Here is a 57,057-nt window from a genome sequence, read left to right as displayed (position 1 = left end):
CTTCGGTCAATGCTGGCATCGGTACACGAATCACATCAGCAGTCATTGGGTTCAGACCCAGATCTGCTTCACGAATGGCTTTATCAATCGCTTGTACCATGGTACGGTCAAACGGTTGAACAAGTAATGTACGTGAGTCTTCAACGTTCACACTGGCTACCTGATTAAGTGCTGTATCAGAACCGTAGTAGCTGACCATCACACCTGACAACATACCTGGATGCGCACGACCCGTACGAACTTTACTAAAAGTGCTCTCAAGCGCTTCCAATGTCTTTTGCATGCGTGCTTCGCCGTCTTGCTTAATCTCTTTGATCATCATGTATCCTTATTTATCGCTATCGACAAATCATTCATTGTTGTTAATTATTAAGGTATTAACTGTTAAACCAGTGAGCTATTTATTGCCATTGCCATAATAGTACTAATGACCGCTGTATCAATATGAATTAATGAAAAACTCGTGTGCCTTCATTTTCGCCCATAATGACATTCAACAAAGCATTAGGTTTGGTCATATCGAACACTTGTAGAGGCACGTTGTGCTCACGGCATAAAGCAATCGCGGTCAAATCCATAACGCCAAGCTTTTGTTCTAATACTTCATCAAAAGTCAAACCGTCGTATTTCACTGCGTCGTCATGTAAGCTTGGGTCTTTGTCATAAACCCCATCTACTTTGGTGGCTTTTAAAATCAAGCCCGCTTCGATTTCAATACCGCGCAGGCAAGCAGCCGTATCAGTGGTAAAGAAAGGATTGCCCGTACCTGCGACAAAGATACACACTTCGCCATTTTTTAGGTAGCGAATGGCGTTGCGACTGCTATAGCTTTCGGTCACTTCGCCAATAGGCAAAGCTGACATCAAACGCGTTTTGATATTGCGACGCTCAAGGGCATCACGCATCGCCAGACCATTCATGACCGTCGCTAGCATACCCATTTGATCACCGGTGACGCGACCAACCAAGCCTTCTTTTTGTAACTGGGCACCGCGATATAAGTTACCACCGCCGACCACGATACCGACTTGTACCCCAAGCCCTCGCAAATGCGCGATAGACAAGCTCATCTTATCGAGCACTTCGGTATCAATACCCATGTCTTTGCTACCGGCTAAGGCTTCACCAGAGAGTTTCAGCAAGATACGAGAGTAACGCGGGTTTTTGTCAGACATTAGGTCACCTTATTTCGTTAAACTATAGTTTCGTTAATTATAATTAAAATCATCGGTAAAACACAAATACAGTTAACCTTTAAACTCGCTTATACCGCCATACTTGATGGGAGGCGTGTAAAAAGGCTAAATTGCGCTAATTGTAGCAAAAACTGCCTATCATTGGGCAATTTTCACTCACATATTATCGTAGTCATTTAACCTTTATAGCGGTCATTTAAATAGCAGTCATCTAACCTTGGTAACTGGCAAACAAATCGTATTCGCTAGCATCATCAATCGTGACCGTGAGGAATTGCCCGACTTTGACTTGCGCATTGATATCGTCAACATAGACATGACCGTCAATCTCAGGGGCGTCAGCATAGCTGCGGCAAATCGCAATGCCCTCGATACTATCAATCTCATCGACCAATACCGTCAAGGTTTTGCCGATTTTTTCTTGCAGCTTCTGTGCTGAGATGTCTTGCTGTAGCGCCATGAAACGCTCATATCGCTCTTGCTTAATCTCTTCAGGAACGTGGTCTGGCAAATCATTAGCCACTGCGCCTTCGACTTCTGAATAGGTAAACGCGCCAACGCGATCAAGGCGAGCCTCGACTAACCAATCAAGCAAGCATTGGAAATCTTCTTCCGTCTCACCAGGGAAACCAACAACGAACGTTGAACGAATGACGATATCTGGACAAATCTCACGCCACGCTTTGATACGCGCCAACGTGTTTTCACTGTGCGCTGGACGCTTCATTGCCTTTAGGATGCGATGGCTGGCATGCTGGAACGGAATATCAAGATAAGGCAGTAGTTTCTTCTCGCCCATCAACTCAACGACTTTATCGACGTGCGGATACGGATAGACATAATGCAGACGCACCCAAATACCCAAATCGTTCAATGCTTGGCATAAGTCATAAAACTTCGACTTGAGCGGCATGCCATTCCAAAAACTGGTTCTATACTTCAAATCCAGCCCATAAGCAGAGGTATCTTGCGAAATAATTAGCAGCTCTTTCACGCCAGCGTTTTTTAGCGCCATGGCTTCGTTCATGACATTATCAATCGGGCGCGAGACCAAATCTCCGCGCAAGCTTGGAATAATGCAGAAAGTACAACGATGGTTACAGCCTTCCGATATTTTCAGATAAGCATAATGGCTTGGGGTTAATTTGATACCCGCCTCATTGATTAAATTTATCTTTGGGTCATAGTTTGCGTCCAAACTGCGGTTCGGCTTGGGTACATGCTGAGCCACTGCCGTAATCACTTCGTCATACGCATGCGCACCGGTCACGGCTAGCACGGCTGGGTGCATGGCACGGATTTTGTCCGCTTCTTTACCCAAGCAACCAGTGACGATCACTTTACCGTTTTTGCTAATGGCTTCACCGATGGCGTCCAATGACTCTTGCACTGCAGATTCAATAAAGCCGCAGGTATTGACCACGACGAGATCGGCACCTTCGTAATCACTGGCAACTTGATACCCATCGCGGCTCAATTCTGTAATAATACGCTCACTATCCACTAGTGCCTTTGGGCAACCTAGTGATACAAAACCAATCTTTGGCGCGGCACTAACAGGCGTCGTGGCAGTCGCATTGGCTGTCGTAACCTCACTGCTTTGCTCAACGCTACGGTTTTGATTGTGATTGGCTTTATGATGGTAAGGTTCACTACTATCCGTCGAGCTTTGCGCAGGCGTTGCTGTCGGCTTGGCAGGATTAAAGAGGGTGGCAGTGTCTTTTGGGGCAATAGACGCTGACGAGGATGTTACGATTGTCGTATTAATAGACTCGATAGAATTTTTGGGCATGGCTGACCTTGCTAGAGATAAATTGGCTGAGCGCATTGTACGTTTTTTTTGTGATAATCACCAGTTTTGCCGCGCTAGTGTATTGATTTATGGTTAAATATTACGTTCAGTATTATTCTTTATTAGGCACTGACAATGACAGCTGATTTTACAACCGCCAAACCGACTCCTGACTTAGCCTTTATATCACAGCATTTATTCACCGCTATCTTGTGGGTCAATGACGAGCTAATCATTACGTGGCTAAATGCCCAAGCTGAACAACTACTAGCCATCAGCAGTGAACGATTACTCAATCAGTCAATATTGACCCTGCTCGCAACCGATGAATTAAAGCTCGATGAGCGCGCTGCTCTGGCTTTGAACCCTGACCAATTGGATAATCAAATCTGCGCCTTGACCGAGCGGTTTCATCAAGCAAAGCAATATCAACAACCCTTTATCGACCATGATCACATCATCAAAACCCCACTCAATGGCAACTTACCGCTCTCAATCGACTATAGCGTGACGCCTGTCATCTATGAGCAGCAACCTTACTTTATCATTGAGATGTGGGGTAAAGACCGTCAAAGCCGTATCTCAGAAGAGCAGCGTCAGCAGCAGCAATATAATGTTGCCCGTCATATGCTGCGTTCGGTTGCCCATGAGATCAAAAATCCATTGGCTGGTATTCGCGGCGCGGCGCAGTTATTGCAGCGACAATTTATCAAATTCAGCGAGGCGACTGCTTTACATAACCCTCCGTCTCCTGCTATTAGCGATATAAATTCTGCTCCGAATAGCGATAAACAGTTGCGAAAAACAGCGCAGAAGCTCCGCAGCTATACCGACATCATTATCTCGGAAACAGACCGCTTAACCCATCTTATCGGACAGTTTCTTGGCTCCAATCAGCTACCAAACTGGCAAATGCTTAACATTCATGAGCCACTTGAGCATGTTTTAACCTTAGTGCTCAATCAGTACCCCCAAGTTACACTGCAACGTGATTATGATTTGTCGTTACCCGAGTTATGCGCTGATAAAGATCAGCTGATTCAAGTGTTTTTAAACCTAATTAACAATGCCTGTGAATCAATGACTGAGTTTGAGCAGACGCTTCAACAAAACGCGCCAGCCAATGCTGATCAATTACCTTCAGATATTTTGCATAGTAATCTTGAGGTTGAGAAAACCTATCAACCAAAATTGCATATTCAAACGCGCGTTGCCTTCCAACATACGATTGGCAGCCAACAGCACAAACAAGCTTTGCAAGTTAGCATTACGGATAACGGCTCAGGGATAGATGCAGCGCTGATTGGGCAGATATTTTTCCCAATGGTGACCAGTCGTGCCGCTGGTACTGGTCTAGGCTTATCGATTGTGCAAGATATTATCAGCTGTCATCATGGTATGATTGACGTCAGCTCAAATCAAGCACAAAGCGCTAACCCAAATTCTAATCCCAGTTATAATTACAATAACAGTCAGACTCGTTTTACGCTGTACTTACCCTTTAAACAGCCCGCAACCGATGCGTAAAAATCATGGCTGAACCTATCAAACAACAACCCTGAATCACTTGCTCATTAGGCCTGATACATGACTGCATATAACGACAACCTTAAATCTAACAGCGACAATCAAGGCTCGAATGATAAAACATCTGGCAATCAAATATCTGACAGCCAAACACTTAATAACCAAGCACTTAACAATCAAACACTTAATAACCAAGCTATGAAAGTAACGGTCAATAATGCGCCTGCTGACAACCCTGCGACCTTATGGCTCATCGATGACGATGCAGCGCTGCGCTTGGTGTTGGCGGATACTTTTGAAGATGCTGGGTTGACGGTCATCAGCTTTACCCAAGCACAAGCAGCATGGACACGCCTCAATGATATCTTGCAGCAGCGCGAGTCAGCCACGCAGCTACCGGATGTGATATTGACCGATATTCGGATGCCTATGATGGACGGCTTGTCTTTTAGCGACTGGGTGCATAAGCACTTCCCTGCGTTGCCGATTGTCATCATGACAGCGCATTCAGACTTGACCTCTGCCATCAATAGCTATCAGACAGGAGCATTTGAATATCTGCCGAAGCCGTTTGACTTAGATGATGCAGTCGCTACGATTTATAAAGCGATTAATTTTCAACCAGACATGGCGAAAGCAGATCAACCAAATGAGTCTGATGCCAAAACAACTGCAAATAAATCGCCTGAGACAGATACGAAGTCCACTAGTAAAAATAAAGCCACTCATAACACTAAGACAGCCACCAAAGCCCATAAGACGACTAAAAACAAAGCTGAGATCAAAACTGATACACAAGCTAATGACAACCCCAGCGGCATCATTGGTCAGTCACAAGCGATGCAAACAGTGTTTCGTGCGATTGGGCGATTGGCGCACTCACCCATTACCGTTTTGATTACCGGTGAATCAGGCACAGGGAAAGAGCTGGTCGCCAGTGCCCTGCATCAGCATTCACCGCGTCATCAGCAATCATTCATTGCCCTCAATATGGCCGCGATTCCGCACGATTTGATTGAGTCGGAGTTATTCGGTCACGAAAAAGGTGCGTTCACTGGTGCAACGACGACGCGGCAAGGTCGTTTTGAGCAAGCTGATGGCGGTACGTTATTTTTGGATGAAATCGGTGACATGCCATTTAGCACCCAAACGCGGCTGCTACGGGTATTGGCAAACGGTGAGTTCTTTCGTGTGGGCGGACAGCAACCGGTCAAAGTGGACGTGCGCATCATTGCTGCCACCCATCAAAACTTGGAAGAACTGGTCAAACTGGGTCGGTTCCGTGAGGATTTATTTTATCGTCTCAATGTCATTCGTCTACCGCTGCCACCACTACGGACGCGCCGCGAAGATATTCCTGCTTTAACCAGTTATTTTATGCAACGAGCTGCTAAACAAATGAACACCGCCTTAAAACAGCTACAGCCTGCGGCGCTACAGATTATGCAAGCCTTTGACTGGCGCGGTAATGTGCGTCAACTTGAGAACGTCTGCCTATGGCTAACGGTCATGGCAACCGGAGATACAGTCATGGTTGATGACTTGCCGCCAGAGCTGCTTGAAGCGATGCCAGCAAACACAGAATTGCAGCCACAACAAACGTCATCCTCGTCTGAATTTGATCAGTACAACCAGCAGCACACCGGTGATAGCTCACATAGCCCCAATATAGATAGCAATAATTTAAACATCCAAACTCAAAACATCGCTAAAAATCCAAGTTGGCAGCAGGCATTGGCAGAGTGGGCCAAACAAGCGCTACAAACAGGCGAAACTGACATCTTGCAAACGGCAACGCCTGAGTTCGAACGAGTGTTACTTACAGCGGCACTCAATCATAGCGGTGGCAAAAAGATAGCGGCTGCCAACTTGCTCGGCTGGGGACGTAATACGCTCACCCGTAAATTACAGCAGTTAGATATGTCAGCAGCAGAAACGCAGACCAAAGAGTGATAAAAGCACAAAATAATTGAATTAATAATTCCAGTAAAATCAGTTATTTATCACGATGAGCAAAAATAATCGTTAAATAATTAAAAATAATTGCAAAAAGGGCTTGTCAAACCATTCAAACTCTATATAATAGCCAACCACTGAGACGCACTACCGAATCAGTTAGCTATCTATGTTGTGTTTGAGTTTAAACGCTAATAATGATAGAGTAACGAAAATGGGGCTGTGGCGGAATTGGTAGACGCACCAGATTTAGGTTCTGGCGCCGCAAGGTGTGAGAGTTCGAGTCTCTCCAGCCCCACCATTTTCGGATAGTGATTAAAGTTCTCAACCCTATACTAGACCTGCTTTCGAGCAGGTTTTTTTATGTCTGCAATTTGACCCTAATCCCACGATGGGACGCGCTGTGGGATTGCACAGAGCTGACCTATCACCCGCAAACCTTGTGTTTATTCGCGTACAGCGTCCATCTCCCATAATCCCACATATTTTTGCGTGGGATTGACCGAAAAAATCCGTCATTTCTCGTCACTTTTCATATCCAATTATCCGCCCTGCCCCTAGCACCACCAATGCCCCGGTCAGGGTCGTCAGGGTCGTCGAAAACCACGTTTTTTTATCGTGGGCGAGGCGGGGCTTCGATTGCGTTTTTTGAAGGCCAAAAAAAATCCGCTCAACTTGGAGCGGATACATATGTACTTTGACTAAATATTAATCTTATTCATTGAGTAGCGAGTAGTCTTTGAACTTGATGACCTCCTCGCCTAGCCATTCATTGATCTGCAGCATGGTCTGCTGTAGTGGCATCAGCTCATTGACTGCGAATACACGCGCAGCTTTGATTAGATCTCCAAAGCCTGCGGCATTAGTTGGTGACGCTCCCATCAGTTGAGGCGGTACTCGATGAGCAGCTGCTATATCAATACGACTCGCTTCTTTGATTTTGAAGAAGTCATCGTTGGCGCTGACCTCGCTAATCGGTAAGATCTGGATGCCGTCCTTTTTACCATTAGGCGAATACATAAAGAGGTTACGAAAGTTGCCCGGTCCTTTGCTGTCTTTCAATGCTTTGCGTAGTGCATCAATATCCTCTTTGTTCGTAGCAGGATCATTAACGTATAGAATATAACCAGCATGACTACCATTTAAGTAATATTTGCGACGGAATAATGTCGCTGACTCATCAAGCCAAGCCGCATTCAATGCCGACAAGTATTCTGGTGCTCCATAAACTTCTTGGTTCACATCCGGCTCGATAAGGTGACAAATATTCTCGGCTTTATATTCATGCGGATCTGCCCAGCTGTGCGTGGCAAAGTAGTATTTTTTTGCATCAATACCGACGCGCATGTATTTGGCCAACGGCACATTTAGTTTCATAGTTTTCTTTGAGCGGGACGGTACTCGATCAACATATGCGTTACCAAACGTCAGATAGTCTAGTGCCATTTTGCTGAAGTCGCGATGTGACAATAATTTATGTGGAATAAAAGTACTGGCCAAAATATTACGCTTAACAAAGATAGCACTACTATGATGCGGAGAGGCTCGCATTGTTTTGGATAGTGCATCAGGATCGTAAGGCGGTGCGTACCAAAGATTATGGTTATGACACTCACCCCAGTACAGACTTTGCCACTGCTCCATGACTGGTATCGGATCGCCAAACGTGAAAGCCTCCATGCCAGGCACGTCTACTGCGTCAAGGTTTTCAATTTCATTCATTAATATATCTCCAGTGCGGATTCGTCTTCACCTTGAGCAACTGCCAAAGGTTCTCTATGTAGTGCATGCATTAATGCCCACGCTAAGTCAGCATGACCAGTATCTTCATTTCGGTCAGCCTTGTAAGTGACTGCCCTTTCACTATTGGTAATGGTCTTATGTATAGAAGTGAAAGCCCCGACTACGTCGGTCCATTCATGATCAAATGATAACCGGCCTTTTTTGATAACGTCTTTCGTCTTTAAAACAAATTGTTGCTTGAGCTCTGGGCTGTAGTGAAGCTTGACGGCTTGCGGATAAAACTTAATCACTGACTGGTAGACACCAATGCCAAGGCCGGTGACATCGATCGCTATATATTCAACGTTATACTTCTCTGTCATTTCTCTAATAACATTCGCCTGCGCTTCGAAGTCAGGGTTTTTAAACTGCAAACGTTCAATGCCGCGTATCATTCCGTTTGGTGTGCTTGGCGCTGCTAATATCACAAGTCCAGCGCTGTCACGACTCAAAGAGGGGTCGTATCCCAACCATACCGGTTGATTACCAAGTGGTCTTGGCGTGTATGGCTTCCAATCTTCCCAAACTTCTAACGTGTCAACCATGCATGATTGCAACTCAGAAACACTAAATGCTGATAACGTGTCATCGATAAATTCACACATAAGCAAGTTATTAAATTCATCCTCGCTGTATTCCATCCGTAAATCATCAATATCAAATAAATCACAACCACCCTTCATAGCGTCATAAACATTGACGACTTGGCGCCATTGCTTGTCACCACATACTTTGCCATCGCGTAAATTATGTGGCGTGACGTCTATTTCAATTCTGTCATCACCTTTACGGCCCCGGTTATACAGTTGACCAGTCCAAAACTTATAGGCTTGATGCTGCTTGGATGATGGTGTCGATATATATGTCTGTCGCCATTTCTTATGCATGGCCATCCCTGATGCAACTTTTCTAAATTCAATAAACTTATGAATCCAAAAATATTCGTCCATATAGACGTTGCCATGGTATGACTGTGCTGTGCGGCTATTCGTACCTAAAAAATATAGGTTCGCGCTGTAGTCTTTTTCGGTCCCTTCAATGTTTAAAGTGATTGGGTCACCAGTCAGCTCAATACCTGCCGTTTCCATCGCCCATGCAATGATGTATTCACGAAATACCCTTGCTTGCGCTTTTGAGGCTGACAAGAATATTTGGTTACGGCCAGTCTCTATGGCATCAAGAAAAGCCTCACGTGCAAAGTACCAGGTCGCACCAATTTGGCGTGATTTTAATAAGTTACGGATGCGATTGGTCAGACCTGCGCTGTACCAAACCTTTTGATAATCAAACAAACAATCTCTAAATGAATCTTTGAATTTTTCTATGTCATCAATCTGAATGACGTTTGAAGGGTTCTTTTGGCCTTGCTTGCGGCCACGGTTGGATAGATTGGGGTTAAGGTCTGACTGTTTACCAGATTCTTTGTATTTATGAATCTTGGCCATCCGTTCTACTTGTCGTCCAAGCAGGTCAATCTCTTTAAAGTCTTTGCCTGATTTGTCATCTTTGTTAATCAGTTGAACCATTCGAGCTTCGAGCGTCGACTCTACTCTATCCAGAGGCTTTGCATCGTCCCAGCCGTCCGACTTTTTCCAACTGTCTACTGTTGTACGCGGCGTATTCACCATCTCGCTGATTGCGCTAATACTCCAACCTTGCCAATACAGACCACGGGCAACGGTTTTTGGATTCTCTCCTGTGGGTAGCGTGATAAGGGACATCGAAATAGCTCATAAACGGTATGAAGCTACTTTCCTTTAGTGGGCGCTTTTAATCATTGCTGTTTGTGGTGGATTAGCGCCTATACACCGTATTTGCTTTTGTCTTTTGATACTGCAATAGGTCAAAGTAAAGCTTTGAAATTGTGACCCTTTCACTCCAATCATTTAAATCATGGACCGTCTATGACTACCAAAACATTTCGAGTTGCACGCGCTGGCCAAACTACGGACGGTCGTGAAATCACTCGCGATCACATTACCCAAATGGCTGCTAGCTATAATCCAGAAGTTTATGGCGCGCGCGTCAACCTAGAGCATTATCGCGCAATGTTCCCTAATTCGGAGTTCCGCTGCTATGGCGATGTGATATCGCTATCCACTGAAGAAGAAGGTGATCATTTATATCTATTGGCTGAAATTGAGCCAACAAATGACCTTATTGCTCTGGCTAAGTCCAAGCAAAAAGTTTATTTCTCTATTGAGTTTTATCCTGAATTTGCTGATACAAAAGAAGCTTATATGGTTGGGTTGGCTTGTACTGATAGCCCTGCATCCCTTGGCACTAGCTATATGCAGTTTTGCCAACAGCATCCAGACGACAATCCTTTGGCCTCTCGTAAACAAAATCCTGATACGTTTATTTCTACTGCCGAAAGCGCATGGGAATATAAAGAAGAACCGAAATCAGTTTTTGCCACTGTCAAAGATATGTTTTCAGCTCCGGTTACTCCTAAAACCGATAAAGACAAAGAGCTTGCTACTGCTCAAGCATTCGCCCAACTGCCTGCAACCATCAAAGGCTTTCAAGATGTAATGCAAACCATGGCAGCGGCTCTTGATACGGTTAATGCCTCTGTCGGACACTTAAACACGACTGTCTCTGGTTTTGCTGAAAAGCAAAATGAAGTTGAAACGTCTCTGAAGAGTGTACAAGACAACCTTGATACTACGCCTGACGACAACTATACCCAGCGCCCAGCGGCGACCGGCTCATCTGATTACGTCAAATCTGACTGCTAATAATACCTAATAGCAATATATAACTGACTACTACCTACATTAGGACATCACCATATGAAAAATACTACCCGTCAACAGTTTAATGGCTATTTGGCAAATCAGGCCCAGCTGAACGGCGTACCCAATGCGACTGATCAATATACCGTTGTGCCTTCAGTACAACAAAAGGTTGAAGTACGCATCCAAGAATCAAGCGAGTTCTTGAAAAAGATTAATATCATCCCTGTCACTGATCAAAAAGGTGAAGCCTTAGGCCTTGGTATCAGTGGTGGTATTGCAAGCCGTACCAATACTAAAAGTGGTAAACGCCGCGATCCTAAAAACGTTGGTGAAGTTGGTCTTATTTACACTTACGTCTGTGAACAGACTAACTTTGATACAGCCATCAACTATAGCAAGCTTGATGCGTGGGCTCGTGTTCCTGAGTTCCAAGAAAAAATCCGCGATGCAGTCGTTAAACAACAAGGTCTTGATCGTATTACGATTGGCTTTAATGGCACCGAAGTGGCAGCTGACACTGATATCGAAGCCAATCCGCTATTGCAAGATGTAAACATCGGCTGGTTAGAGAAATGGCGCACCAAAGCACCTGAGTCAGTGATGACAGAATCAGAAGTTGGTACTGGTGTCGTCGCCGTTGGCGCTACTGCTGAACACTACAAAAACCTCGATGCGCTGGTTAAAGACTGTCGCAATCAGTTGATTGATCCTATCGTTCGTGATGACAGCCAATTACGTGTCATTTTGGGTCGTGATTTGCATGACTCGCGTGACTTCAATATGGTCAATGACAACAACACGCCAAGTGAAGTTATCGCCGTCAACAGCTTATTGATGCTAGATAAAGTCGGTGGTGTGCAGATTGAGTCTACTCCTCCGAACTTCCCAGCCGATGCCATCCTGATTACGCCATTAGATAACTTGTCTATCTACTATCAAGACGAAAGCCGTCGTCGCCATCATAAAGATGAACCTGAATATGATCGCGTAGCATTCTACGAGTCAGACAACGAAGCTTATGTCGTAGAAGACTATAAAGCAGGTTGCTTAATCGAAAACGTTGTACTGGTTTAACCAGTACAGCAGTTTTGTGATCTGATTTATTAAAAAGATGTAAATAATGGATTGAACATGAAGGAAGGAATTGGTATATGACTGACAAAACAACACCGGCGGCTCGACACCGCCAAAAGGCTTTATCACAAAAAGAAGTGACCAATATCGCTGCTGGGCCGAACCAGGCTTATCGCATGTTGCAACTGAAATTACGTGAAGATAAGCAAGCACTTAAGTCTAAGCAATCTATCCAAGCCAAGATTGAGCTGAAGCGCGAATTGGTTGGCCACTATGACGAATGGATTAACGCTACTTTATCCGCTGGTAAGGGCGATCAAGACAACCTGTTGACGACGCTAATGCTATGGCATATCGACATCGGTAACTTTGGCCGTGCGCTTGATATCGCTGAATACGCGATGAAGCATGATTTGAAAATGCCAGATGCACATCAGCGCACGCTTGCGACTGTCGTCGCTGAAGAGATTGCTGATACTGCCAAGAAACTAGCAACCAGTAATGAAATTGATGATGAGCAAATCGCGCAAGTACTACGCGCTTCTACTATTACCGCTGGTGCTGATATGCCTGACCAGGTACGCGCAAAGCTATCACGCCAAGTCGGTGAATTGACTGAAGCCGTCAATCCATTGTTTGCATTAGATAGCTTTCAAAACGCTCTGCGATTTGACGCCAATAGCGGTGTAAAGGGCTCTATTAAGCGCTTAGAAAAAAAGCTTAAAGAGGTTGAACCTGAAACATCTGAAGTTCAAGAGTTGGAATCAGAGCAACCTGCCTTAGAAGAAAAACAACCAGATTTGTCTGAAGTTTTGGACGAAAACAACTCGTAGCCGCGAGCCGAGGCGGCTCATAAATGCGTTCAGTTGATACTGCAACGACACTTATGACCACCGCCTCAACCTATTTATCAATATATTTTTGGAGTCGTTATGGGTTTTAGTGCTGTCAATCCAGTTGTAGATAACACAGTAATCACTCCTGCATTTATGCCTGATATCTCTGTCAAAGATTTTGCTGACGCAATGAAGCTTGATGGCACTGTGACACCAGCGCGTATGAAATACGCTTTGACTGACTCCGCAACCACTGTCTGTCGTGAGTTAAAGGCTTGGGTTGCATCGGTGATTAACGATCATGGCGTACTTACTTTAGATGAGTATGACTTAGCTAATGATACTGACAAGTGCTTTAGCTTTAAAAAAGCTGTCTATAACTTGGCAAAAGCACAGCTCACTGAGCACTACCGTGACTATGACACTGGTAATGATGCCGCTGCTCGTAGTAAAGAGCTAACTCCCCAAATCGATACCTGCTATCGCAATGCCCGTACCGCCATCTCTGATATCAAGAATGAGCCACATTCAACCATCGAGCTAATCTGATGCGTGTCGTATCAACATTACAAGGTGACACAGTGGATTTAATCTGCTTGCGCTATTTCGGTTTTACTGGCGGTGTTACTGAGCAAGTAATGACTATTAATCCGCAATTGGTTGGCTACAGCCTTACATTACCAAGTGGTCTTGATATCCAACTGCCCACTGCACCCGAACGTACACAAAAGCAGGTCATTCAATTATGGACGTAACTCAAATCCAGATATTAACCATCGATGATGTTATGCGCGAACATTTGCAATGGTTGCTGATCTCGTTGCCTGTTATATGGGCCGCTGCTGGCGGCGCTTGTATCCGTCTGCTGTTAATACGTGCAGAGCCATTTTGGATGCGATCTCAAAATGCTACTGCCGGTTTATTGCTTGCTGTCATGTTATCCGATATCACTGCAAAGCTGTTGACCGGCGGCAACTATGCCACTGGTTATGCTGTCATTTACGGCATGGTCGGGCGCGAGCTATTTGTCACGTTCTATGAATTTATTAATGACAATGTGCGTCCCCTTTTGATGGCTGCTCTACGTCATTTTTTCCCATTCTTATTTAAATACAAATCAACCAACGAGGCGGACAATCATGATGATCCTTGATACGTTATCTACTTTATCCATCGTTGTCATTGCTATCGTTTGTGCTTTGACAATTATCAAATACCATCGAGAGCTTGGCTTACTTGTCACGCTCACCATTTTATTTTTTGCATTGAGTTGTGTCGGCTTGGCATTTGATGAAACCACTGGTCGGGACGGTGTGTGGGCACTACCAATATTTCGTATGCTTGCTGCTGCTGCAACTGCTACTACTTATATTAAATTACGAGCCTTTTGGGCGCGTTATGGCGTATTCATTAGCGCTATCAATCAATCAAAAAAGGACAATTTTGTATGAGCACTACTCAACCAATGACTTTGATTGACTGCGACTATAAAGTTGCTGCCCGCCGTTTACGTTGTGATGAAGCCTCTATCCGTGCTGTCAGGGACGTTGAGTCACGTGGCGCTGGGTTTTTATATGATACTGATGACAAAATATGGCGCATCAAAATATTGTTTGAGCGCCACATCATGTACCGCTTACTGAAAAACAAGCATAGCCGTGAATATGCACTTAATCATGTTCGCACTACCCCCGATGTGGTCAACACTCGTAGTGGTGGCTATAGTGGTGGCAACGCTGAGCACGACAGACTAAAGAAAGCTCGAAAAATCGATAGCGACTTAGGTCTGGAATCCGCAAGCTGGGGCACGTTCCAAATTATGGGTTTCCATTGGAAACGACTGGGCTATAAGTCAGCTGTTGATTACGTTCTCACACTGTCAAAAGGTGAGCCTGAACAGTTAGAAGCATTCTGCCGGTTCATTGAAACTGATCATCGCTTACTGAATGCTATTCGTACCAATGATTGGGCACTGTTTGCTGAAGTTTACAATGGTCGCGATTATAAAAAGAACCAGTATGATACTAAGATGCGTGATCGTAAAAAGTACTGGGATAAAGAGCTTACCAAATGATATTCGATGATAGCCTACGCCAATTTTTGACTGATAAAGTCGAGTTCTTTGCTCAGAACCCTGATCGGTTAATCATTAGTGTAGAAAAAGGCTCGCTTAAATGGGCAGGTCAGACTTTGAGCCATCGTCAACACTATCAGCTGTTGGTTGAAGTTGATGAGTTCCCTGAAAGTTTGGATGCGAACCTTGTTATCGTTGCCATACTAGACTGGCATCAACAGAATCAAGATCCAGTCCCACCCAACAGCCCCTCTCCCATTGAGTTTGAATCTTATATATTGAGCAACTCTACGACCACAGTTGTTTTCACTGTCAAAGTTGAAGAGGTGGTGGTGGTAACTAAAGATGATAACGGTGATTACGTTTTCAATACTTGCCCACAACCGGCAAACAGAACCCCTCCTTTACCTTTGCATAATCCAAATCTATAACTATGAGTGACTTAACCGAACTAGCCGCCGCTCTACCTGAATGGGCAACGGCCATTGCCTCGCAGCTTGATAATAAGCAGTTGAAGAAAGTCAATCGCGCCTTAGCAATGGAGATGCGAGCCGTCAATCGTGAGCGGATTCGTGCTCAAACAGAGCCAGACGGTGGCGCTTTTGTAGATCCTCTTAAATCTTCAAACAATCCTATGTTTCGCGAGCTGACTAAGGCTCGTCATCTAAAGTTCAATGCAACCAGTCGCTATGCACAGATAGGCTTCAAAGGCAGCGCCGCCAAGATTGCCCGGATTCACCACGAGGGCCAACGTAGTACCGTGCGTCCTGATAGCTCTAAGAAATTCCCCTACCCCAAACGTGAGCTGATTGGCATCGCTCGTGCTGACCGACACATCATTATTCGAGTGTTACGCGAGTCATTGACCACTGATTAAATCCCTTTTGTTTTTTTGTGGTGGATTAACACGTATACACCGTCTTTGCTTTTGCCTCTAATAGCCGTTATGAGTGACGATAACGTCATGAATACATCTCCTATCGAAAACGAGCGCAGGCTCCAAAGCATCATCAATCGCGGCATTGTCACACAAGTTGACCATGCCGCTGCTCGTTGCCGTGTGCAGATAGATGGGTTAGAGACCGACTGGCTGAAATTCACCAGCGCTCGTATTGGCAAAGTCAAAATTTGGAACCCGCCTTCTATTGGTGAGCAAGTATTAGTCATTAGCGAGACGGGTGAATTGTCGACTGGTCTTGTGACCACCTCATTTGATTATGACGATCAGCCGATGCCATCTGCCAATGCTGATACCTTTGAGATTCATTGTAATGATGGTGCGAGCTTTATCTACAATCATGCTACGCATAACTTAGGAGTTACTTTACCTGATGATTCAGTTACTAGCCTTGTTTCCAGCAGCGTGCAAATATCTGCTCGCGATGTTGCTTTTGATTGTACTAATTTTAATGTCAATTGCAGCACCTATTCTGTTGGTTGCCAGTCTTATTCCTTAAATAGTCAAACCAACAATCAAAAAGGAACCTTGACTATTAACGGTCAGCCTTATTTAGAGCATAACCATAATGGCGTTAAGTCAGGCGGTAGCAGTACTGGAGGCGTCAATGCTTAATCAAGATAACGGTGTCACTGTGATTAATGTGAAAGGCATGTCACGCAGTACCGGTCAGCACATTGACCAGACAAACCATATCTTACAAAGCGTCCGCGATATATTGATGACCCCAATAGGTAGTCGTGTCATGCGTCGAGATTACGGCTCATTGCTGCCATTCTTGATTGATTCTCCTATCAATGCCTATTTTATTATGCAGCTTCGTGCATCCGTCATCCATGCATTAATGCGCTGGGAGACTCGTGTCACGCCCACTCGCATTGAGCTGGTCACTGATGCCAGTGCCGCACAAGGCATCGCTAGTCTGATGATTGAATATCGTTATGTGATTAGCAAAAAAATCGAACGTACTTATCTGTCATTAGGCGGTGCTCTATGAGTCGTATTGATCTCTCTGGGCTTCCAGCCCCAAGCATATTGACGCCCCTAGACTATGAAACAGAGCTTGCAGCACTTAAAGCCGAACTGATCGCCAAGGATCCACAGCTTGCCGACGCCCTCACACTTGAGAGCGAACCCCTTACTAAGTTGTTAGAAATACTTGCTTATCGTTCGATGTCAAAGACGAACCACATTAACCAAACTGCCAAATCAATGTTAATTGCTTATGCCGCTGATACCACGCTTGATCATCTGGCAGCTGGCGTCGGCATCACTCGCTTATTAGTTAAAGCTGGCAATCCTGATTCTGTACCGCCTATCCCTGATGTCATGGAATCCGACACAGCATTACGTCGTCGCGTCCAGTTAGAGCCTGAGCGGGCTTCTGCTGGTAGCAAAGGCGCTTATTTGTTTTGGGCTCTGTCTGCAGACGGTGATGTTCGTGATGCCAGTGTCGTTACAGCCTCCCCTGGTCGTGTGACTGTTTATGTGCAAAGCCATAGCGATGCTATCGCTAGTGATGCCCTTCGCGAGAAGGTAAGACTGGCAGTTGATACTGATGAGCGTCGCCCCTTTACTGATAATGTCCGTATCGCTGCGGGTCAGCCAGAAGTTTGGATGGTACAAGCGGAGCTGACGCTTTATCCAGGACCCGATAAAGATGTTGTTATTAATGCAGCCCGCGCGGCGCTTGCTGATTATATCGAGCAGGTGCGCTATTTAGGCTATGACGTTACTTTGTCAGGTTTATACCACGCATTGCATCAGCCTGGTGTCCAGCGTGTCAGCCTCCTACAACCGATACATGATATTAGTTTGCCAGATGGCAAATATGCCAATTGTACAGATGTGATTATCAGTGCTGTGGAATATCGTGATGTTTAGCCCCTTGTTGCCACCGAACAGCACCAAGCTTGAAAAGGCTTTAGATGAGCAGACGCAGCGTATTGACGCACTGTCTGTTACTTTTGCCCGTTTGATTGATGCCAATACCTGTCCAGTGTCATTTTTACCTTGGCTTGCCTGGTCACGTCGTGTTGAGTACTGGGATGGTCAATGGTCTGAGTCCAAGCAGCGCGACGTTATCAAAGGCGCACGAGCATTTAACGCCCAGCGCGGTACTAAAAGCACGTTGACTCAGGCAATGGAAAATATTGGATTAGGTCATAATTTGTTGGCTTGGCACGAACTTTATCCAAAGGGCACACCTTATTCTTTTACCGTAAAGATAACCAGCGGCCGTATTAGCGTCCAACAGCAACAAGAGATTTATACAGCACTAGATAGTGTCAAATCAGCGCGTGATCAGTTCTCTATTGATGCAAGCGTGGTCAATACGGTTCAGTTTTTTGTCGCTGGTGCTACCCGCACTGGTAATACTACTTATATCTCAACACCAAACGCTTAGGTAACTATTTAGGTAACAACAATGGCTAATTATTATGTATTACTCACTGACCACGGCAAATCCTTTATTGCCAATGCACAAGCTGGTTCACAGCTTGCATTGACGCATGTGGTGTTAGGTGATGCCAACGGTCAGCCTTATCTACCTGAGTCAAGGTTGAATGAAACAAATCTTGTTCATCAAACGGCAAAATTGCCAGTCGCATCTATCAAGGTTATCAACGATACAACTGCTGAAGTATCTGCCGTTGTACCGTCCAACGTGGGCGGTTGGAATTTACACGAAGTCGGTATCACTGATAGCAGCGGTAAGCTTGTCTACGTGGGCAACTTCCACGGTGGCTATCGCCCAACGCTTACCGAAGGTGCTGGCGGTGACATGGAGCTGGTATTTACGATTACTGCGGACAACCTCGCTACTGTTGTGATTGAGATGGACGGCAATGTCGTTACTGCTACCCGCGATTGGGTGAATGAGCGCTTTCAGTTCTTACTGCGGACGTTAATACCTTATGGTTATTTATACCATACTCACACAGCCGTCAATCCGAAGCCTTTATTTGATGAATTGCTAGGGACAGACACACAGTGGCGCCGTATTGAGGGTCAAAGCATAGTAGCAACGGATCCTGATGATACTTATATCAGCGATATTGGCATTGTATTGGGTCAAAAAGGCATGACGAATCTTGCTAATGCCCAGCGTCCCAATGTCTATCCACTAAGAACGACTCACATATTTGAACGTTATGACCCTTCAACTGTGGTCGAAACCGTCTGGAATGTAGTTGCCAACAAAACCTCAATCAACGAAGGCGATGCTGTCCGTTTTACTATTACCGCCAACAACTTGCCTGACGGTCAAATTCTCAACTGGACGGTTAAAGAAGGCACTCTAAATAGCGCCAGTAACGATATCACCAGTCCAGATAAGACAGACAGCGGGACAGTCATTCTAAATAATGGCCAAGCAGTTATTAACTTTACGACCACATCTGACGATAACGAAGCAGAGCCACAGAAACATGTGCGTCTAACCGTAGGCGCACCAGCGAACCTATCTATCAATGTGCCAGTAAATGACGCTGGCCATAACGAAACGGTATTGCATATTAGTCAGTCTACCAGTGAGGGTATTGATCTAGCTGAGTATTACAAAGCCCAGTCTGGCAGCTATCCTGCTGCTACTGATACGGTACGTTTTATCGTGGACGCTGGTGTCGATATCATCGCGCCAAACACTGCCACCCCTGCCATCACGGAAGGCGTTAATTGGCCAACTGGTGCGAACGATCCAATTATCGAAAACCGTGGTCGTATTTTGGGTCGTGGTGGTGACGGTGGGCGTAGTGCTTACAGTCGCACAACGGGTAATCCTTCGCAATCTACTACGAGACCGCCAGTGGCTGGTGGTAATGGTGGCAATGCTATTAAGTCATTAGCTCGAGCTATCGTTGTCGAAAACTTCAATCTTGTTGCAGGTGGTGGTGGTGGCGGTGGCGGTCTAGGCGCTTATGAAACTGCAGGCAGTTTTAACTTTGTTGTCGGCGGAGGTGGTACAGGTGGCGGTGCGCCATATGGCAAACGCTCACCAAACGAATCTACTTACAGCATGTACTTAGCAGATGAGGCTTTTACAGGTCAGAAGCTACCGCTACCAAATGACGGTAAGTTTTATAAAATTTTAAATCAAGCTGTTGATCAAGCTTTTGCAAATTGGCCCGGATCGGATGGTGACTACTATTATGATGCAAGTTATCACGCTCCTAGCGCGAATGAAGAACGATATATATTCGTAGAAATAAAGCCGACAAGCTTATCTCAAGCAACGGGTAGTTTTAGAGATTACCGTGTGTCAGGTTGGACTGGTGAGATGCCTGCAGGTGGCTCTGTGGTGCTAAAAATGTCTCAAGATGCTGGTCTAAATAGTGCTGGTTTAGGCGGTGCGAACTTAGCAATAAACCCAGCATCTTATCATTCAACTCAAAGCAGTATATATCCTGAGGCTGACGACCCTACTCTTTCGCAGGGCGGTAATGGAGGCAGTCTTGGTGAGTCTGGCCAATCAGGCACGTTTGACAAGATTTATCAATATTCAGGTTCAGGTGAGGCTACACAAACCACTTCTAGTAATACGTCGTGGTACATACCACCAGCCACCGGTGGTCTCGCAGGATATATCAAACAAGGCAACGTCACTATCAACAACCTATCTGGTGGCATTACTAAAGGCCGCTAATTTAACCGTTTTATTCATGTAAGGATCTACATCATGGCATTAACCACTTACCATCACGGAATCACTGCTACTGAGACCAGTAACATCACGCCCATTATCAAGTCAGTCAGTATGAGCACGATTGCGCTCGTCAGCGTGAGCGATGACGCTGACGACACGGCATATCCGCTTGATACCCCTGTATTGCTAACGGGCATTACGACCACTGATGTCGAGAAGAGCGGCAGCGATGACCAGCTATTGCATCAATGTTTACGCACTATTAAAGCCATTCAGAATACTAATGTGGTTGTCTTGCGCTTATCAGAGCCGGTCGATGTCGACACGGTCGATTTATTGCTTAGCTGCCAGACCAGCCTTGGTGTAACGCCAAAGATCCTCATTGCACCTGAGATTGATACACCAGCGATGACACGTAAGCTAGTGGAAATTGCCAAGAGGCGTCGCGCCTTTGTATATGCATCACCGCGAGCTGAAGACGGCACTTTGATCACCGTTAAAGAAGATATTGTCGCGTATCGTGACACGTTCGCTGCTCGTGAGCTGATGCTGATTGAAGGTGGCTTTGGTGCGCCGGGAAATTCGAACCCGTCTGATGGTTCGGGCAGCGGTGACGGGGATGGTCCACCTTTATTTTTTTGCACTCCTACTAACGCTGACATAAATTTATATGGCTCAGAGCCTAGTCCAAATATAGCAAATGGCGCTCATGCTAGATATAGAATTAATGGGGGTGTGTGGCAGGTTGTTGAATACTATCCTATTGACTTAGAAGCTATAACTGCCAATCCAGAGTACAAAGATTACGTCAAAAAGCTTTTGGTAGAACCGAAACTGCCCGTAAGTCTAGAAGTAGAGCCGGGAGAATCAGTTACTTTAAATTTACCAATAATAAGATATGTAGGTGGAGAAGACCTATTGCTGTATTCCGATGTTTATGATCAGATTGATGCGACTACCCCTATTACAAGCGAAAAGCAAATATTAAATGCCGAAATTAACTCAAGGGCTTATGAGTTTTATTGCAATTCACTTAATAAGGTCGCCGGTTGGGGTAGCAATTTTGGTGTCGAAATGGTGGAAGGTAAAGAGACGACACTTGAATTTGCAACATCAAGTGGCGTGGGAATCGATCTCGTCGAGGCGATGTTCGGTGGCGATGTTGAGATTTTATCGTGCGGACGTGGTCGTGACGCGGGCGGGGTGTAAGATTTCTATCGAAGCTATTATTTTTTAATTTAAGTAAAAGGACAAAACCATGACCCAAGTAACCCCAATCATTGCAGTGGCAGCCGCTCTACGCGCCCACTTAGACAAAACCCATCAATACAGCTTCGTCAAGTCACTGTCCAACGTGGCTATCGATAGCGTCAGTGGTATCACCTACCCACGCACATGGGATCTAGAAGACCCGGATACCGAGGTGGGTTTTATAAACTCGCATGATGTGACCAGCGTCATTCAGCATCAAGGTTTTCGCTTTTGGGGCAGTCATACCTGCTCTGACAATCCTGAATATATGTTTGAGCCGGTCGTGCGTACCTCGCAGTTTTTGCTAGATACCATCATCAATGGCTGTTTTCAGTTCATCGATCAACCGCTATCACCAACGACCGTGCGCGACATCATTCGTGCCATCAATGCCAAGCTGCAAGAGATGATTAACTTCGGTTATTTAATCGGTGCAAAGTGTTGGTACAACAACGAGCTAAATAGTGAAACTTTGCTGATGCAAGGCAAGCTCTATTTAGATTATGACTTTACGCCAGTGCCTAACTTAGAGAATCTTAACCTTGGTCAGACGATCACTGACACGTACCTGGTCAACTTCGCCGACTTGGTAGCAGCAGCGGCTTAATAGCCACCTGACGACACTATTACTAAAAAGGAAACCTTATGTTACCTCGTAAACTAAAGAACTTTATGGCCTACAAAGGTCTTGGCAATCAAAAGCGCTACCAAGGGCAGATCCCAGAGATTGAGCTGCCCAAGCTCACACGTGTGTTAGAAGAGTATCGCGCTGGTGGCATGGATATGCCGGTCAAGGTCGATTTAGGTCAAGAAGCCATGGAGATGACCATCAAATGCGGTGGTCATGAGGCTGACTTGTACCGTGACTTTGCGCGTGCAGGTATTGATGCCGTCGTTCTATCTTATTCAGGTGCTTATCAGCGTGATGATGATTGCAGCGTGTCCGCAGTGGATATCTATTGCCGTGGCCGCTTAGAAGAGATCGACCCCGGTTCAGCCAAGCTGGGTGACGATACAGAAGAGTCATTCAAGTATGCGTTGGCTTATTACAAGCTAGTCGTAGACGGTGAAGACATCATCGAGATTGACGCGATGGCGATGAAATGTATCGTCAATGGTGAAGACCGCATGAAAGAGATTCGTGAAGCAATTGGACTATTCACGACGTTCTAATCATTGATATATCAAGTCAAATTGAGTGGCCAGACCAGACCCCTATTTGATTAAAACACCGACTGAAACGACTTATTAAGGATACACCATGAGCAATAACGAGATGCCGACTATCGAGCTAGACTACCCTATCATCCGTGGTACTGGCGACAAGCAAAAAGAAATTAAAGAATTTACCTTGCGTCGTCCGATGGGTGGCGACTTGCGTGGCCAGTCGCTCATCGATATCAGCATGGCCAAGGTCGATTCTATCGCCGTTGTCCTACCTCGAATCAGTAACCCTGTCATTCATGAGCACGAAGTCAAACAAATGGACGCCTCTGACCTGATGGATATAGGACTGACCATTGCGGGTTTTTTTACCAAAGCAAAGTTTCAGTCGCAAGCCGAAACCGAAGCTACCCCAATCGCGTAGAAGACTGTATGGCAGATATCGCTTTGGTGTTCGGCTGGACACCAGAGTCGATGTATCACATGACTGTCGAAGAGCTTGCTGATTGGCGCGAACGAGCGCGGGTCCGTAATAGCCCTGATGACTGATATCCACCTACTGACGTGATGAGTGAAACATGGCAGACCTAAGCTTCAAAGCACAGATAGAACTTATCGACCGCATGACTGCCCCCATGCGCTCAATCGCGAGTCAGGCAGACCGCTTGGGTCGTCAGTTTGGAGAAACAGCGCAAGCCGCTCGCAAGCTCCAATCTCAACAAGGGCTAATCAATAGTTTCCGTCAGCAGAAACAAGCACTAGCGGACACCTCAGAAGCAGCAGTCAAGAGCCGTAACCGTTTGCAGCAGTTAGAGCAGCAAATGCGTGATACGGCCAATCCTAGCGCAGCGTTGGTACGTCAGTTCGAGGCAGCAGGTCGTGAGTCTCAGCGCCTTAATACTCGCTTGGATAGTCAACGGCAGCATTTGCAGCAGCTCAGAGGTCGCTTAGATGGCGCAGGTATCAGCACCAATAACCTTGCTGATCATGAGCGTGAGCTTGCAAGGCAGATCGAGCGCACCAATCAGCAGTTGGCTGAGCAACGGCGGCGGATGGATGAAGTGCGGCGCTTGCAACAGCAGTCGCAAAATATGAGCAGTATGCGAGGTAATGCTATTGGCTTAGCCGCTGGCGGTGCAGCAGCGACTTATGCCGGCGCACGATTTATCCAACCGGGTATTGAATTAGAACAGAACCTCAGTAAAGTTCAGGCGGTAACTCGTTTGGACAAAAACAGCCCTCAATATCAAGCGCTTGTTGCACAAGCTAAAGAGCTAGGAGCGTCTACCAGCTTTACATCAGCCGATGCTGCGGCTGGGCAGACGTTCTTAGCGATGGCTGGTTTTACTCCTGAATCTGTTAAAGCTGCTATGCCGGGGATGCTTGATCTTGCTTTAGCAGGTGGGATGGAGTTAGACCGAACAGCTGATATCGCGTCAAATATCTTGTCAGGCATGAAGATCGATCCTTCTAAGATGAGCAATCTTGGTGATGTATTAGCAGGTACTTTTACCCGCTCTAACACTAATATTGAGATGCTTGGCGAGACCATGAAATATGCAGCACCAGGCGCTGCGCTACTAGGTGTATCACTAGAGCAATCAGCAGCAATGGCTGGTAAGTTAGGCGATGCAGGTATTCAAGCTAGCATGGCTGGTACTGCTATGCGAGCCATTATGTCAAGAATGGCATCAGGGCCGAAAAAAACGATAGAAGCTTTTGAAAGATTAGGTATCAAGACTGCTGATGCAAATGGCAACCTAAGAGAGATGCCCGACATATTAAAAGAGATTCACGATAAGACCAAAAATCTAGGCAATGCAGAACAATCAGAACTATTTAAAAGCATTGCTGGAGAGGAAGCTGGTGGCGCTTTAGCTGTTTTAGTCGCTGAAGCTGGTAATGGTAAGTTGCAAACATTGATTACAGACTTGCAAAACGCCCAAGGTGAAGCGTCTGCATTGTCAAAAACGATGGGCGACAATACTGTCGGTGACTTCAAAGCGATGACATCAGCCATTGATGCCTTTAGAACCTCTATCTTTGATGCCAATGGTGGTGCGCTACGAGAGTTCATTCAGTCTATTACCGCAATGACTCAACGTATGACCGTGTTTGCCAATGCTCATCCACAGCTAATGTCAGTACTAGGGACATTGTTTGCAACCTTAGCCATTGGTGCAGTCGTCATTGGCGGCCTTGGTGCCATCATGCTCACGATTTTAGGCCCTATGGCACTACTACGGGCATCACTGATCACAATGGGATTGCCGACGACACTGACACCTTTGGGATTATTAGCCAAGGCGTTCGGCATGATTGGTGGCGCTGTCAAAGCATTGACGCTCACGTTAATGGCCAATCCAATTTTGGCATTATGTCTGGCATTGGCAGTGCTGGCTTTCGCCATTTATAAAAACTGGGACACGCTTGGCCCGATGTTTGCGGCACTGTGGGAACGTATCAAAGCCATATTTAATATGGGTATTCAAGCGCTTAAATCATTCATCATGAATTTCACCCCAGTTGGTTTATTTATCCAAGCATTTACTGCAGTCTGGCCGTATCTATCTGGGCTTGGTGCACGCTTCCGTGAGTTTGGCTCAATGATGCTAGAAGGTCTAAAAAACGGCATTTTAGGCAGGGCGCAAGCGGTTATTAGTTCAATCAGCAGTGTCGTCGGTCGTATCAAGGGCGCATTTACTGGCTCGAAAGGGATGGACATTCACAGCCCTAGCCGTGTCTTTGATAGCTATGGTGGATATATGATGCAAGGCTTAGGCCGTGGCATATTATCCAATGCAGGTATTCCCGTTAGCGCAACCAGATCTATCGCTGGTCAAATCAATGATTACGCACCCATCAGTATCGACAGCCGTAAGTCCATCTTGCCACAACGTGCTAATGCAGGAATGAATTCAAGCAGTATGGCTTCTGGCGGTAATACCTTTCACTTCCATATCAATGGCGCGACCGATCCGCAAGCCGTAGCACGGGAAGTCCAGCGCGTATTGGCTGGTGAGCAGCGCAATCAAATGGCGCGTCAACGTAGCCGTCTATCTGACATCGATTAGGATTACATATGTTAGCAAGCCTTGGATTATTCGTTTTTGAAACGACCGCCGCCGCATTTGATGAGTTATCACGCAAGTCCGGTTATCGTTTTGGTACTGGCAACGCTGTCGGTACCAGACCACATATGCAGTATATCGGTCAGGGTAATGATGACATATCGCTGTCTGGCACGCTTTATCCAGAGATTACCAAAGGTATCGCCTCATTAGATGAGTTGCGAGACATGGCGTCAACGGGTAAGACCTACGCACTGATGAATGGCAATGGCTACTATTACGGCATGTGTTATATCACCGATATTAGCGAGACGCAAACGCACTTATTAGAAGATGGGAGCGCTCGCAAGATTGGCTTTAGTCTATCGCTAAAGCTGGCAGATGACAGCGAGCGTGAGCAGGTAGCTATTTTAGATCAAGATAGGACAGGTGCATAACATGGCATTATTCAAACTCACGATAGAAGGCATCGATCGCACGATGCAAGTTGAGCAGCGCTTGATTAGCCTCTCAATGACAGACAAGCGTGGCACTGAAGCAGATGAGCTGTCCATCACATTATCTGATCATGATGCCGCGCTCCCCTTCCCAACCAAGGGCAATGAGATACGCCTTTGGCTTGCGATGCCAGATACTGGCGACATGATAGACAAAGGCACATTTACGATTGACCAACCTGAGCACAGCGGTACGCCTGACCAGTTGCAGATTCGTGCCAAGTCAGCCGATTTCAAGTCATCATTGAAGGTAAAGCGCAGTGACAGCTATCATCAGCACAAGCTTGGCGAGATAGCGCAGACAGTCGCCAAGCGGCATGATTTAGTATTGGCCATTGATGCCGCGGTAGCAGCAATGATGATTGATCATATCGACCAGCATCGTGAGAGCGATATCAATCTATTGACCAGGCTTTGTGACGACCATGACTTGATGTGTACGATCAAGGCGGGACGGCTGATTATCAAGCCCATTGGTAATTCACAAGCACCATCAGGGGTGGCATTAGGTCAAGTCAATATCACCCGTCAGTCTGGTGACAGCCATCGCTATAGTCGCGCAGATCGTACCAGCGACTATGATGAGACGACGGCGAGCTATCATGATGAGTCGTCAGGCAAGACCAAGCATATTAGTGTCAAAGATGGTAAATCCAAACCACTGGACAGCCTACCCAATGACAAGGCTCATGTACTTACCAAACCAGCTAAGTCAAAAAAGGAAGCAGTGACCAAAGCAAAAGCGAGCGACAACAAAAAAGCCCGCCAAGTGGCAAGCTTTGATTTGACGTTAGCAGTAGCACGTCCTGACATTATTGCTGATAGCCCTGCGACGGTGCGAGGTTTCAGACCATACATTGATGATCATCAGTGGATAGTCATTGAGGTGACACATGATCTGTCAGGGAGTGGCTATAGTACTGGCATTAAGTGTGAGGCTGGAATTTAATTTACTCTGTACAAAAGAATCCATTAATTCTTTACATTCTTCTAAATACTGATTTGCACGATCTAGGTCTGCATCAGTAACATGCTTTTTCAACTTATAGTCAGCTATCTTTCTAAGATGATGGTATCTTTTGAGTTTAGCACCTACTTCTGTTAATTTATCATAATTACATTGCATAAGGCTTTCATAATAGCACTCATGTGAACCATAGGATTTATACTTATCCTTCCTGATCAGATTGATGCCATTCTTTTTATTGTCGACTATTTCACAAGCATAAGAAAAAGAAGCATAATAACCACGGCTAATAAGCAGCCTGTTATATGCTTCTTTAGGTATAAAGCTATTTGCTTCTATTTGACTTTTTTGTTTATAGATATCATCTATACTAACTGGCATTTAACCTCCCAAACTATCTGAACTTAAATAGATATAGGAAGAATCTTCCTCATGACGAGTACTTATATCTTTGAAAAACAGTAAAAATTTACTTAGTAACTCGCGCTTATTATTAGCTATTGCATATTTGACCATGTAGCTTTCGAATTCACTAGTAAGCTTCAATGCCTCACTGTTGGAAATATGAGAATATACATCCACAACTAGACATTGATCTTCATCATTATCAATTTCAAAGCGAATAATCAAAGCGCCGTAAAGATGCTTATCATGAAAAACATTCAATAACTTATAAAACTCTGAATACAGACTTATACTAATACCAATAGAAGACAAATCATCTCGTAAACTATCCCATTGATCAATACGTTGATAATGAAATTCAAGAGCACCTTTGACGCTAGGGATCAAAACGTCCTTACCTCGCACACTTTCATAATGCTTTTCAAAACTTGCGAAATCCAAGTCCCAGCAAGATGAAGAAAAAAGATTTAGCAATAGCTCAAAATCGTTTCCACCATTAGAGAAATACTCTTCTAGATCGGCTTTTGCTACTCCAAAGTCACCAGCTCCCATCAAGACCGTATTATAATTTGAAAAGTGATCCCCAAACTTAGGAACCAACTTTATCACCTTATTATACTCAACTTTTGCTTGAGAGAATCTACCTTGAGCAGCATATACCATACCCATGGCAGAGCTATATAAGATAGCATCTTCAGAAGTATCTATTTTACCAATCAGACGTTCAATATTTTTTTTAGCAGAACGAATGTAAAAATGCTCTGAGTCGATTAGACCCATGTATCCTGAATTGAGGTATTTGTTAACCAAATTATCAGCGATATCATTGACTCTATCTGCATTAGTCTGTAACTCACGTGATGCCATAATTTACCTTCATTTTTTATCTATTTTATATAGTATTAGCTAGTGCTTTAGATAAATAAGATACAAAAAAACGTCCTAAAGGACACTTGCAAAATAAATATTTAAATAGTATGTAAAAGGAAATGTTTGTTGTGAATATCTAATTTGATTGCGTAACGATGTGTAGAAAGTACTAGCTCACTACATAATGTAAAAATATTAGCTAATTACATTGATGTAAATAGTACCACCTTGCTACACTTTGGGCAAGCAACTAAGCATACAAAAAGCGAAAGATCAATATTGATTTTTCATTTTTAATCAAATTCTATATTCATAAAAGTCTTTCAGACCTTATGAAATAAGAGTTAAGAGTAAGTATAGATTTAGCTTATATTTATATGAATAAAGCAAATTCCGTCATTACATTGCCCGGTGGCTGGATATCCGCCCACTGGCTTACTACGATACTTGCCACCATTTGATAAGTACATAACCGCATCAGCACCCTCACGACCTGCCATTGCTCTGGCCAATTTATAGACATCTTTTAGGCTTTGTTGGCTGTACTCAGTAGTTTTAGGCTCATCTGAATACTGATACCAGTTCAAAGCAATGTTGTTTGGGCTGTGAGAGAACCAAGCAGACAAAGGCGTTTCGTCAGTGATGATGTAAAGTTTTTTTGGTTCTCCTTCAGGGTCAACAGACTCTTCTATCTCATCAGGTTCTAACCCAGCACTTGCCAAAATAGCTTCAGCATCGAGCATGCCGACATTTTCAACGGGCTCGCTCAAGTCATCTTGATACCATGAGACTTTATCTTCTGTCTGTATCGCTTCTTCAGACGCTTTAATTTCAATTGCCCCGTTTTCATGGATAACATATTCATCTTCTGACAGTCCAGCTTCTGCAGCAACCTCGTTCATATCGATCACTTGAGGCTCAGGATCACTACAGCCAACCAATCCAAATGTTACAAGTCCTATCAACAATCCTTTTCTGATGAAAAACATCATTCGTCCTCATTATTGCGAATATTTTTTAAATCTCTTTTTATAACCTCACTAATATACTGACTAACCTCAACTTTTGTAAGCCCTGTATCTTCAAAAAATGCATCATCAAACTTAATGCGGATACTACTATCATGACCTGGAACATATCCTGGCGGAAAAGGAGAGGGAGGTAACAAACCCCTTTCTAGTCTATATGCCGCTTCTGCATTAATAGAACGACCACTTCTTTTGGCAGCTTCTTCTATTCTATCTTTAAGCTCTTGCGGTACACGTAAGTTGAATTGAATATTGCTCATATAAACCTCGCTGGAATTATTAGCATTATGCTAACAATTTACATTGCTTTCAATGTTAGCACAATGCTATGATAGCAAAATGCTAACAAAGGAATAAATGGAATGACCGACGATATTGAAAGAAAACAACTTAATGTACGAATACCTAGCGACCTTATCCTTTTTTTAAAAGCTCAAGCTAAGAAGGAACATAGAACGGTTGTTAGTCAATTAATCCATGTATTAAGGAAGGAGCAAGAAAATGTCGAAGATAAAAAAAAGACCCAACACCACTCAGAAAATCAATGATTATATCCGCAGTCAACAGCTGCTATATCGTCACTTGCAATTATGTCAGCGCATAAAAAAGGCAAACCGCACTCGCCAAAGTAATCGGTCTGCCTTTAACACTAATGAAATCAACCTAACTAAAGTCAATTCCTTTAACCAAATAACTCATGGAGTTAATTAGTATGTCAGATTATAACACAACTAAAGATGTTGAAAAAAGAATGGTAGTGCTTAACAAAACTGACCATGCCTCTAGTCGCACGCTAAAAAAGAATGCAACAACTTTTATGGAGAGCATGGTTGCTTTGATTTTTTATGCACTGCAAAGAGAAAAACATCAAGGTGTCGAAACTGACCATTCTCTTAGTGTCACGAATATTAGAACACTTGATATAAAACAAGTGCAAAGTCTAATACATATCCACTGTAAAGTAAGTCATTCAAGAGACGATATAGTAGATGCCTTACAAGGGCTCAAACAACCTAACGCGGTTGACACAGTAGAAACCCTTTTTACATCTGAGATAGATGGCAAAACTTTTGACGGCATAAGATTGCACTATACCGGTACTCCTGTAGATGTTAATAATCTAACTAACCGTAATGGCTTTGAAGATATCAAATCAGAGCTATTGGCACAACGTAAAACAAGCTTGGCAGAAAACCTTGAGACAGACGATCTCGCGCTTGAGTTATCCCAAATGACCTTTATTGAGTCAGCAGATACATCTAGCAAATGGGAAACAGACGCCAAAGCTTGGAAAAATAAAGCATTGAAGCTTTATGAGCAACAAACCATAGATCGAGATACCATCCAGTCTCTACGTGCTGTCATCATCGATATGGCAGAAACGCTGCATGTCGCAGATCCTATTGCCCGTATTGGTATGACCAGTAGCGACCTTTTAGACTTAATACACAGTAAAAACGATATGTCGGACAATGCATTCTAATAATTCGACAGCAGTAAAAACCAGTCCTAGTGACTGGTTTTTTTGTTATTCTTCAGGAAGATCAGCACGGGATTTATTTTTAAACAGTGCCTCAAATATACTGCTAGGAAAATATCCTAATATAAATATACAAGCTAAAACTAGCATGACAAAGGCTAGTGCTATCCCCCCCAGAACAAAGCCCTTAAGAAACAAGTAAAAAGAAACAATTATAAGTAAAAGTATAAAAATTGAAACAATATAGAGTTTTGCCTGGTTGAAAAAAGTTTGCTCCTTACTGATATCAATATTTCTTTCATTACTCTTAATGTGTTCAAGGTGCTGTGATTCAACCATTTTATGAGTGAAGCTTTGCTCTCTTTCTCCCATAGCTAGTATTCTATCTATAGCGCCGGGGTGAGCTTCTTCAAGCATTGCCATTTCTTTTGCAGGCATAATGGGGTTGTTAATATTGAACTGAGCATTTTGAATGGAATTCTGCATAGAAGCTTGAGTTAAAGCATCTAGACTTTCATCACTAAAAGACGCTTCAACCTGACTATCGAGAGAATAGTCAGGTTGATTGTTTTCATTACATTCGGCGACAGCATCAGCTTGCTCTGTATTTTTTGACTCTCTATCCATAGGAGTCTTCCAGCTCTCTCTTATATGCTTCAACTGAGCGACTTAGCTGACGAGCTACATTTTCGAGGTGTTGCTTACTACCAGGCACATACTCTCTAGATTGTACTGTTAAATAGTTGGGGGTAGCCCAACTTCCAGCTACGCCATCTTTTATACCAAACGAATCCTTATTATGCTGTTTACGCATAATATTCCGGTTATTTTCGATATAAGTTTTCATGATTGTTCCTTTTCTACATATACAAATGCTTTTAAGTATTGACTCGCTCGGAGACAATACTTTGCTTTTTAACTATATGTTATATAAACAATCTTTCAGAAATGAAGATCATTTATAGTCAAAGTGTAGCACATTGCTATATTACGAATCTATCAAGATATGTATGTAAACATAATAATTCTAAAATTTCTAGCCTATGTTCTTTTTCAATAACCTCATTTGACTGTATTCATCAAACCCAGCCCTAATGTCGCAAGCGTCTTATAATCATAGTCTTCATTGGCACTTGCCCCAGCTTGTACCAGTGCTTCTTCTGCATGATACATCGCATTCAGCAATGTATCCGAAGGACTGTCTAAATCAAGAATATCAGGCAGATTAATCAATCTCTGATGATAATACGGCACATCTTTGTGTGATTTAACATCAAGAGCTATATCTTCCAAACGCTGACCAGTCAAAACGTACATCACATCAAACCCAATATTCCACAGCTTAATCAGCAGTGAAGATGGCATGTCGCGCTTACCCGTCTCATAGTTCTTATATGTTGTCTGGGCAATCTTGATAGTTTCGTCTTCATAGACTTCAACTGCCATTAATCCCAAACGCTGACGCTCTGCTTCTAAGCGCTTCCCTACTTCAACTGACTCCATAGCCCACCCCCTATATTTTCATTTGACTTCATAATATGATTGCAAATACGTTCATATGAATGTATTATTAAACCGTACCAAGTTAACACGCTTTTGATTGCCTATAGGATACCACCAAATGACTGAAACCACATTACAAGCAACGCCTAAGGGAGAGTTGCCTCACCTAAAAAGCGGTAAGCGCAAATCTGTACAACTCAGGCTAACGCCGAGCGAGCATAAAGAGCTGATGCAAGCAGCCAAACGTGATCATCGTTCCATGAGTTTTGTCGCATGCCGTCGCTACCAAGCAGGTCTGCAGCTAGAGCAGTCTAAGCAACAATAAAACCAAACCCAGAAGGAAACCAAACCATGAACCCTAACACCAAAAAACTACGCGATAACGCTATCAAAGTCAGTGTCGACCATTATGACCACGCCATCCTGACTGCTCACGCTGAAAAGTCAGGCGTTGAGCTGGCTACCCTAGTCAGACAGTTGGCCATGAGCAAAATCCATGACCTGATATTTCGTGAACAACCTATTGCCATGATACTGCCATCACAAAACACAGTCGAGATGCCTTTGACGCACTTTTGGGCGATGACGCAAGCACCGACCAGTACCGCAGGAGTCGCAAGCCATGCCTAAAGATGTCTATATCCATCCAACCCCAGAGGAACAGCGATTGCTTGAAAGCAGAGCATCGTCCCGTGGGATGAGCGTCGATGAGTTTGTCGCGTGGGCGTTGAGACAGGCGCTGGCAGAAACTGACACCGATTTACAACTCATCATCAAACACTAAAAGAGGTCTCTATGCGCTGTCCCACCTGCAATTCTATGACTCGTGTACAACGTACTTACGTCATTACCGAATACTTACGCGACATTGTACATTGCTGTAAAAACAAGCAATGCGGTCATGTCTTTGTGACCCAGCAAGAGTTTATAAGATCAGTAGTACTACCCATTGCAGAGACAGACAGCCCAGCAACCGCTTAACCAGACCAGTCCACCAAACCAGATGAGCAATATTATGCAACCCATGCAAGACGACACCCGTAACGAGCTAATCACTCGCCTCGTACAAGACTACGGTCTTAAATTTTCCAGCGATAAGCAGTTTTTGCGTTATGGCCGCTGCCCATCGTGTAATAAAAAAGAGCTATTCACAGGCGCAGACGCCCCGTGGACGATCCAATGTGGCCGTGCCAATAAATGCAACTATCAAGCCTCAACTCGTGATATCTATCCTGATATATTTGCCAATTGGACCAAGAAGAATCCACCAACGCCTAGCAATCCAAATGCCACCGCTGATGCTTACCTTCAGTCGGGACGCGGCTTTGATATTGTCAAATGGCAAGGTAGCTATACCCAAGAAGTATTCAAAGACTTCTATTCCGACTTTACTTGCCCCAGCGTCCGTTTCAATATCACAAGCGAAGGTCAGACAGCCGGTTACTGGGAACGACTGATCGAACCTGCTACCAACATCAAAAAAGCACGCGTTCAAACAGGCTTTAAATTCAAAGGACTCGCTTGGCTACCGCCCAAGCTGCATTTGCAGCATGGCGTCTGGTCATATGTAAAGGAAGTTTGGATTAATGAAGGCATTTTTGACGCGATGGCACTGACCGAAAACGGTAAACACGCTATCAGCAATATTACCGCTGGCAACTACCCAAAGACTACGTTAGACCAGATAAAAGCTCGACTGGACGAACTGGGTAAGCCTTACCCAAAGCTAATCTTTGCTTTAGACAATGACAAAGCAGGCCAAGAACAAACAGATAAGTTAGTCGCTCGTGCCCGTCAAGATGGCTGGGAGGCTACTGCCGCGCAGTCGAGCGAGTACAGCGGAGGCCCTGATTGGAACGACTTGCACAAGCTTGGCAAACTTACCAATGCTGACTTTGAGCGCTATCGATTCTATGGTGAGCTACTGATTGCCCACACCGCAAAAGATAAGGCATTGCTGACTTATAACCAGTATGGCACTACTAGCTTTTATATGTTCTTTAATAGCTGCACCTACTGGGTAAAAGTAGACAGTGAAAGCTTTGATAAAGCCAAGCAAATGGATGCAGTCAGCGAACCGACAGAGGATCTATTCAATACTGAAGAAGAGCTAAAAGAAGCGCTGCAGCTTTGGCATGATGACTTGATGCAGTCCTGCATGACCGTCACTCAAATCATGAACTGTCAGCCGCAAGCGCTTTACTATCAGTCCAATATTGTCACCGATGAGTCATGGTATTTCTTTCGTATTCGTACGCCAAAAGCCGACACAAAGAACACCTTTACGGGTAGTCAGCTCTCTGCAGCGGGTGAGTTCAAGAAGCGCCTGCTGTCAGTCGCACCGGGCGTCATCTATCAAGGCAATTCAAAGCAGCTCGATATTATGTTAGGACGCATGATCAACGGCATCAAAACTGTCGAGACCATCGATTTTATTGGTTATAGCAAGGATCACCAGACCTATATTTTTAATGATGTAGCCATCCGTCACGGTCAGAGCTACGCGCTCAATGCCGATGACTACTTTGATTTACCGAACAATAAAAGCCTTAAGACACTGGCGGCCAGTCCTAATATCAAGATAGGCGACCGTCCCAAAGACCCAGCAAACTGGTTAGCAGACATCATATCTGGCTGGGGTGTGCAAGGCATCATCAGTCTGGTCGGCTTCATGGGCAGCCTGTTTGCCCAGCAAATACGCGACCGTCAAAAGTCCTTCCCTTTCCTAGAAATAGTCGGAGAACCTGGTACCGGAAAATCAACCTTACTTAGCTTTTTTTGGCGCTTGATAGGGCGTGACAGCTATGAAGGGATTGACCCAAACAAAACCACCAAGGCGGGTCGCCTACGCTCGCTGTCACAAACCTCCAATATGCCCAGCGTGTTTATCGAATCTGACCGTGACGGTGCAGGGGTAGGACGTAACAGTCAATTTAATTGGGACGAATTAAAAAACCTTTATGACGGCGGCACGATTGGCACACGCGGCGTCAAGTCCGCAGGCAATGAGGTTTACGAGCCACCATTTCGCGGCACGATCGTCATCAGTCAGAATTTGCCCGTAGTGGCGTCCAAAGCAGTACTAAGCCGTATCTGCCATCTATTCTTTGCACTCGACAATCAGACCCGAGATTCGGAAGCAGCAGCACGTCGCATCGAGGCGCTACAGACAGAAGATGTCAGTCATTTTTTAGTCGATGTCCTCAAGATGGAAGACAAGATATTGCAAACCTTTTTTGATACCAAAATGACTCATGAAAACTGGTTAAAAGACAGCGGTATCAAAGCCTTTCGTGTCGCGCACTGTCACGCCCAGATACTGGCCATGTTTGACGCGATGAAACTGGCATTGCCTGATTTAGTGCGACTGGATGGCGCAGTCAAGCAAGAAGTATTCAACATGGCGACTGAGCGCGATCAGACCCTTGATACCGAGCATCCACTCAACATCCAATTCTTTGATGTACTCGAGAGACTGAATGCATCACCAAATGAGGTCGAAGGCGCAAAGCATCATATCCGCCGTTTGCATATCAATCACAGCAAAGACCCGAACCTATTGGCTATCAGTATGCCAGAGATTTATCAGTTAGCGAACGAGTACCGCTATGACTTACCGCCACAAGCCGATATGCATCACGCGCTACGTCAATCACGTCAATACAAATTCTTAGCAGCAAACAAAACTGTGGCATCCAAATTGATTGGGCGCTCGATACGCTGTTGGGTGTTCGAAATGCCTAAAAACCTAAGCTTAACTTAAAAGGAAATGATATGAGTAGATTATTTGTCTGTCCACATTGCAAACACGGCATTAGCACCGAACACTGGAGTGACGAAGGCATCCATGACTTCAAGACATGGGATGAAGAATGTCCAGAATGTGAAGAAGTCTTTGAAGTAGTGGTGATGATTGATGTTCGCTTTGAATTATCAAGAAATTATAAGGAATCAAAATAATGAACATCCAAAATCTAATGAAGTTAGCCGCGCAAAATGCCGAAGAGATAAGAAAGGCTCAAGAGTCTAGCAAAGTAATGGAAACCTTTCGAATAATGATAATGACGACCACGATTAACGACTTGGTAAATCAAGATGCTATCGATAAGACATTACAAAAAAGCGCTGATAAAACGCTGCAAATGTTCAAAAGCGACTGTAAGCCCAGCGATGGCGAAATAGAACAACTTGAAGCGATAGCCAACCTCGCAAAAGTGGAAGTCAAAAGGATATTAAGCGAGTCTGCCAAGATTATGATGTTTAAGTCATGAACATAATCCGCGCCCTATTCCCTTACAACCGTGAAAGTCCTTTGCATTGGCTGACCTTCGACACTGTGAGTGGTCAGATGATCGATTGCTCAATGCACCCAACGCACAAGCAGCGAGAGCTTTATCAAGGCAAGCATTACAGAATCAACAAAGACAAGATTGAAATGCGCTGTGAGGTCGAAGTCTACCAAGAACGTAAATTTGAATCACTCACTGAAATCCAGATTGGAGAATGACATGCCAGGCGACAATCATCTAAAACAACTAGCCCATGCTTATGCAGCCGCAGCAAACAAATGGTTTGATCCAACCCATTTTAAAGGTCAAATGTATATCCCGCATAACCCCAAAAATAACCGTAAAACCAAATCAAGAGGTAAAAAGAAATGACTTATAGTTTTGATATTCCAATAGATACGGTTTTCTTTTTGTTTTTCCTACTTGGTTTTGTTGTAGGTTGTGCCACGCTTTTTATGATTGTGGACTACACGAGAAGTAGAGCCAAATACTTAGAAGAGCATAACTGCATGGGCATAAGAAAGCCTAATCCGAATAGAACACCTATGCCACTTCCAAGAAAACCAAAGAAATAAGGATGGATAGAAATGAGCACCAACTTAACATTCGATGATCACAAATCAAATTTATTTAAAGCAATGAATGGCATGAGAAAAACATTAGAACCGCTAAACGAAAGACTAAAGCCTTTGAAAATGATGCTTTGGGTAGCAGACGGTCTCGTGTGGCTTAATCGAAATGCAGCAAATGACGATTCAGGCGGTGGGTTCTTCATCGATAACATCAGAATTGAAGAAATGCTAGCAATGACTGACGAACAACTAATCAAAAAATTAAAGGAATTTTAAATGAGCGACATTATCGACCGCGCAAATGACCAAGCGCAAGAAGAACTTGAACGTAACCTAGCCAAAGCTGCACGCTTTGACAGTCCATCATTGTTAGAATGCATGGAATGTGGTGAAGACATCCCCGAGCGACGCCGTGCGCTTGGCGGCGTCACTCACTGCATTGATTGCCAAAATATTATCGAGCGTCGGAGGTAGTCATGCCATTGCCATTAAGTTTATATCGTTGCCGTGACAGAGTTTGTATAGCGACTGATGAAAATATGGTCAACGAGCACCTAAACCGTGACCGCATGGGTAGAAAATCTCCCATCAAAAAGATGCCAGATGGCAGCATTATCTTACATAACAACAAGCCATACGGTATAGATGAACTCACTAGACTGGCGCATAAGAAGGCCAAAACAATGAAACTGGATATAGACAACCCGTTCTCAATCATCATTGATGACAGGTTTATCAAATGACTATACTATGGTCAAAAAAACAGCCCTCACAATTGTGAGGGCTGTTTCGTCAAATTATTTGAGCTAAAAGCCCCAAACCAAGAACTTTATAGTGGCTCAATAGTTACCAAACCAGACCTTTATTATAGCGTCAAAACCGTGTAAAAGCTAGTTATATCAGCTATTTAAGACATATTTACACACGTTTTTACGCATAGGAGCGCACAAAGTGGCCAGTATTGAACCACTCAAAACCAGTATTCGCATTATTTGGTACATAAACGGTGAAAAAGACAGCGAAACTCTGCTAAATACACCACCAACGCCTGCAAACAAGGCCAACGCGCAAAAAATAGCGGATATGGTTGAGCAGCAGATACAAATGGGGATATTCAACCGTGATGCCGTATTTCCATCATCACCCAAGCGGCAAGCATCATATTTTGGCTACTATATTCCCATTTGGCAAAATGCAGAGCAGAGCAAAGTCTCTCCAACCTCATGGGATACTTATATCGGCAAAGTGGCCAATCACATCACCCCATATTGGCAAGACAAACAAATCAACAAAATTAGCGCTGAAGATGTCGAGTATTGGGTTTATAAAATCCTTAGAGCAGAGCTATCACCAAAGACAATCGTCGATATACTAGGTTTATGGCGGGCAATATGGAGTTATTGGGCCCGTCACGAAAAGAACCCTAACGACCCTAGTCAATATATCAAACTGAATAGTAAGGATCCCAAAGACATTGATCCTTTCACTCGTGCAGAGATAGATATAATAATCGGTGCCGAAACAGACCAAGCCTTTCGCAATTTATGGACAGTCATGCTCTGGTCAGGTCTATCCAGTCATGAGCTCATGCCACTTGCTATAGAAGATATCGACTTTGCAGAATCAACGGCTTATATCAAGCGTGGCTTTGTCAAAGGCATCCATAAGGCCACCAAAAACAGGCGGCGAAAACGACAAATCGAACTCCTACCGATTGTAGCGGAAGCTTTGGCCAATCAACATCGATTAGTAGCTGATCATAACTCACAAGCAGTCAAAGTCCTTGAACGAGACAATCACACTTATGAAGAGCAGCTGCTGACTTGGCTTTGGCACAATCTGCGCACTGGGAGCCATTACACTTACCCGCAGTTAGAGAAACGCTGGAAGCGCCACCTTGATAAATGCGATATACCCTATCGCGCCTTAAATAACGGTCGTCATACTTATGCAAGCCAAGTGCTATCGACGGGCATCATCAGCGCCGAATGGTTGGCCAATCAGCTAGGTCACGTGAATACAGAAATGATCCATAAGCACTATGGCAAATTCATTCCCAGCGACTCACGCCATATCATCCGTAACTTAGCCAATGCGCTAGACAACAGCCAATAACCACATCAACAATTAGCCCTAAATTTAGGGCTTTTTTAGTCCTGATTCAGGTCTATAAGTAATAAAATACGACAGGGGTAGTGATATGAGGTAATCATAGTAATAGTTTAATAAATCAGCTATAAGTAATTGATATTATTATCATTTATAAATACCTTAATATAGTAATTAAAAGTAATTATTATTACATATATAGTATAAGTATATGATATATATAGCTTTTATAGTTTCTTAATTAATACCTTTTAGCTGTGTATTGGATTACCTAATAATTACCTCTAAATCACATAAAAAACCTAATAAAATCAATATGATTACCTATATTACATAGTTTGCATACCACCCCTAGAATTTTAAAACAATGTGCTATTAAGCCTTACCTGCCCATCCTAAGTCTCAGAAATTTTAGAACGTGGGATTCATATGGGATTCATATAATCATTCCGTATATCATATAAACAAGCTAAATCAGTTACTTATCGACTTGTTTGCCATTAGATAACCAACAGTAGAGGTTTCGAGTCTCTCCAGCCCCACCATTTTCGGATAGTACATCTTAGACCAAATATCAAAACCTGCTTTTTAGCAGGTTTTTTTGTGTCTGGAGTTTGGCTATCTATTATCACAAACGCTCTAAACCCTCCAACACCTCTTCCATACTCCGATATCTTCTCTCTACCCGCTTCGCCAATGCCTTATCGACCATACATTGATAACGACTATATTCTGATGACAGCTTTGGAATAGGCTGTTGGCAATGCTGAATCGCCCACGCTTTTAATTTATCATTGCTGTTGACGCTTACCTGAAACGGTCGCCTGCCCGCCAATATCTCAACCATCATGACGCCAAATGCATAGATATCACTTTGCACCGTTGCGCCCTTCCCCTGCCAACGCTCAGGTGCGAGATAGGCAGGTGTACCAGCAGGGCTTCCCTCTTTTAGTTCGTTAAACATCTCTGCCAAGGCAAAATCAGTCAATAATAGATTAGGCATTAAGCTGCTGGCACCTGCATTATTTAGCAAGGAGCTATCGCAAGAAGTATCCAGCAGAATATTGCTAGGCTTAATATCATTGTGTAGCCAGCCAGCCTGATGCAAATTGGCTATCAAGTGTGCGGATTGAGTGATGAAATGATGCTTTTGTGGCGCTGTCAATAAATGCTGATTTTGAACATTCAACTGTCCCGCCAAGCTACCATTAGAGTAATAAGGCATAACTACTATTACCAGCTTTTGAGGCTGCTCTAGTATTTGAACGTTTATACAATGATGCGCCAATAGCGGCGGTGAGATAGCATTATCTTCGATTCTTGATAAAGCATTTATAGCAGCTAAAACGTCTGCTTCATGAGTTAAATTGGGCGAGATACGATAAGCGGCATCACTCAACTGCCATTTGATCATGACATGACCAAACCGTGTATGTTGGGCGCGTGTTAAGCCTTGATAATAAGTATTTTCAATATTTTGCGTATGCTCATGATTTTGCTGAGTAATACGCTGGTGAACGACTTCGCTAAAATGCAGTGTGGTCAGTACTTGCGTAATAATGGGTAATAGCTGCTGAGATTGCGCCTGTAACGCTTGCTTAATAGACAGATTACTGGCACTATTTTCCATGGTGTTTTTCTCATAATAGGGTGAGATTACTGCCTGCCTGTTCGTATCATTTCCAAAAATAATAGTAGCGCGAATAATTTTGACCAGTACTACGCTCAGTAGGTGCCAAAAGTTTAGCCACGTTAATGATATTTTTGGGTATGGTATTAAAGACAACCTTAAATACTTGAGCCACTATGTCACAACCAATCATCCCAACCACGCCCTCTAATCAGCCTACTTATGCCCTGCCCGCACCGCTGTTAGATTTGCTCAGTCAATATTTACAAGAGCGGGTTACACCAACTATTGAAATCGATCCGAGCCAGCTTGCTTATCGCTGGGTTGGTGGACGCACTGGTAATTTAGAGCCTTTGTCGGTCAACCTGTTTTTGAGCTTAGATGACTTGCATGGTATCGATACGCAAAAGTCTAAACTGGTACAAAACACCCGTCAGTTTATTAAAGGTTATCCTGCCAATCACGTCTTAATGTCGGGGACACGCGGTGCCGGTAAATCATCATTGATTCGCGCCTTGCTTCAAGCCCATCATAGTGAAGGCTTGCGTATTATTGAAGTTGCTCGCGATGATCTGCAAATATTAGATAAGATTCGCGCTGCCATTAATGCCCTACCAGCAGATTGTAATTGCCGCTACATCGTATACTGTGATGATCTCGCGTTTGACGGTCAAGATGAAAGCTATCGTACGCTAAAGAGCGTGCTTGATGGCTCGCTAGACTCTGAGCAAGACAAGCTACTGGTCTATGCCACCAGTAATCGCCGTCGCCTGCTACCGCAAATGATGAAAGACAATATTGATATTTACAATGGGCAGACGGATGAAGTCAACCCCTATGAAGCCATTGATGAAACCGTGTCGTTATCGGATCGATTTGGCTTATCATTGACCTTTCACCCCATGGATCAGCAGACTTACCTGCATATCGTTCAGCATTACCTAAATTTAGAACAGCAGAAAATCTCAGCTGATATGGATAGTGACGCTAAGACCGTTTTGGAAAGTCAGATCATGCCTGACAAGATCAAAAAGGATGCGCTACGTTGGGCCTCTGAACGTGGTGGTCGCTCAGGACGGGTTGCTTACCAGTTCAGTCGATACTGGAGCGGTATAACGCAATTGGAAATTGCAGACGGTAAGCGCTAAGCCATATCTGGTTATAAGTCATATTTAAGTCTAACCCATGTCTAATCACTGCGTGCAGAACCTAGATACTGCACGCGACCCTCCTCTTGACTGCCCTCTTGATTACCTGCCAAGTCAACTGCACCATCGACCATATATTGGTCAAAATCTGCTGCCAGCCATAGATTGCCTTGATATACACTTTGCGCGTCTAAGCGAATATGCCCCATGTTTGCCGTACTGCTATCTGGGTTATCAAAGCTTTGATAACGCGCGCTAAAATGGGTCAAAATCAAATTCTTAAGCCCGATATCTTGAGCAAATTTGCCCACCAATTGCGCACTACTATGCATGGGGTCAAAGTCTGGATTTTTGGCTTTGATTTTGCTTAAGACTTCATGAGTATAAGTGGCTTCATGCACCAGCAAATCAGTATCGACCAACGCAGAGGTGAGACAAGCTGGCGTATCGTTATCCCCCGCTACCACTATCCGTGTGCGCTTAACGTCATTATTGACATAATCTGCTGAGCGCAGCTCACGACCGTCTTCGGTCATGACATCTTTGCCTTGCTGTAGTTTGCCCCACAGGGCACTTGCTGGAATACCGTCTGCGGTCAACTTATCCGTATTAAGCGTGCGCTGGCTGATAGTCTGAGTGATACCAAAACCATGAGAGGCGACGCGATGTGATAGCGGTGTGATATCAATATCAAGCTGATGCTGGCTGTCTAAACTGATACTTACCTGACCGTTACTCTCATTATCTGGAGACAATAACTCTTCAATCGCCATAAAATTGATGGCAAAGGGCAAATACAACTCTGTGGGGGCGGTAATAGCTTCAAGCAATATAGCGATGGCTTTTGGTGCAATGAGGGTCAGCGGATCGCGACGTCCTGACATAGCCGCACTCGCCAGCAATCCTGGCAAACCATAGCAATGGTCGCCATGCACATGAGTAATACAAATGGCAGTTAATTGATGTAGGGAGAGCTTGGTGTGCAGCAATTGCTGCTGCGTACCTTCACCGCAATCAATCAATAGCCACGGACGCGATTTTTTAGGCTGCTGACTAGCGCCCGATGAATAAGGATTCAAGCATTCGATCGCTAAGGCAGTGACATTGCGCTGTTTGGTTGGCACCCCTGCTGAAGTACCTAAAAAGGTCAGTTTGAGCATGACTTAGCACTCATAATACAAAATTATTAATAAATGATACGGCTTATGATAGTTGGCATATCATGGTTCGGTCGCCTGCTACCATCTGTCCACCATTGGCAGTACACTCATTGACCATATTGGACTCATAAGACTTCCAACCACCATAAAAACTCGCTACACATAGCAGCACGACCAGCAGTTTTTGTGACCACGCTTTGATAGACACCTGCTGGCTATTGATTTCTTGACGAGCAAGCGATGGGTTAGTATTGACATCGGTATCGATGCTTTTGTTATCAGATTTATTCAGGTCAGACATTACTTTATCCTAAAAAGGTTTTGTCTATACATAAACAAAACCTTTTATCAAAATATTAAATCAAGCGCTTATACATGTGTAAACGCCAGCAACTAGAACTTAAGACGACCGCCCTTTTCTTCTGCGCTCTTAAAGGCATCACGTTCTTCACAGCGTTTTAGCCAATTTAAAATATTGGTATATTTATTCTTATCTAAGCCCGGACCAGCATTGGCACCTACTACCGCTAGATGCATTTGAATGTCGGCGGCGCTAAAATCTTCACCAGCGAACCAATGATTGTCCTGTAGATGCTGCTCCATCATGTCGAGTATTTTGTTTAAGCTGTTAGCAATCATGCTTTTTTCGACTTTTGCTTTGATGCCCTTGCTAACAGGTTTAATCAACATCGGCGATTGCTCAACCACTTTGGTGAACACCAATCGCATGATGAGCGGTGGCATCACAGACGCTTCAGCGAAATGCAACCAAAACGTATAAGCTTCCCACGCTGCTTCATTGTCATCGGCAGGTTTGAACTGATGGGCTTTATCATAATGCTTGAGCAGATATTCGATGATAAACCCTGACTCAATCAGCGGGCGACCATCCACTTCCAATATCGGTGCATGACCGATCGGATGTATGGCTTTTAGACTCTCAGGCGCGCGGTAAGCTTTATTGCGCTCATAGCACGTCAGTTGATAATCAGCTTTGAGCTCTTCTAATAACCATAAAATACGAAACGAGCGTGAGTTTGCTAAATGATGAAGGTGTAACATAAACCATCCTAGTAATAAGTAATTGTGAGTCCGCTATACTATTTTAGGGTGTGTCCTCATTCTGAACATGGTGATAAAAATGAGATAAATTGCAGCCAAACGAGGAAATTAGCACAGATAATATCGAGATATTAACCAGCTATTTGACACAGTTTGGCAAGATTTAGCCATTTTTGACCCATTTAGGTATTTTCGTTCAGATTGAGGACACGCCCTAGATATCATGTGCCAAATTAGGTCGAGTATGATACTGCTGCTACTGATAATAGCGTACTTAACGCGGCTTTGACACCACAACTGTGTAGAGTAGTTACGAAAAATAATGCCTGCCAAGTCAACTTTGGTTTTACAACGACACCTACTTATTTGGCATGGAGCACTTCTATTTTTCGCGTCATTTTGTCTATTTTTTGCTGATACTTCTTAATCTTACGAAACCGATGTGCAGCCAACACGCCTTTAATACGGCGATTTTCTAGGCGACGGCGTGGTGGGAAGCTGCCCACTTGTGGCTCATTGTAACCATGTAAGCGGTCATCACGTTTGCGTCCCAAGTAACCCAGCGCACTATCAGCAATCATAATAAGCAATGCCACAAAAATCATGCTGTACATCAGCATGGATCCACCATCATGTAAGTTACGATCCAAAATCGCAATCGAAAATACGAACAAAAATATCGGCTCAAGGTAGCACAACGTTCCAAACAACGAGACAGGTAGCTTTTGGCTAGCGACCATTGTCAATGACATGGCAGCGGTACTAATAATGCCAAGTAAAGGCAACAGATACCACAGTTTATGGTTGGTTATCGCTACTTCAAAGCCACCATTCATATACAGCGCAACCAATACGACTGGCAATAACAACACAAGGTCCGATATAAGACCAGTGATGGGTGGTACGGCTAGATAGCGACGCAGTAGGTAATACGGCGGGTAACCCAAGCAGACAAACAACGTCGCCCAAGAGATAGCACCATATTCAAAGATATCATAAGCGATACCAAGACCCGCACATACAATGGCAGCCCACTGAAGTAAGCTCATATCCTCATTATAAAAAAATCGACCAACGACGATCATAATCATTGGATATAAAAAGTAACCCAACGTCACTTCAAGCCCCAAACCATTCACTGGCGCCCACATAAATATCCAGATTTGTGCGCCCAAAATTGGGGTGGGCAATATAAATAAAAACCACTCTTTGGCGTTTTTTAATGTTTTTAGATAGTCAAAAATATGCTGCCATTGTTTTAATACACTTACCAATAGCACCAAACTAAAAAACATCGTTAGCACACGCCACGAAGCGACCTGCGTACCTGATAACGGTTGCAGCAGCAAGCTGAATAAGAACAGCAATGAGTATAAAAAGTTTGCAGCCACAGCAGTAATTGTACCCTGCGAGGTTTGGTTAGTAGTCAGCATCACAGCAGCCTTTAGAGATTGGGGCACATCCTTGGCAATTTTAAAAAAAACAAAAGCCTCAGACGAGAACGTCTGAGGCTTTTGCATATAAGGTCGTCGCGCAATCCAAGATCAACGCTTTTGATATGTCGTGCTTATATCATGGGCTGCATTATGTCAAAGTCAGAATAGATAAGCAATACTGCCTTTCATTTAGTATATCAACTTCTTCGTTGAGTAAGTTTAATGACTCTAAGTGCTTATTTTAAATCAAGTTGCTCAATTTTTTGCTGTATTTTATTCATCTTTTTTTGGTAACGACGTATCTTGCGAAAACGATGCGCTTTTAGTACGCCATCGATACGCTGATTGATAAAATGGCGTCGCGGTGGGAAACCGCCCACTTGTGGCTCTCTATAACCATAAAGATGATCGTTACGACGACGAACCATATAGCCTGTGGCACTATCAACCATCATGACCAGTAGCGCAAGCGTAATCATGCCATACATAAAGAGCGAGCCGCCTTCATCGAGGTTTTGACTCAGAACCGTAATGGATAATACAAACAACAGCATCGGCTCTATATAGCTTAACGCCCCAAACAATGACACGGGCAGCTTACTACTCGCAATCATCGTCAGTGACATCGCAAGCGCACTCAAAGCACCAAGCAGCGGCAACAGATACCAAAACTTCATCTCTTGTGCCGCAACGTCAAAACCACCAGTCACATAAAGTATGATGAGCACTACTGGCGTCAGCAGAGTCAAATCAAACAACAGCCCCGTCACTGGTGGCACAGCAAGTGTACGACGCAACAGATAGTAAGGTGGATAGCCCAAGCACACAAACAGCGTCACCCAAGATACCGAACCATACTGAAAAATATCGTAACCGATGCCTAACGCTGCGAATAGTGCGGCTGCCCACTGTAGGACGCTCATATGCTCATGGTAAAAAAATCGACCAAGCACAATCATCACAAGCGGCAATAAAAAATAACCCAGCGTGACGTCCAGACCAAACCCATTAACGGGCGCCCACATAAACAACCAAATCTGTCCACCCAAAATCGGTGCGGGCAATATAAATATCAACCATTCTTTCAGTGTCTTTAGCGTTTTTATATAATCAAAGACATGCTGCCACTGCTTGGTCAAACTAAGCAATATTACCAAACTTAATAGCATCATAAGGACACGCCATGATGCTACCTGTGTCCCCGTTAAGGGCAACATAAACAGCCCAAATACAAACATCATCGAAAATAAAAAACTCGATGATACCGATGCGACAGTTCCCTGAAAAGTTTGATTGGTCGTAAGCATAACAACAGCCTTAAAAATAGAACCTTATTTACATTATTGAAAAAAATGAGAATCAAAAAATAAAAACCTCCGACGATAACGTCAGAGGCTTTTTTTAGAACAATCATATAAGACTAGGGCGTGTCATCATTTAGATTGTGAGGCTTAAAATGATGAAAATTGCAGCCAAACAAGAAAGAAATTGCCGTAAATATGAACATATTGACAAGATTTCTGACGATGTTTGGCAAAATTTAACCATTTTAAGACCACTAAATGTATCAATGTGCTAATTGATGACACGCCCTAGATCACAAAGCTAACTACTGAGACATTTATTCGCCGTCTAAATCATCATCATTTGCAATATCGATAGCATCATCAACTTCAGTTGTGGCTGTGTTGCCAGTTGCCGCATCGATGTCTATTTGCTCTTGGCCTTCTATATGCAACGTACCATCTTCTCTCATAGCATCAACTAGCTCATCATCGCTTTCTTCGTGCTCGACACGTGCCATAGCAACCAGTTTTTCATCTTTTGACAGACGAATCAGCGTGACACCTTGCGTATTACGACCAGAGCTAGCGACATGCTCAACTGGCGTACGCACCAACGTACCTTTGTCAGAAATCAAAATAATATCATCGGTAGAGTCAACCTTGGTGGCTCGTACTAACGCACCATTACGCTCACTGGTCTTAATCGCGATTACACCGCCACCACCACGGTTTTGGGTATTGAACTCATCGATAAAGGTACGTTTACCGAAGCCTTTTTCACAAGCGATTAGGATTTCGCGGACATCATCTTCGATAACGACCAATGATTTGATAAATTCATCAGCAGCCAGACGCATACCACGGACACCTTTCGCAGTACGACCCATCGCGCGAGCATCGTTTTCATCAAAACGAATGGCTTTGCCACTGGAAGCAAACAACATCACTTCTTGGCTACCATTGGTGATACGAGCACTGACCAACTTGTCGCCATCTTCTAATCCAACCGCAATCAAGCCGTTCGAGCGAATATTCGCAAATTGCTTAAGCTCTACCCGCTTCACTGTACCATTGGCAGTTGCAAAGAATACAAAAGGTGGCTCTGCTTGATTGCTGTCTTCTACCGAATCGTCCTCATTACTTGCTTCTGATATCTCACCTGTTACTGATGTATCTTCTACAATTTTTGGAATTGGTAGTATCGTCGTTACTGTCTCGTCACTATTTAGGCCAATCAAATTGACCAACGGACGACCACGAGCACCGCGACTGGCAATCGGTACTTCAAAGCCGCGTAGGCTAAAGACACGCCCACTATCAGTGAAGCACAATACTGTAGAATGCGTTGAGGTCACTACTAGATGATCAATCACATCGTCTTCTTTCATCGCAGTCGCAGATTTGCCTTTACCACCACGTTTTTGCGCGACATAATCATCAATTGGCTGGGTTTTTGCATAACCAGTACGAGAAACGGTCATGACTACGGTTTGCTCTGGGATAAGGTCTTCACGGTTAAAGTCCATACGCGAATCAATAATATCAGTGCGACGCTCATCACCGAAGTTCTCACGAATCTCAATCATCTCATTTGAGATAATGGTCATTAGCTTGTCAAAATCGCCAAGAATAGACTCTAAATGGGCGATTTCACGCAGTAAATCTTGGTATTCTTCGGTCAGTTTGTCTTGCTCAAGACCCGTTAGACGATGCAGCTGCATATCTAAAATAGCATTGACCTGTTCAAGCGATAAGCGATAATGCTCATTACCCTCAATCAGACCAAACGGTGCTTTTGGATCTTCGCCTTCGATGAAGTCAGGACGTACTGATTGACTGCCAGCAGCGGTTAGCATCGCCACGACACTGCCTGAACCCCATGTGTTGTTTAGTAAGCTTTCACGTGCCAAGCCGCGGTTTGCAGACGCCTTAATCGCAGCGATAATTTCATCAATATTCGCCAGTGCAACGGTCAAGCCTTCGAGCAGATGACCACGAACGCGAGCTTTATTTAGCTCATAAATGGTACGGCGCGTCACCACTTCTTGACGATGACGTACAAAAGCAGCAATGAGCTGACGTAAGGTCAATAATTTTGGCTGACCATTATCGAGCGCCACCATATTGATACTAAAGCTAGACTCAAGCGGTGTTTGGAGGAATAAATTATTGACGATAACTTCGGCCGTCTCACCGCGACGCAAATCAATGGCGATACGCATGCCGTCTTTATCAGACTCATCACGAATCTCAGTAATACCTTCGATTTTTTTGTCACGTACCAGCTCAGCGATACGCTCAATGAGCTTGGCTTTATTGGTCTGATAAGGTACTTCGGTAAATACAATGCGCTCACGATCACGGTTGACGCCCGTATCGCTCATCGCTTCAATGATATAGCGACCACGTATGTGCAAGCGGCCTTTACCCGTGCGATAAGCATCCAAAATACCTGCACGACCGTAGATGATACCGCCCGTGGGAAAGTCAGGACCGGAGATATGAGTCATCAGCTCTTCAGCTGATATTTGCGGGTTTTCGGCATATGCCAAGCACGCATTAATGACTTCGGTCAGGTTATGCGGTGCCATATTGGTCGCCATGCCGACTGCAATACCAGTCGCACCATTGACCAACAAGTTAGGCACACGCGCCGGCAACACGCTTGGCATGCGCTCAGAGCCATCGTAGTTGTCTTCCCAGTCGACAGTGTCTTTGTCGAGATCAGCCAGCATCTGATGGGTCAGCTTGGTCATACGTACTTCGGTATAACGCATAGCCGCCGGTGGATCATCATCAATCGAGCCAAAGTTACCTTGACCATCAACCATCGGATAACGCAAGCTAAAGTCCTGCGCCATCCGTACAATCGCATCATAGACCGCACTATCGCCATGCGGGTGATATTTACCGATGACATCACCGACCACACGCGCCGACTTCTTATAGGCTTTATTGTAGTCATTAGACAGCACGTGCATCGCATACATCACACGGCGATGCACTGGTTTGAACCCATCACGCACATCAGGCAGCGCGCGCGAGACGATCACGCTCATCGCATAATCCAAATAGGATTGCTTTAATTCATCCACGATGGCAATAGGACTGATCGAGTCGCTCATATACACTCCTTCACTCACATAATTTCTCTAAGGGTTGCACGCCTTAAAAAGGTTTAAGCTGATACAAAAATATAGCTGCACAAATGCGCAACTATGATTGTTATATAAACGCTAAAAAACACCTAAAAACGTGCAAAACCATAGGAAAATGGCGATACGGTTTTTGTTAAAAGTAATGTTGAATAAAAGAAGCTATTTTAGCACAAATTTGTTGATTTAGGGGGTTCTGACTGTCATTAAAATCAAGCAAAACAGCTCATTAGCGCAGGTTTTTGGATCCAGTAATATCCACCGAAATATCTTTAATGACATACTCGCTTAGACTGGCTAATTTTGCCATTTTTACAGACGAATTTACCATCTTTTGAGCAATGAGAAACGCCGCCCATCTTACCGGAGCAAGGCGTGTTTTTTGCTTGTGCTTGACTCATAGGCAACAATACAAAGGTGAGCGCTAGCAAAGATAACATTATTGATTTCATTGTTTTATCCTCCTAAAAAATAATGGGTTTATACATAAAAAAACTGCACCCACTGGGATGCAGTTTTTTGACATCATTCATCTGTAAATAACTTATTGCTGCTTGGTCATATTAAGTTCGGTTGGCACTGGCACTAGCACTAGCACTGGCACTGAAGTCTTGATTAAAGAATTCACGAGTGGCGTCAGTACAAGCACTAGCAACTAAACCACCATGATAGCTAGATAAGAGGCCAGCTCCAGCAGCGTCGACATTATTATTAAATCGCGACTGAATATTATCAATAGTATTGGTCATTAGCCAAGGGTTTGCTAATGCTGATTGACCTAAAGGCAGCAACGTTGGAATGCCACGACCCGCTTCATTCTCGTTATCGACATCGAGAACAGTGACATTTAGATTGGCTTGTTGCAGCTGAGCCGTCATTGCACCTGTATTTAAATCATAGTATACCGTTGGATCACGATGACCACCACATAACAATGTTGGCATCTTTGGTACATATCCTCGTAAATCGTTGTCTTTTAGGGCTTTACGAAGCTCGTTCTGCGGAGAAGCGGCTGGTATTCCAGCTGGTGTTGCTGCTGTCAAACCATCAGGATTTGCAAGCACATCTGTCACATAAGCGGCACGAAAGTCCGTCTTAATGAGATAGTTATCAGGAGAAAATCCTAAAAATGCAAAAGGTAGTGTACTAAAAGGTAGCTGATCAAGTACTGCATTGCCAGTAGATTTTGACTGGAACAGCGCAAATCCAGGCAGTTTATTATCCTCGACTAATTGCTCAAAACTTGAGTCACTTGGAAGGATAGTATTGGCATACTGGTCAGTGAAAATCTCATTAACATTATCATAAATACTTGGATACTTTTTCTGTAATCCTGTCGTTAATAATGGCGCAAATCGCGTTGCACCAAGGTTAACGTTCCCCGTAAAGATAGCATCACCAAAGGCGGCTAGAGCATAAGGGCCTGATAAAGGCGCAATGGCTGTCACTGGTTTGTTTTGTGCTTCTAGCGCTCTAGCAGTAGCCATAGCAACATGACCGCCCTGCGAATATCCTGAAATATATAGCTCGCCTGAATCATCGATATTGGCGTAATTGGTATTTTTATCTCGTTTTTGTGCATCGATAACGATACGCGAGCTATTCAACGCATCAATCATATCAGCAGATTGCTGCTCAGCAACTAAGTACGGATGATAATCAAGCTCTGAATCATCATAGCCAGCATAGTTAGGCGCTACGACGATATAGCCTTGCGCGGCAAAGTTTGCTGCTATCAAGGTGGCTTCACCCGAGCCTGAATTTTGAGGATTGCCAACTTGGCTAAAATCATAGCTTTTATCTGTAGTCGTACCATGAGCATATAATAATACTGGACGATCGCCCGAACAATCTGCACTCTCACCACTAGGCAGCATTAAAGCAGCAGTTGCATTGGTAACCTCGCCTGCTGACCCTACCGTTTGATAGGTGACTTTTTCTACTTTAATATCACACTTAGCATCAGGCGTACCAGCATTTTCCAATCCAGGAATACCATCTATTTGAGCAGTACTGAAGGCACTAATTGTCTCAACGCTAGTAGGAAAAATGACGGATGCTGTGTCGTTATCATCGTCGTCATCTCCACAACCGGTGAGTAGTAAAGCACTGGCAACGGCTACTGACAATAAGCAGCGTGACATCGTTGGTGTTTTGGTAGTGATAGACATGGATTGATAAGTAGGGGCAGATAAAGGGGCAGATAATTTGCCGCTGGTATCCGTGGTGGATTTGATCATGGTTGCTGTCCTTAGCAATGGTAAATCAGACGTTTGCTGAAATTTTTTGGCAGTAAATGCCGTTTAGTTTGGCAGCTTTTTTCATCAATGATTTGTATTAAGCACTTTTTAGCAAAATTTGCTCAATAGTTATTGTTTCTTAAACCTTAGGGTCTGTTGAACATTCAAATATGGTACTGGCAGTGGCTATTTTTTAGACAATACGCAGTGAAATTTTTGACGCCTAGTCGTTCTAGGGTAGACAATTTCGCCATGTATTGGCAAAAAATAGCCCTGCCCCTGCTTGTATACTTGGGGCTGATGCTAAAATCACTCCAAACGTTGTTGTAAACCTAGCTAAGGTCTCGACATTATCGTCGGTTTACGCCTAGTTTGATGCGATTTTAGCGATCAGCAGTTCTAATATTTGAATGTTCAACAGACCCCACTATTTATACCGTAAAATTTTATGAAAAGCTACTGGAAAACATGCGCTGAGTGGCGTCTTTTACCTTATACGAAAAATTTTGTTGCCGTTAAAGCAGTTCTAGCTTAGCTTTAGTCTTTGTTGTACGATGTTCCAAATTTAACCCTCATACAGATATCACCCTATGCAAACCAGCAGTCAAAGCACGAAAGAAACCAACAGCCAATCGACAGATCTCACAAAAGAAATGACGATGCAAGACGAGACGCGCACTGACCGTAGTTTTGACACGATTGCGGATTATTTTGAAAAAAAGGTCTACGGTGGTCTTAAAGGCGACATTCGACTGGCAGTATTGCGCCGTGATATCTTTGCCTATACAGCGCAGATGAGTAAAGAGCTTGGGCGACCTTTACGAGTTCTAGATGTGGGTGCAGGACTTGCACAGATTGCGATTGAGCTTGCGGCTCAAGGGCATAGCGTGGTCATCAATGACATCTCTGCCAATATGTTAGAGAAAGCAAAAGCGAGCGCAGCAGAAATCGATAGGAATCTAGATATACACTGGTATGTGTGCCCTTATCAGGAGATAGAGGATAAGTTAGCGATTGATGAGTTGCAGAATAAAGACAGTATGGGTAAGAATACTGAGAACGCAGCTAAGTTTGATTTGATAATGTCGCACGCCCTACTTGAATGGCTCGCAGAACCAGCCGCCATCATGAACTTTTGTGATCGGCAGCTGGCTGAGCATGGCGCGCTGTCATTGTGTTTTTATAATCCAGCGAGCTTTGACTATCGTAATCTAATTATGGGTAATTTTAATCTGCTCGATAACACTGATTATAAGGCTGACACTAAAAAAAGCCTGACGCCTAATTATCCGGTCGCCAAAGAAGAAGTCGAATCTTGGCTCACCACACATCATTACCAAACCATTCTAACCAGTGGCTTGCGCGTGTTTCATGATTATGCACCGCTCAAGCGCGGTGGTCATAATGATCCTGATGCAGTCATACGCATGGAGCTGCGCTACTCACAACGAGAGCCGTATAAATGGCTGGGTCGCTATCTACATATAATGGCAACTCGGTAAGTTGAGTACGCTTAGTGATGACGAGCACCTAAATCATGATTTGCTAAAGCGACTATCTGGCTTCTGCCACGCGCTCGGACCGATCATACTCTGACCAAGTCGTCGCATTGATGTCTTTTTCATCAAAAACAACAACGTGCTCAAGTATCGGCAAAATCCCAATTTGCGAGCCAATCTCATGATTATGATGACTGGCGACCAAGGATAAAACCGTCTGCCCATCATCGAGTTGCAAACGATACAGATAATTGGCACCGCGAAAGACGCGCCCAATCACCAAAGCGGTCTGCGTACTATCATCATCATGGATTATATCGTCAGGGCGCACGAGCACCTTAATCGGTGTACCATTGGGATAATCGTACTCACAATATTGCGGCTGCCCTGACTCATCATAAACTTCCATGCGACGGTAAATGTCACCTAACGCGGTCTCGACGTGACCTTCTTTGATAATGCCATCTATCATCGCCCCTTCACCAACAAACTCAGCGACAAACGGACTGATTGGCTCATGATATAGCTCGCTTGGTGTCGCCCATTGTACCAATCGACCTTTATCCATCACGCCTACTTTATCTGCCAGCGCAAAAGCCTCATTTTGATCATGAGTCACCAAAATAGCGGTGGTATTGGTACGTTTGAGAATATCACGGACATTCATCGCCAATGACTCACGCAGTACCACATCCAAATTAGAAAACGGCTCATCGAGTAGCAAGAGTTTAGGATTGGGCGCTAACGCTCGTGCCAAAGCAACGCGTTGTTGCTGTCCACCTGAGAGCTCATTGGGCCGTTTGTCAGCATGCTCAGTCAATTCAACGAGGCTTAGCATCTCAGCCACGCGGGCTTTTTTGTCGGCTGCTGACCATTTATTGAGACCAAAAGCGATGTTTTTTGCCACGCTTAAATGCCCGAATAACGCATAGTCTTGGAATACCATGCCCATACCACGTTTGGCTGGCGCGACGGCAAACGAGGTCGTTGGCGTCTGTTCTGTCAAGCGTTGGTTATTCAAGCCAATCGTGCCGCGACGACTTTGCTCCAATCCCGCAATGGCTCGCAATGCCGTGGTCTTGCCACAACCGCTATAACCCAAAAAGCAACCAATCTCGCCTTGCTGTAAGCTTAGCGATAGTCCATTAACGATGATGGTATCGTCATAACCGACGATTAAATCTTGGACGCTAAAGTAAGGATTGGTGGCGATATTTGTCTCAGTATATGTGGCAGAATTACTATCATGATTAGCGGTAATATTATCCTGCATTTGGTAAACTTCATCTGTTGATACTGGTGATTTTTTTACATTATCAGCGTGTACTTTCACTTTAGCCGTCGCCGACTGAGGATTGGCTGGGTCTGTTGAGTCTTTAATCAAGTCAGTATACATAGATGGTACCAGTAAGCGATTAATGAATAAAACCAATAAATAAAACGGTAAAAATTATGGTGCTAATGAAGGCTTAAGCGCGATCAACTCTGTCTTTAACTTCTTAAATAATAAACTGTTTTAAACTTATCCCTGCTTATCACTTTGGCGCAGCAGTATCCAAACGGGAATAAGACCGACCAACACAATCAGCAAACTTGGCAATGCTGCTCTGCCCCACATGCCTTCGCTGGTCATCTCAAACACCCGCACTGCTAGCGTATCCCAGCCTTGTCGCCGTGTCATCAAGGTGATCGGCATCTCTTTCATCACTTCGACAAAACCCATCAATAAGGCCGTTAGCACCCCAGGGCTGAGTACGGGCAACATCACTTGCCGCCAACGCTGATAAGGGCTGTCACTCAGTAATTTAGCAGCCGCTTCCTGATTGACAGTCAGTCGCTGTAACTGCCGATCGACTGGCTGAAAGCTTACGGTCATAAAGCGCGTCGATAAGGCAAGAAGCATCACGATCACACTACCCGACAGCACTTGCTCTGAAGTCACACCGAACGCAATCAGCTGATTGTCTATCCAAGCAATGGGAATAAATATACCAACAGCCAGTACTGTACCCGGTACGACATAGCCTAGATTGGCTAAAGTCGTCATGAGCTTGGTTGATTTATCAGGATATTGGCGCTTGATCCACGCAATGATGATGGCTAAAAAAGCAATGAAAATGGTGGTCATGCTCGCAATCATGAGACTGTTGGTAACAAAATCAATATAACGGGCGTCAAAATCTTGGCGAAAATTCAACGCGGTCCAATAGATCAACTGCAAGAACGGTATTAGGAAAGCCAGCAAAAACACCAGTGTACATAGCAGCGTCATGGCCAGTTTAGCAGACGCACTGGCTTCAAAACGCTGATTGCTGCCTTGGGTAACTATATTACCGCGCTTGGCTTGCCAATACTGCTCAAACAATACCACGATAAATACCACACCGATTAACAAAGCGGCTAATTGTGCGGCAGTCGTTAGACTAAAAAAGCCAAACCAAGCCTTATAAATAGCCGTTGTAAAAGTGTCGACATTGAAGACCGAAACCGCACCAAAGTCCGCAAGTGTTTCCATACTGGCGAGTAACAAGCCGCCAATTATCCACGGTAACGCTTGCGGTAATGCCAAGCGGAAAAACACGCGACTGCGGCTTAAACCAAGCATTTGACCCGCTTCAATCGCCCGCCTGCCTTGTGACAAAAAGGCCTGACGC

General features: G+C 44.2%; 65 protein-coding genes and 1 tRNA gene (2 of these 66 cut by a window edge). 43 read left to right on the top strand and 23 right to left on the bottom strand.

Going from position 1 to position 57,057, the window contains the following annotated elements:
• The 3 genes from frr to rimO form a co-directional block, all read right to left on the bottom strand.
• Positions 1–319, bottom strand: the 5' portion of a protein-coding gene (frr, locus tag IE130_RS01370; protein ID WP_010200239.1) for a ribosome recycling factor. 236 nt of this gene lie to the left of the window's left edge; 319 of the gene's 555 nt are visible here — the first part of the coding sequence; its start codon is at positions 317–319; its stop codon lies off the left edge, out of view.
• Between the two features lie 130 nt (positions 320–449).
• Entirely contained in the window at positions 450–1,175 is a 726-nt protein-coding gene (pyrH, locus tag IE130_RS01365; RefSeq protein ID WP_010200240.1) for a UMP kinase, read from the bottom strand.
• Between the two features lie 232 nt (positions 1,176–1,407).
• Positions 1,408–2,988 (bottom strand): 30S ribosomal protein S12 methylthiotransferase RimO, encoded by a 1,581-nt coding sequence (gene rimO / locus IE130_RS01360; protein ID WP_189580600.1) that lies wholly within the window; start codon positions 2,986–2,988, stop codon positions 1,408–1,410.
• Between the two features lie 135 nt (positions 2,989–3,123).
• Between rimO and IE130_RS01355 the strand changes: the two genes are divergently transcribed.
• The 3 genes from IE130_RS01355 to IE130_RS01345 all read left to right on the top strand — a co-directional run bounded on the left by IE130_RS01355 (position 3,124) and on the right by IE130_RS01345 (position 6,772).
• A complete protein-coding gene (locus IE130_RS01355; RefSeq protein WP_189580597.1) occupies positions 3,124–4,515 on the top strand; it encodes a two-component system sensor histidine kinase NtrB in 1,392 nt (463 codons plus the stop codon).
• Between the two features lie 60 nt (positions 4,516–4,575).
• Positions 4,576–6,468, top strand: coding sequence for a sigma 54-interacting transcriptional regulator (locus IE130_RS01350; RefSeq protein WP_373299584.1), 1,893 nt, complete (start codon positions 4,576–4,578; stop codon positions 6,466–6,468).
• 219 nt (positions 6,469–6,687) lie between these two features.
• Positions 6,688–6,772 (top strand) — tRNA-Leu (locus tag IE130_RS01345).
• Positions 6,773–7,185: 413 nt separating this feature from the next.
• Here IE130_RS01345 and IE130_RS01340 read toward each other — a convergent pair.
• Both IE130_RS01340 and IE130_RS01335 read right to left on the bottom strand, forming a co-directional pair.
• The gene (locus IE130_RS01340) at positions 7,186–8,193 is read right to left on the bottom strand and encodes a phage portal protein (RefSeq protein WP_189580594.1); all 1,008 of its coding nucleotides are present in this window, start codon (positions 8,191–8,193) and stop codon (positions 7,186–7,188) included.
• A complete protein-coding gene (locus tag IE130_RS01335; RefSeq protein WP_189580591.1) occupies positions 8,193–9,974 on the bottom strand; it encodes a terminase large subunit domain-containing protein in 1,782 nt (593 codons plus the stop codon). The genes IE130_RS01340 and IE130_RS01335 overlap by 1 nt, the downstream gene beginning before the upstream one ends.
• Positions 9,975–10,157: 183 nt before the next feature.
• Here IE130_RS01335 and IE130_RS01330 point away from each other — a divergent pair, with 183 nt between their 5' ends.
• The 23 genes from IE130_RS01330 (at position 10,158) to IE130_RS01220 (ending at position 27,513) form a co-directional block, all read left to right on the top strand.
• Entirely contained in the window at positions 10,158–10,994 is an 837-nt protein-coding gene (locus tag IE130_RS01330) for a GPO family capsid scaffolding protein (protein WP_189580588.1), read from the top strand.
• 54 nt (positions 10,995–11,048) lie between these two features.
• A complete protein-coding gene (locus IE130_RS01325; RefSeq protein ID WP_189580586.1) occupies positions 11,049–12,068 on the top strand; it encodes a phage major capsid protein, P2 family in 1,020 nt (339 codons plus the stop codon).
• Between the two features lie 77 nt (positions 12,069–12,145).
• Positions 12,146–12,901 (top strand): phage terminase small subunit, encoded by a 756-nt coding sequence (gpM, locus tag IE130_RS01320; RefSeq protein ID WP_189580584.1) that lies wholly within the window; start codon positions 12,146–12,148, stop codon positions 12,899–12,901.
• A 99-nt stretch (positions 12,902–13,000) separates the two neighbouring features.
• Positions 13,001–13,453 (top strand): head completion/stabilization protein, encoded by a 453-nt coding sequence (locus IE130_RS01315; RefSeq protein ID WP_189580582.1) that lies wholly within the window; start codon positions 13,001–13,003, stop codon positions 13,451–13,453.
• Positions 13,453–13,659, top strand: coding sequence for a tail protein X (locus IE130_RS01310; RefSeq protein WP_189580580.1), 207 nt, complete (start codon positions 13,453–13,455; stop codon positions 13,657–13,659). The genes IE130_RS01315 and IE130_RS01310 overlap by 1 nt, the downstream gene beginning before the upstream one ends.
• The gene (locus IE130_RS01305) at positions 13,650–14,057 is read left to right on the top strand and encodes a hypothetical protein (RefSeq protein ID WP_189580578.1); all 408 of its coding nucleotides are present in this window, start codon (positions 13,650–13,652) and stop codon (positions 14,055–14,057) included. Before IE130_RS01310 ends, IE130_RS01305 begins: the two co-directional genes overlap by 10 nt.
• Entirely contained in the window at positions 14,044–14,355 is a 312-nt protein-coding gene (locus tag IE130_RS01300; RefSeq protein ID WP_189580576.1) for a hypothetical protein, read from the top strand. Before IE130_RS01305 ends, IE130_RS01300 begins: the two co-directional genes overlap by 14 nt.
• Positions 14,352–14,978: an N-acetylmuramidase family protein gene (locus tag IE130_RS01295; protein WP_189580573.1), complete on the top strand. Its 627-nt coding sequence runs from the start codon at positions 14,352–14,354 to the stop codon at positions 14,976–14,978. Before IE130_RS01300 ends, IE130_RS01295 begins: the two co-directional genes overlap by 4 nt.
• Positions 14,975–15,409, top strand: coding sequence for a phage tail protein (locus tag IE130_RS01290; protein WP_189580570.1), 435 nt, complete (start codon positions 14,975–14,977; stop codon positions 15,407–15,409). The genes IE130_RS01295 and IE130_RS01290 overlap by 4 nt, the downstream gene beginning before the upstream one ends.
• Positions 15,410–15,411: 2 nt before the next feature.
• Complete coding sequence (locus IE130_RS01285; protein WP_189580567.1) at positions 15,412–15,855, top strand: phage virion morphogenesis protein; 444 nt, start codon at positions 15,412–15,414, stop codon at positions 15,853–15,855.
• 87 nt (positions 15,856–15,942) lie between these two features.
• Positions 15,943–16,551, top strand: coding sequence for a phage baseplate assembly protein V (locus tag IE130_RS01280; RefSeq protein WP_189580564.1), 609 nt, complete (start codon positions 15,943–15,945; stop codon positions 16,549–16,551).
• On the top strand, positions 16,544–16,933 hold the full coding sequence (locus IE130_RS01275) for a GPW/gp25 family protein (RefSeq protein ID WP_189580561.1): 390 nt from the start codon (positions 16,544–16,546) through the stop codon (positions 16,931–16,933). Before IE130_RS01280 ends, IE130_RS01275 begins: the two co-directional genes overlap by 8 nt.
• Positions 16,930–17,820, top strand: coding sequence for a baseplate assembly protein (locus IE130_RS01270; protein ID WP_189580558.1), 891 nt, complete (start codon positions 16,930–16,932; stop codon positions 17,818–17,820). The genes IE130_RS01275 and IE130_RS01270 overlap by 4 nt, the downstream gene beginning before the upstream one ends.
• On the top strand, positions 17,813–18,343 hold the full coding sequence (locus IE130_RS01265; protein ID WP_189580555.1) for a phage tail protein I: 531 nt from the start codon (positions 17,813–17,815) through the stop codon (positions 18,341–18,343). Before IE130_RS01270 ends, IE130_RS01265 begins: the two co-directional genes overlap by 8 nt.
• 21 nt (positions 18,344–18,364) lie before the next feature.
• Positions 18,365–20,581, top strand: a complete 2,217-nt coding sequence (locus tag IE130_RS01260; RefSeq protein ID WP_189580552.1) for a phage tail-collar fiber domain-containing protein — start codon at positions 18,365–18,367, stop codon at positions 20,579–20,581.
• A gap of 33 nt (positions 20,582–20,614) precedes the next feature.
• On the top strand, positions 20,615–21,790 hold the full coding sequence (locus IE130_RS01255) for a phage tail sheath protein (protein ID WP_189580549.1): 1,176 nt from the start codon (positions 20,615–20,617) through the stop codon (positions 21,788–21,790).
• A gap of 49 nt (positions 21,791–21,839) precedes the next feature.
• Positions 21,840–22,439, top strand: coding sequence for a phage tail sheath C-terminal domain-containing protein (locus tag IE130_RS01250; RefSeq protein WP_189580546.1), 600 nt, complete (start codon positions 21,840–21,842; stop codon positions 22,437–22,439).
• A 38-nt stretch (positions 22,440–22,477) separates the two neighbouring features.
• On the top strand, positions 22,478–23,005 hold the full coding sequence (locus IE130_RS01245) for a phage major tail tube protein (protein ID WP_189580543.1): 528 nt from the start codon (positions 22,478–22,480) through the stop codon (positions 23,003–23,005).
• An 88-nt stretch (positions 23,006–23,093) separates the two neighbouring features.
• Entirely contained in the window at positions 23,094–23,420 is a 327-nt protein-coding gene (locus IE130_RS01240) for a phage tail assembly protein (protein ID WP_189580540.1), read from the top strand.
• An 8-nt stretch (positions 23,421–23,428) separates the two neighbouring features.
• The gene (locus IE130_RS01235; protein WP_189580537.1) at positions 23,429–23,545 is read left to right on the top strand and encodes a GpE family phage tail protein; all 117 of its coding nucleotides are present in this window, start codon (positions 23,429–23,431) and stop codon (positions 23,543–23,545) included.
• Between the two features lie 29 nt (positions 23,546–23,574).
• Positions 23,575–26,070, top strand: a complete 2,496-nt coding sequence (locus IE130_RS01230; protein ID WP_189580534.1) for a phage tail tape measure protein — start codon at positions 23,575–23,577, stop codon at positions 26,068–26,070.
• Between the two features lie 8 nt (positions 26,071–26,078).
• Entirely contained in the window at positions 26,079–26,504 is a 426-nt protein-coding gene (locus IE130_RS01225; protein WP_189580532.1) for a phage tail protein, read from the top strand.
• 1 nt (position 26,505) lies between these two features.
• Positions 26,506–27,513, top strand: a complete 1,008-nt coding sequence (locus IE130_RS01220) for a contractile injection system protein, VgrG/Pvc8 family (RefSeq protein ID WP_189580529.1) — start codon at positions 26,506–26,508, stop codon at positions 27,511–27,513.
• On the opposite strand, the gene IE130_RS01215 is transcribed toward IE130_RS01220, so the two are convergent.
• From IE130_RS01215 to IE130_RS01200, 4 genes are all read right to left on the bottom strand, one after another.
• Positions 27,466–27,912 (bottom strand): hypothetical protein, encoded by a 447-nt coding sequence (locus IE130_RS01215; protein WP_189580526.1) that lies wholly within the window; start codon positions 27,910–27,912, stop codon positions 27,466–27,468. The genes IE130_RS01220 and IE130_RS01215 overlap by 48 nt on opposite strands.
• On the bottom strand, positions 27,913–28,803 hold the full coding sequence (locus IE130_RS01210; RefSeq protein WP_189580523.1) for a tetratricopeptide repeat protein: 891 nt from the start codon (positions 28,801–28,803) through the stop codon (positions 27,913–27,915). It lies immediately after the preceding gene.
• Between the two features lie 365 nt (positions 28,804–29,168).
• On the bottom strand, positions 29,169–29,798 hold the full coding sequence (locus IE130_RS01205; RefSeq protein ID WP_189580520.1) for a hypothetical protein: 630 nt from the start codon (positions 29,796–29,798) through the stop codon (positions 29,169–29,171).
• Positions 29,795–30,094: an Arc family DNA-binding protein gene (locus tag IE130_RS01200; RefSeq protein ID WP_189580517.1), complete on the bottom strand. Its 300-nt coding sequence runs from the start codon at positions 30,092–30,094 to the stop codon at positions 29,795–29,797. Before IE130_RS01200 ends, IE130_RS01205 begins: the two co-directional genes overlap by 4 nt.
• Positions 30,095–30,196: 102 nt before the next feature.
• On the opposite strand from IE130_RS01200, the gene IE130_RS01195 reads away from it, so the two are divergent.
• Both IE130_RS01195 and IE130_RS01190 read left to right on the top strand, forming a co-directional pair.
• Positions 30,197–30,382, top strand: a complete 186-nt coding sequence (locus tag IE130_RS01195) for a hypothetical protein (RefSeq protein ID WP_189580514.1) — start codon at positions 30,197–30,199, stop codon at positions 30,380–30,382.
• 164 nt (positions 30,383–30,546) lie between these two features.
• The gene (locus IE130_RS01190) at positions 30,547–31,317 is read left to right on the top strand and encodes a hypothetical protein (RefSeq protein ID WP_189580511.1); all 771 of its coding nucleotides are present in this window, start codon (positions 30,547–30,549) and stop codon (positions 31,315–31,317) included.
• Positions 31,318–31,362: 45 nt separating this feature from the next.
• On the opposite strand, the gene IE130_RS01185 is transcribed toward IE130_RS01190, so the two are convergent.
• The 3 genes from IE130_RS01185 to IE130_RS01175 all read right to left on the bottom strand — a co-directional run bounded on the left by IE130_RS01185 (position 31,363) and on the right by IE130_RS01175 (position 32,817).
• Entirely contained in the window at positions 31,363–31,941 is a 579-nt protein-coding gene (locus IE130_RS01185) for a DUF2335 domain-containing protein (protein ID WP_189580508.1), read from the bottom strand.
• On the bottom strand, positions 31,934–32,161 hold the full coding sequence (locus IE130_RS01180) for a hypothetical protein (RefSeq protein ID WP_189580506.1): 228 nt from the start codon (positions 32,159–32,161) through the stop codon (positions 31,934–31,936). The genes IE130_RS01185 and IE130_RS01180 overlap by 8 nt, the downstream gene beginning before the upstream one ends.
• A gap of 215 nt (positions 32,162–32,376) precedes the next feature.
• Positions 32,377–32,817 (bottom strand): helix-turn-helix domain-containing protein, encoded by a 441-nt coding sequence (locus tag IE130_RS01175; protein ID WP_189580503.1) that lies wholly within the window; start codon positions 32,815–32,817, stop codon positions 32,377–32,379.
• 118 nt (positions 32,818–32,935) lie between these two features.
• Here IE130_RS01175 and IE130_RS01170 point away from each other — a divergent pair, with 118 nt between their 5' ends.
• The 13 genes from IE130_RS01170 to IE130_RS01110 all read left to right on the top strand — a co-directional run bounded on the left by IE130_RS01170 (position 32,936) and on the right by IE130_RS01110 (position 39,793).
• Complete coding sequence (locus tag IE130_RS01170; protein WP_189580500.1) at positions 32,936–33,142, top strand: hypothetical protein; 207 nt, start codon at positions 32,936–32,938, stop codon at positions 33,140–33,142.
• A 26-nt stretch (positions 33,143–33,168) separates the two neighbouring features.
• Positions 33,169–33,447 (top strand): hypothetical protein, encoded by a 279-nt coding sequence (locus tag IE130_RS01165; RefSeq protein WP_189580497.1) that lies wholly within the window; start codon positions 33,169–33,171, stop codon positions 33,445–33,447.
• Entirely contained in the window at positions 33,440–33,601 is a 162-nt protein-coding gene (locus tag IE130_RS01160) for a hypothetical protein (RefSeq protein WP_189580494.1), read from the top strand. The genes IE130_RS01165 and IE130_RS01160 overlap by 8 nt, the downstream gene beginning before the upstream one ends.
• 11 nt (positions 33,602–33,612) lie before the next feature.
• The gene (locus IE130_RS01155; protein WP_189580491.1) at positions 33,613–33,798 is read left to right on the top strand and encodes an ogr/Delta-like zinc finger family protein; all 186 of its coding nucleotides are present in this window, start codon (positions 33,613–33,615) and stop codon (positions 33,796–33,798) included.
• A 34-nt stretch (positions 33,799–33,832) separates the two neighbouring features.
• On the top strand, positions 33,833–36,580 hold the full coding sequence (locus tag IE130_RS01150; protein WP_189580488.1) for a toprim domain-containing protein: 2,748 nt from the start codon (positions 33,833–33,835) through the stop codon (positions 36,578–36,580).
• Positions 36,581–36,591: 11 nt separating this feature from the next.
• Positions 36,592–36,777, top strand: coding sequence for a hypothetical protein (locus IE130_RS01145; RefSeq protein ID WP_189580485.1), 186 nt, complete (start codon positions 36,592–36,594; stop codon positions 36,775–36,777).
• Positions 36,777–37,088 carry a hypothetical protein gene (locus IE130_RS01140; protein ID WP_189580482.1) on the top strand — a complete coding sequence of 104 codons (312 nt, stop codon included), beginning with the start codon at positions 36,777–36,779 and terminating at the stop codon, positions 37,086–37,088. The genes IE130_RS01145 and IE130_RS01140 overlap by 1 nt, the downstream gene beginning before the upstream one ends.
• Positions 37,085–37,324: a hypothetical protein gene (locus IE130_RS01135; RefSeq protein ID WP_189580480.1), complete on the top strand. Its 240-nt coding sequence runs from the start codon at positions 37,085–37,087 to the stop codon at positions 37,322–37,324. Before IE130_RS01140 ends, IE130_RS01135 begins: the two co-directional genes overlap by 4 nt.
• A 1-nt stretch (position 37,325) precedes the next feature.
• Positions 37,326–37,478, top strand: coding sequence for a hypothetical protein (locus IE130_RS01130; protein WP_189580477.1), 153 nt, complete (start codon positions 37,326–37,328; stop codon positions 37,476–37,478).
• Positions 37,479–37,693: 215 nt separating this feature from the next.
• Positions 37,694–37,954 (top strand): hypothetical protein, encoded by a 261-nt coding sequence (locus tag IE130_RS01125; protein WP_189580474.1) that lies wholly within the window; start codon positions 37,694–37,696, stop codon positions 37,952–37,954.
• Entirely contained in the window at positions 37,955–38,152 is a 198-nt protein-coding gene (locus IE130_RS01120) for a TraR/DksA C4-type zinc finger protein (RefSeq protein ID WP_189580471.1), read from the top strand.
• A gap of 2 nt (positions 38,153–38,154) precedes the next feature.
• Positions 38,155–38,421 (top strand): hypothetical protein, encoded by a 267-nt coding sequence (locus IE130_RS01115; RefSeq protein WP_189580468.1) that lies wholly within the window; start codon positions 38,155–38,157, stop codon positions 38,419–38,421.
• A gap of 208 nt (positions 38,422–38,629) precedes the next feature.
• The gene (locus tag IE130_RS01110) at positions 38,630–39,793 is read left to right on the top strand and encodes an Arm DNA-binding domain-containing protein (RefSeq protein ID WP_227676095.1); all 1,164 of its coding nucleotides are present in this window, start codon (positions 38,630–38,632) and stop codon (positions 39,791–39,793) included.
• Positions 39,794–40,415: 622 nt separating this feature from the next.
• Here IE130_RS01110 and IE130_RS01105 read toward each other — a convergent pair.
• Entirely contained in the window at positions 40,416–41,417 is a 1,002-nt protein-coding gene (locus IE130_RS01105) for a serine/threonine protein kinase (protein WP_189580464.1), read from the bottom strand.
• 176 nt (positions 41,418–41,593) lie between these two features.
• Here IE130_RS01105 and IE130_RS01100 point away from each other — a divergent pair, with 176 nt between their 5' ends.
• On the top strand, positions 41,594–42,565 hold the full coding sequence (locus tag IE130_RS01100; RefSeq protein ID WP_189580461.1) for an ATP-binding protein: 972 nt from the start codon (positions 41,594–41,596) through the stop codon (positions 42,563–42,565).
• 41 nt (positions 42,566–42,606) lie between these two features.
• Here IE130_RS01100 and IE130_RS01095 read toward each other — a convergent pair whose 3' ends face one another.
• The 8 genes from IE130_RS01095 to IE130_RS01060 form a co-directional block, all read right to left on the bottom strand.
• Positions 42,607–43,725 carry a ribonuclease Z gene (locus IE130_RS01095; protein WP_189580458.1) on the bottom strand — a complete coding sequence of 373 codons (1,119 nt, stop codon included), beginning with the start codon at positions 43,723–43,725 and terminating at the stop codon, positions 42,607–42,609.
• Positions 43,726–43,768: 43 nt separating this feature from the next.
• Complete coding sequence (locus IE130_RS01090; RefSeq protein WP_010200262.1) at positions 43,769–44,026, bottom strand: hypothetical protein; 258 nt, start codon at positions 44,024–44,026, stop codon at positions 43,769–43,771.
• Positions 44,027–44,118: 92 nt separating this feature from the next.
• A complete protein-coding gene (locus IE130_RS01085) occupies positions 44,119–44,787 on the bottom strand; it encodes a glutathione S-transferase (RefSeq protein ID WP_189580454.1) in 669 nt (222 codons plus the stop codon).
• A 362-nt stretch (positions 44,788–45,149) separates the two neighbouring features.
• Complete coding sequence (gene rarD / locus IE130_RS01080) at positions 45,150–46,220, bottom strand: EamA family transporter RarD (RefSeq protein WP_189580452.1); 1,071 nt, start codon at positions 46,218–46,220, stop codon at positions 45,150–45,152.
• Between the two features lie 239 nt (positions 46,221–46,459).
• On the bottom strand, positions 46,460–47,530 hold the full coding sequence (rarD, locus tag IE130_RS01075) for an EamA family transporter RarD (RefSeq protein ID WP_189580449.1): 1,071 nt from the start codon (positions 47,528–47,530) through the stop codon (positions 46,460–46,462).
• A gap of 314 nt (positions 47,531–47,844) precedes the next feature.
• The gene (gene gyrA, locus IE130_RS01070; protein ID WP_189580446.1) at positions 47,845–50,634 is read right to left on the bottom strand and encodes a DNA gyrase subunit A; all 2,790 of its coding nucleotides are present in this window, start codon (positions 50,632–50,634) and stop codon (positions 47,845–47,847) included.
• 302 nt (positions 50,635–50,936) lie between these two features.
• Complete coding sequence (locus IE130_RS01065) at positions 50,937–51,116, bottom strand: YdcA family protein (RefSeq protein WP_189580443.1); 180 nt, start codon at positions 51,114–51,116, stop codon at positions 50,937–50,939.
• A gap of 111 nt (positions 51,117–51,227) precedes the next feature.
• Positions 51,228–52,904 carry an alpha/beta hydrolase family protein gene (locus tag IE130_RS01060; RefSeq protein WP_189580440.1) on the bottom strand — a complete coding sequence of 559 codons (1,677 nt, stop codon included), beginning with the start codon at positions 52,902–52,904 and terminating at the stop codon, positions 51,228–51,230.
• Positions 52,905–53,494: 590 nt separating this feature from the next.
• On the opposite strand from IE130_RS01060, the gene IE130_RS01055 reads away from it, so the two are divergent.
• Positions 53,495–54,406 carry a methyltransferase domain-containing protein gene (locus tag IE130_RS01055; protein ID WP_189580437.1) on the top strand — a complete coding sequence of 304 codons (912 nt, stop codon included), beginning with the start codon at positions 53,495–53,497 and terminating at the stop codon, positions 54,404–54,406.
• 52 nt (positions 54,407–54,458) lie between these two features.
• Here IE130_RS01055 and IE130_RS01050 read toward each other — a convergent pair whose 3' ends face one another.
• On the bottom strand, positions 54,459–55,799 hold the full coding sequence (locus tag IE130_RS01050; protein WP_189580434.1) for an ABC transporter ATP-binding protein: 1,341 nt from the start codon (positions 55,797–55,799) through the stop codon (positions 54,459–54,461).
• Positions 55,800–55,925: 126 nt separating this feature from the next.
• Positions 55,926–57,057, bottom strand: the 3' portion of a protein-coding gene (locus IE130_RS01045; protein WP_189580431.1) for an ABC transporter permease. Its footprint extends 557 nt past the window's final position; the window shows 1,132 of its 1,689 coding nt (coding positions 558–1,689); the start codon falls outside the window, past its right edge; the stop codon is at positions 55,926–55,928.

Source organism: Psychrobacter glaciei, from assembly GCF_014652895.1.
GTDB lineage: Bacteria > Pseudomonadota > Gammaproteobacteria > Pseudomonadales > Moraxellaceae > Psychrobacter > Psychrobacter glaciei.
The sequence above is the reverse complement of the archived record's forward strand: the minus strand, read 5'-3'. Positions and strand labels throughout refer to the sequence as shown.

What these genes read in the sequence shown, in the direction of transcription:
- pyrH (WP_010200240.1), bottom strand. Translation starts at nt 1,175, where the DNA reads ATGTCTGACAAAAACCCGCGTTACTCTCGTATCTTGCTGAAACTCTCT.
- rimO (WP_189580600.1), bottom strand. Translation starts at nt 2,988, where the DNA reads ATGCCCAAAAATTCTATCGAGTCTATTAATACGACAATCGTAACATCC.
- IE130_RS01355 (WP_189580597.1), top strand. Translation starts at nt 3,124, where the DNA reads ATGACAGCTGATTTTACAACCGCCAAACCGACTCCTGACTTAGCCTTT.
- IE130_RS01350 (WP_373299584.1), top strand. Translation starts at nt 4,576, where the DNA reads ATGACTGCATATAACGACAACCTTAAATCTAACAGCGACAATCAAGGC.
- IE130_RS01340 (WP_189580594.1), bottom strand. Translation starts at nt 8,193, where the DNA reads ATGAATGAAATTGAAAACCTTGACGCAGTAGACGTGCCTGGCATGGAG.
- IE130_RS01335 (WP_189580591.1), bottom strand. Translation starts at nt 9,974, where the DNA reads ATGTCCCTTATCACGCTACCCACAGGAGAGAATCCAAAAACCGTTGCC.
- IE130_RS01330 (WP_189580588.1), top strand. Translation starts at nt 10,158, where the DNA reads ATGACTACCAAAACATTTCGAGTTGCACGCGCTGGCCAAACTACGGAC.
- IE130_RS01325 (WP_189580586.1), top strand. Translation starts at nt 11,049, where the DNA reads ATGAAAAATACTACCCGTCAACAGTTTAATGGCTATTTGGCAAATCAG.
- gpM (WP_189580584.1), top strand. Translation starts at nt 12,146, where the DNA reads ATGACTGACAAAACAACACCGGCGGCTCGACACCGCCAAAAGGCTTTA.
- IE130_RS01315 (WP_189580582.1), top strand. Translation starts at nt 13,001, where the DNA reads ATGGGTTTTAGTGCTGTCAATCCAGTTGTAGATAACACAGTAATCACT.
- IE130_RS01310 (WP_189580580.1), top strand. Translation starts at nt 13,453, where the DNA reads ATGCGTGTCGTATCAACATTACAAGGTGACACAGTGGATTTAATCTGC.
- IE130_RS01305 (WP_189580578.1), top strand. Translation starts at nt 13,650, where the DNA reads ATGGACGTAACTCAAATCCAGATATTAACCATCGATGATGTTATGCGC.
- IE130_RS01300 (WP_189580576.1), top strand. Translation starts at nt 14,044, where the DNA reads ATGATGATCCTTGATACGTTATCTACTTTATCCATCGTTGTCATTGCT.
- IE130_RS01295 (WP_189580573.1), top strand. Translation starts at nt 14,352, where the DNA reads ATGAGCACTACTCAACCAATGACTTTGATTGACTGCGACTATAAAGTT.
- IE130_RS01290 (WP_189580570.1), top strand. Translation starts at nt 14,975, where the DNA reads ATGATATTCGATGATAGCCTACGCCAATTTTTGACTGATAAAGTCGAG.
- IE130_RS01285 (WP_189580567.1), top strand. Translation starts at nt 15,412, where the DNA reads ATGAGTGACTTAACCGAACTAGCCGCCGCTCTACCTGAATGGGCAACG.
- IE130_RS01280 (WP_189580564.1), top strand. Translation starts at nt 15,943, where the DNA reads ATGAATACATCTCCTATCGAAAACGAGCGCAGGCTCCAAAGCATCATC.
- IE130_RS01275 (WP_189580561.1), top strand. Translation starts at nt 16,544, where the DNA reads ATGCTTAATCAAGATAACGGTGTCACTGTGATTAATGTGAAAGGCATG.
- IE130_RS01270 (WP_189580558.1), top strand. Translation starts at nt 16,930, where the DNA reads ATGAGTCGTATTGATCTCTCTGGGCTTCCAGCCCCAAGCATATTGACG.
- IE130_RS01265 (WP_189580555.1), top strand. Translation starts at nt 17,813, where the DNA reads ATGTTTAGCCCCTTGTTGCCACCGAACAGCACCAAGCTTGAAAAGGCT.
- IE130_RS01260 (WP_189580552.1), top strand. Translation starts at nt 18,365, where the DNA reads ATGGCTAATTATTATGTATTACTCACTGACCACGGCAAATCCTTTATT.
- IE130_RS01255 (WP_189580549.1), top strand. Translation starts at nt 20,615, where the DNA reads ATGGCATTAACCACTTACCATCACGGAATCACTGCTACTGAGACCAGT.
- IE130_RS01250 (WP_189580546.1), top strand. Translation starts at nt 21,840, where the DNA reads ATGACCCAAGTAACCCCAATCATTGCAGTGGCAGCCGCTCTACGCGCC.
- IE130_RS01245 (WP_189580543.1), top strand. Translation starts at nt 22,478, where the DNA reads ATGTTACCTCGTAAACTAAAGAACTTTATGGCCTACAAAGGTCTTGGC.
- IE130_RS01240 (WP_189580540.1), top strand. Translation starts at nt 23,094, where the DNA reads ATGAGCAATAACGAGATGCCGACTATCGAGCTAGACTACCCTATCATC.
- IE130_RS01235 (WP_189580537.1), top strand. Translation starts at nt 23,429, where the DNA reads ATGGCAGATATCGCTTTGGTGTTCGGCTGGACACCAGAGTCGATGTAT.
- IE130_RS01230 (WP_189580534.1), top strand. Translation starts at nt 23,575, where the DNA reads ATGGCAGACCTAAGCTTCAAAGCACAGATAGAACTTATCGACCGCATG.
- IE130_RS01225 (WP_189580532.1), top strand. Translation starts at nt 26,079, where the DNA reads ATGTTAGCAAGCCTTGGATTATTCGTTTTTGAAACGACCGCCGCCGCA.
- IE130_RS01220 (WP_189580529.1), top strand. Translation starts at nt 26,506, where the DNA reads ATGGCATTATTCAAACTCACGATAGAAGGCATCGATCGCACGATGCAA.
- IE130_RS01215 (WP_189580526.1), bottom strand. Translation starts at nt 27,912, where the DNA reads ATGCCAGTTAGTATAGATGATATCTATAAACAAAAAAGTCAAATAGAA.
- IE130_RS01210 (WP_189580523.1), bottom strand. Translation starts at nt 28,803, where the DNA reads ATGGCATCACGTGAGTTACAGACTAATGCAGATAGAGTCAATGATATC.
- IE130_RS01205 (WP_189580520.1), bottom strand. Translation starts at nt 29,798, where the DNA reads ATGATGTTTTTCATCAGAAAAGGATTGTTGATAGGACTTGTAACATTT.
- IE130_RS01200 (WP_189580517.1), bottom strand. Translation starts at nt 30,094, where the DNA reads ATGAGCAATATTCAATTCAACTTACGTGTACCGCAAGAGCTTAAAGAT.
- IE130_RS01195 (WP_189580514.1), top strand. Translation starts at nt 30,197, where the DNA reads ATGACCGACGATATTGAAAGAAAACAACTTAATGTACGAATACCTAGC.
- IE130_RS01190 (WP_189580511.1), top strand. Translation starts at nt 30,547, where the DNA reads ATGTCAGATTATAACACAACTAAAGATGTTGAAAAAAGAATGGTAGTG.
- IE130_RS01185 (WP_189580508.1), bottom strand. Translation starts at nt 31,941, where the DNA reads ATGGATAGAGAGTCAAAAAATACAGAGCAAGCTGATGCTGTCGCCGAA.
- IE130_RS01180 (WP_189580506.1), bottom strand. Translation starts at nt 32,161, where the DNA reads ATGAAAACTTATATCGAAAATAACCGGAATATTATGCGTAAACAGCAT.
- IE130_RS01175 (WP_189580503.1), bottom strand. Translation starts at nt 32,817, where the DNA reads ATGGAGTCAGTTGAAGTAGGGAAGCGCTTAGAAGCAGAGCGTCAGCGT.
- IE130_RS01170 (WP_189580500.1), top strand. Translation starts at nt 32,936, where the DNA reads ATGACTGAAACCACATTACAAGCAACGCCTAAGGGAGAGTTGCCTCAC.
- IE130_RS01165 (WP_189580497.1), top strand. Translation starts at nt 33,169, where the DNA reads ATGAACCCTAACACCAAAAAACTACGCGATAACGCTATCAAAGTCAGT.
- IE130_RS01160 (WP_189580494.1), top strand. Translation starts at nt 33,440, where the DNA reads ATGCCTAAAGATGTCTATATCCATCCAACCCCAGAGGAACAGCGATTG.
- IE130_RS01155 (WP_189580491.1), top strand. Translation starts at nt 33,613, where the DNA reads ATGCGCTGTCCCACCTGCAATTCTATGACTCGTGTACAACGTACTTAC.
- IE130_RS01150 (WP_189580488.1), top strand. Translation starts at nt 33,833, where the DNA reads ATGCAACCCATGCAAGACGACACCCGTAACGAGCTAATCACTCGCCTC.
- IE130_RS01145 (WP_189580485.1), top strand. Translation starts at nt 36,592, where the DNA reads ATGAGTAGATTATTTGTCTGTCCACATTGCAAACACGGCATTAGCACC.
- IE130_RS01140 (WP_189580482.1), top strand. Translation starts at nt 36,777, where the DNA reads ATGAACATCCAAAATCTAATGAAGTTAGCCGCGCAAAATGCCGAAGAG.
- IE130_RS01135 (WP_189580480.1), top strand. Translation starts at nt 37,085, where the DNA reads ATGAACATAATCCGCGCCCTATTCCCTTACAACCGTGAAAGTCCTTTG.
- IE130_RS01130 (WP_189580477.1), top strand. Translation starts at nt 37,326, where the DNA reads ATGCCAGGCGACAATCATCTAAAACAACTAGCCCATGCTTATGCAGCC.
- IE130_RS01125 (WP_189580474.1), top strand. Translation starts at nt 37,694, where the DNA reads ATGAGCACCAACTTAACATTCGATGATCACAAATCAAATTTATTTAAA.
- IE130_RS01120 (WP_189580471.1), top strand. Translation starts at nt 37,955, where the DNA reads ATGAGCGACATTATCGACCGCGCAAATGACCAAGCGCAAGAAGAACTT.
- IE130_RS01115 (WP_189580468.1), top strand. Translation starts at nt 38,155, where the DNA reads ATGCCATTGCCATTAAGTTTATATCGTTGCCGTGACAGAGTTTGTATA.
- IE130_RS01105 (WP_189580464.1), bottom strand. Translation starts at nt 41,417, where the DNA reads ATGGAAAATAGTGCCAGTAATCTGTCTATTAAGCAAGCGTTACAGGCG.
- IE130_RS01100 (WP_189580461.1), top strand. Translation starts at nt 41,594, where the DNA reads ATGTCACAACCAATCATCCCAACCACGCCCTCTAATCAGCCTACTTAT.
- IE130_RS01095 (WP_189580458.1), bottom strand. Translation starts at nt 43,725, where the DNA reads ATGCTCAAACTGACCTTTTTAGGTACTTCAGCAGGGGTGCCAACCAAA.
- IE130_RS01090 (WP_010200262.1), bottom strand. Translation starts at nt 44,026, where the DNA reads ATGTCTGACCTGAATAAATCTGATAACAAAAGCATCGATACCGATGTC.
- IE130_RS01085 (WP_189580454.1), bottom strand. Translation starts at nt 44,787, where the DNA reads ATGTTACACCTTCATCATTTAGCAAACTCACGCTCGTTTCGTATTTTA.
- rarD (WP_189580452.1), bottom strand. Translation starts at nt 46,220, where the DNA reads ATGCTGACTACTAACCAAACCTCGCAGGGTACAATTACTGCTGTGGCT.
- rarD (WP_189580449.1), bottom strand. Translation starts at nt 47,530, where the DNA reads ATGCTTACGACCAATCAAACTTTTCAGGGAACTGTCGCATCGGTATCA.
- gyrA (WP_189580446.1), bottom strand. Translation starts at nt 50,634, where the DNA reads ATGAGCGACTCGATCAGTCCTATTGCCATCGTGGATGAATTAAAGCAA.
- IE130_RS01065 (WP_189580443.1), bottom strand. Translation starts at nt 51,116, where the DNA reads ATGAAATCAATAATGTTATCTTTGCTAGCGCTCACCTTTGTATTGTTG.
- IE130_RS01060 (WP_189580440.1), bottom strand. Translation starts at nt 52,904, where the DNA reads ATGATCAAATCCACCACGGATACCAGCGGCAAATTATCTGCCCCTTTA.
- IE130_RS01055 (WP_189580437.1), top strand. Translation starts at nt 53,495, where the DNA reads ATGCAAACCAGCAGTCAAAGCACGAAAGAAACCAACAGCCAATCGACA.
- IE130_RS01050 (WP_189580434.1), bottom strand. Translation starts at nt 55,799, where the DNA reads ATGTATACTGACTTGATTAAAGACTCAACAGACCCAGCCAATCCTCAG.